The sequence below is a fragment of the Paenibacillus pasadenensis genome (assembly GCF_002864175.1).
Classification (GTDB): domain Bacteria; phylum Bacillota; class Bacilli; order Paenibacillales; family Paenibacillaceae; genus Paenibacillus_O; species Paenibacillus_O pasadenensis.
The window spans coordinates 505,529-562,874 of sequence record NZ_NFEZ01000001.1 but is presented as its reverse complement, the minus strand read 5'-3'; the positions used below and the strand labels follow the sequence as shown (position 1 = coordinate 562,874).

Here is a 57,346-nt window from a genome sequence, read left to right as displayed (position 1 = left end):
CCGAAAAATGAACTCCATTGTCATTTCTTGTTTCCGATTATGCTAACGCATCTTCCTTTGTTAGCGATTCCAGACGATGCAGCGCCTCCAGGCAGGCGCGTCCGTTATGGTACGGACATTTCCAGGCGCCGATCTTGACCTGGGTCCGATCCGGCCGGCCGTCGCGGGATACCTGCCAATGCCATTCGCCGCCGTCCTCGTCCCGCACATGCTGCCGGATGAAGCTCCAGCTGCGCTCGGCCGCCTGCACATAACGCTCCTCGCCGCTCAGCTGGAAGGCGTTCAGGAAGCCAACCATCGCCTCCGCCTGCGGCCACCAGTCCTTGCTGTCGTCGAGCCGCCCGTCCTCATGCAGCTCGTTGAACACGCCGCCGTCCTCGTCGACGCCTTCAAGCAGCGTCGCCTCGGCCATCTGCAGCGCCGCCCGCTCCGTCTGCTTCAGCAGCTCCGGATCGCCGAGCGCCTCCGCGGCCTCGCACAGCAGCCAGCTGCCCTCGATGTCGTGGCCGTAGCTGACGTCGCGCGTCGCCGAATTCCACTCGTCGTCGAAGAACAGCTTGAAATGTCCCGTCTCCCCGTCGAGGATCCGCTCCAGATGAAGCTCGATCAGCTCGCGCAGCCGATCCCGCAGTCCGTCCGAGGGCCAGACGCGATAAAGGTTCGTATAGCCTTCCAGCACATGGAGATGCGTATTCATCGACTTGCGCTCGTTCAGGTCCTTGCCGCTCAGGCTGAGGTCGTCCGTCTCGCTCCAGTCGCGCGCGAGCGCCTCGATGTAGCCCCGGTGGACCGGGTCATGCGCCCAGCGCTCCAGCAGCCGGTACGTCTCCTCGGCGAGCGGCAGCTCGGCCGTGCTCCCCGTCGCCAGCATATACTCCGCCAGCGCATACAGCACGAACGACTGGCCGTACACCTGCTTCTTGTCCTCGCTCGGCCGTCCGTCCGGCGTCGCCATCCAGTAGAAGCCGCCGTGAAGCTCGTCGTAAAACACCGTCCGCAGCTGCTCCAGCGCCCGCTCGGCCAGCGCCAGATGCTGCGAATTTTTCGTGCGCCGATGCGCCGCCGCGAACGTCCACAGGATGCGCGCATTCAGCACGAGCGACTTGTCCGCCTCGGGATTCACCTTGCCGGAGCTGTCCATCTCGCCGATGAAGCCGCCATGAAGCTCGTCGAGCGCATGCGTTTGCCAGAAGCCGAGGATGTTGTCCTGCAGCTCCTGCTGCAGCTCATGCAGCCATGCCTGCTTGTCCATTAAGCCTTCCCTCCTGCTGCCGTAAAAGTCCTTCACCGTCTGCGCCGCAGGCTTGCCGTACATGCAGTAGTCGTCGTTCGCCGCCGCGTCCGGCGCCGCGTACAGCCGCGCCGGCCAGTCCCAGAGCACGAAGCCGCGCACCCACTCGCGCCGGCCGCAAGCCCCGAACATCGCTTCGTAGTAGGCGCGCTGCGCCTCTCCGTCCGGGCGGCCGGCCAGCGACCAGTCGTTCGGCCGCGCCGGCGACGTGTCGCGGCTCGGGCAGCCCGCCTCCATGAAGAAGAACGGCTTGCCATACGGCGCGACCGCCGCCTCGATACGGTCCAGCTGCTCCTCCCACTGGTCGATCGGATAATAGCCGCTGGAGGAGATGAGGTCGACCGCGTCCCACCACTTGACGTTGCCTTCCTGGTACTTGTCGCAGTTGTAGGTGACGAGGCCGGAGTAGGCTTCGCGCACCTGGGCGATCAGCGCTCGCCACTCGGCCTCGCGCTTGTCGGCCTGCACCATCTCGCAGCCGATGCACAGCATCTCGCAGCCTTCCTCGCGAGCGATGTCCGCATAGTGGAGGATGAAGCGCGCATACGACTCGAACCACTGGCCCCAGGTCGGCTCGCCGGGGATATCCATGTCGAAAAAGTTGATGTGCGCCCGCCAGGTGCCGTCGGCGACGTTGACGACCGGCTTCAGGCAGACCTTCTGCCCGAGCGCCTTGGCGCGGCGGATCGCGCTGCGCACCTCGTCGTCGGCGACCGTCGGCTCGTTCCAATACTCGATCTCCGTCGATTGCGCGGTCGCCTGCAGGGCGCCGAGCGTGACGGCGGTCCAGCCGACGTTCAGCTTGGCCATCTCGCTCAGGGAAAAGTCGGCCTCCGGCCCTTCCCACGTGCCTCGCACGCCGGTCCAGCCCCAGGTCATGCCGGCGATGTAGCCGAGCTCTGCCGCTGCGGCGGCCGAACCGGCCGCCTTCGCTTGTGTCGTCATCGGATGAAGCCTCCTTGTGGCGCGGCCGAGAAGCCGCTTCTTATTTCACCGCGCCGTTCGTGACGCCGGCGAAGATGTATTTTTGCAGGAACAGGAACAGCACGACGGTCGGGATGAAGATGATGAGGATGCCCGCCGAGATGACGTTGAGCTGCGCCGCGTTCGGTCCGACGAACGAATAGATCGCGGTCGAGACGACCTTGAGCTTCTGCGACGGCATGTACAGGTACGGCGTGTAGAAGTCGTTGTAGATCGAGATCGTCTTGAGGATGACGAGCGTCGCCGTCGCAGGGCCGAGCAGCGGGAAGATGATCGAGCGGTAGATGCGGAACAGCGACGCCCCCTCGATCATCGCGCTTTCGTCGAGATCCTTCGGGATGCTGTTGACGAACTGCAGGTAGATGACGATCTGCAGCACGTCCGCGCCCAGGTAGAGCAGGATCGGCGCGCCCATCGTGTTGTACAGGCCGAGGTTCTGGATGATGCTGAACGTCGCGACCTGCGTCGTCACCATCGGGATGACCTGGGCGACGAGGTACATGCCCATGATCGGCGTCTTCAGCTTGAAGTCGAAGCGGCCAAGCGCATAGGCGACCATCGTGCCGAGCACGACGTTGCCGGCGACCGCGCAGACGAGGATGACGAGCGTGTTGCGGAAGCCGAGCCCGAGATCGCCGACCTCATAGACGCGCTTGAAGTTGTCGAAGTGGAAGAAATCGGCCGGGAACGCCAGCGCGGAGCTTTGGTAGAATTCCGCCTGGGTTTTGAACGCGCCGACGAACACCGAGTAGATCGGGAAGAAGACGACGAACAGCGCGATCAGCAGCGTCAAGTACTTGAACGCCGTGAAGAGCGGCGGGCTTTTGGTCGTATCCATCGATTACCTCTCCTCCCGGAACAGCACTTTGCGCTGGATGATGATGAAGAAAATGACGATGATCAGCAGCACGACGGCCATCGCGGAGGCCAGGCCGAAGCTCTGGTACTTGAACGCCGTGTCGACGGTCTGCACGACGAAGGTCGAGGTGCCGTTCGCGCCGAGCATCATGATGTACGGGATGTCGAACGCCTCGAGCGCGCCGGTCAGCGTCAGCAGCAGCATGAGCGAGAGCACGCTCTTGATGCTCGGCACGGTGATGTAGCGGAACTTCTGCCAGCCGGAGGCGCCGTCGATCGAGCCGGCCTCGTACAGGTCGCTTGGAATCGACTGCAGCGCGCCGATGAAGATGACCATGTTCAGGCCCATGTACTTCCACATCGAGATGAACGCCAGCGAGACGTTGACCAGATGCGGGTTGCCGAGCCAGCTCTGCTGCCACGACTCCAGGCCGATCGTCCGCAGCAGGGAGTTGAGCGAGCCGTAGTCGAGGTGGTACACGTTCTTGAACATGATGACCGTCGCGACGCTGTGCAGCACGTACGGCAGGAACAGCATGACGCGGAAGCCGTAGCGGCCTTTGAGCCGGCTCGTCAGGATGACGGCGAACCAGAGCGACAGCGCCACCTGGATCAGGCCGCCGACGAAGTAATAGGCGTTGTTCTTAAGCGCCAGGAACACCTCGGGCTCGGTGAAGATCTGCTTGTAGTTGTCCAGGCCGACCCAGTTCATGTCCCAGCCGGTTCCCGTCCAGTCCGTGAAGCTGTAGTAGATCAGCGACGCGGCCGGATAATAGCTGAAGGTCAGGCACAGCGCCACGGGCACGATCAGGAATCCGAACAGGATCAGCCGCCGCTGCGCTTTATAGCTTAATTGATTCATCCGTTGTTCCTCGCTTTCCATCCGGTGTTGGGACCGCTTTCAGTGTGCTTATCATTATACGCCCCGTCTCGGCGGGTCCTGAATGGACGGCGTTTCTTTTTTTGTCTTGTATTGTGCTAACAGGCGGCGGCTGTTAGCATACCGGGGTGGTTTGTTAGCTGTAGATCGGGATGGAGCGTAGGCGTCGCGGCTGCAGAATAGGCGGCTCGGCAGGGTAGCTTCGCGGCAAGCGCGGCAGCATCGGCGGCTGCGAAAGCTTACGACGAATCAGCTCGTTAGGCGCTCTATAGCTGCCGCTCACAAAAGCTAACGACGCCTCAAACGCTTAGAGGTGGAAAAAGGAGGCCATTCGGGGTTAAACACGTTCATCGAGACGTCTAAGCGCATGAGGAGTCGTTAGCAAGACAAAACAAGGAAAAATGAGCTTCTAAGCATCTGCTGAGTCGTTAGAATCTGGCCGCATTTCGTATATGTAAACAGACCCCGGATAGGGAGGCTTCGCCTGTCCCATCCAGGGTCTTTGCAAGGTTAACTCCTGCTGTTTGCATACTTGAGGCGACCGCCGCTTGCGGACGCTCACCGCGCAGCTTCTTTTGCGCGGCGACCGCCGCTTGCGGACGCTCACCGCGCAGCTTCTTTTGCGCGGCGACCGCCGCTTGCGGACGCTCGCCGCGCAGCTTCTTTTGCGCAGCGACCGCCGCTTGCGGACGCTCGCCGCGCAGCTTCTTTTGCGCAGCGACCGCCGCTTGCGGACGCTCGCCGCGCAGCTTCTTTTGCGCAGCGACCGCCGCTTGCGGACGCTCGCCGCGCAGCTTCTTTTGCGCAGCGACCGCCGCTTGCGGACGCTCGCCGCGCAGCTTCTTTTGCGCGGCGACCGCCGCTTAGCGAGCGCTGTCCCGATACTCCTTCGGCGTCTTGCCCGTGACCCGCTTGAACGCCTTGGTGAAATACGCGGGGTCCGCATAGCCGGACCGTTCGCCCACCTCATAGGTCTTCAGCTCGGGGCGGTCCTTGAGCAGCCGCTTGGCGACCTCGATCCGCACGGAAATCGCATAGTCGGTAATCGTCTCGCCCGTCTCGCTGCGGAACAGCTTGCTCAGATAGCTCGGCGTCAGATGGACGAGCTCGGCCAGCCGCTGCAGGTCCAGCTCATCGGCATAATGCTCCTGCAAATAAGCTTTGACCGCCTCGACCGCGCGGCTCTGATGCTTCAGCTCGCCGAGCAGCGCCAGCCGCTGCAGCAGCTCCTGGCGCAGCGCGGCCGCATAAGCGTCCCAGCTGCGGCTGCGGATCGGCTGCGGCCGACTGCCCGGCTGCGGACCAGGCTGGCCCGCGAGGCTGTCGTCCAGCACGCCGAGCAGCGTGGCGGCGGCGGCATCCAGCTCCGCCCAGCTCAGGCGGCGCTGCTCCGCCGCGCCCAGCCACTCCTCGGCGATGGCGGCGGCGCGTTCCAGATCGGCGGCTTGCAGCACGGCGCGCAGCTCCTGCTCGTCGGGCCGCGCGGCGCCGGGCATCTGCGCGGCCGCCGGCATGCGGCCCGGCGTCGAAGCGGCCGCGGATACGGCCGTGCCGGCAGGGCTGCCGGCATACCACGCCTGCAGCAGCGCCGCCTCCGCCTCGCCGTAGGCGCGCGCGAGCGCGGCGGCGCCGGAGTGCACGCCGCTGATGCCGCCCCGCGGCTCGGCCGATAGCGGCAGCCGGCCGAGCAGCGTGACGGCGAGCTCGCGCGGCGTGTCGGCGTGGTCGCCGTGCCGGAGCGCGAGCAGCACGGCCGGCGGGCCGGCCTCGCGCAGCAGCAGGCGATGCTCGCGCCGCAGCGCCGCCAGCGCCTCGGCAATCCGCTCGCCGTCCGGCATCGGCGCGGCGTGCAGCACGACGAACGCATACATGCCGCGGATGGAGCCGAGCTCGTCGAGCTGGGCGCAGGCCGTTTGCATGACCGGCTCCGGGATGCGTTTCGCATCGGCGGCGAGCAGCAGCTCGATGAGCGCTTCCGCATGCAGCGGCTGACGGCTGCGCGACACGCCGACCTTCTCGGCGATGCGCTCAAGCAGCCGCGCCAGCTCGTCCTGGTTGACCGGTTTGAGCAGATAGTCCTCCACTCCTCCGCGCAGCGCCTCGCGCGCGTAGGCGAAGTCGTTGTAGCCGCTCAGCACGGCGACCGCGATCTGGCTGCCGCGCTCCCGCAGCTCGTCGATCAGCTGCAGCCCGTCCATCTGCGGCATGCGGATGTCGGTGATGAGCAGCTCCGCCCCGGAGGCGTCAAGGTTGCTGAGCGCCTCGCGCGCGCTCGCCCAGACGCCGACAACTTCGTACGGGCCGGTGCGCTCGATGATTTTCGCCAGGCCGAGGCGGATCTTCTCCTCGTCGTCCACGACGGCGACCTTAAGCATCGGCTCCCTCTCCTCTCTTCTCTCCTTCTGCCGGAGCGTCCATAGCCTGAATCTGGGGAATCCTCATCGTGACGGTCGTGCCGGCGCCCGGCTCGCTGGCCAGCTGCAGCCCGTAGCCCGGGCCGTAGCGCAGCTGCAGCCTTTCCTGCACGTTGCGCAGCCCGATGCCGCCGGACTCCTCGTCCAAAGGGGCCGCGGCCGACGCCAGCTCGGCCCGCACGCGGGCGAGCACCTCCGGCTGCATGCCGCGGCCGTCGTCGCGGATGCGCACGACCCGGTCCATGCCCTCGATCCAGCTGTCGATCTCGATCGTCAGCCGCTCGCGCGAGTCGTCGTAGCCGTGCAGCACGGCATTTTCCACGATCGGCTGGAAAATCAGCTTCATGACGCTCGCGTCCGCCGCTCGCGCCTCGGCGCTCAGCGTCAGCCGGAAGCGCTCGCCGCCGTAGCGGTAGTTCATCAGCTCGACGTACTGCTCCAGATGCTCCCACTCGCGCTGGGCCGGCACGGCGGCGGAGCCGGCATGCAGGCTGTAGCGCAGCTGCTCGCCGAGCAGCTGCACCATCCGCCCGACCTCGTCGGCGTCGCTCAGCACGGCCGTCATGCGGATCGATTCCAGCGTATTGTAGATGAAGTGCGGGTTGATCTGCCGCTGCAGGTTCTCCAGCTGCACCTCGGTCTTGCGCTGCTCGATCCGGTAGATGTTGTCGATCAGCTCCCGCGTGCGGGCGATCATGCGGTTGAACGCCTGGCCGGCCATGCCCGCCTCGTCCCGCCGGCGCACCGGAAAGCTGACCTCGAAGTTGCCGCCCTGCACCTGCTTCATGAGGCTGACGAGCGAGCGCAGCGGCTTGGTCAGCGCCAGGATGAGCACGACGGTCAGCGCCATCGCCGCGGCCATCGCGACGCCGGCGGCGATCAGGCTGAAGTTGCGGTTGCGCACCGCGTCCTCGACCAGATGCCGCTGCGGGATCGTGATGAGCAGCTTCCAGCCGGTGTCCGGCGACTGCCGGTAGATGACGAGCTGCTCCTCGCCGTCGACCGAGGTGCGGTAGCTGCCCGCGCTGCCCCGCGCCTCGGCGAGCAGCGGCGCCGAGCCGAGGTTTTCCGCCAGGTAGCGCTTCTCGCTGTCGTAGATGACCGTGCCTCCCTCGTCGGCGATGATCGTCGTGCCGCGCGTCGCCTCGTCCAGGTCGCGCACCATGTCCTCGATGACGCTGATGTTGGCGTCGACGGCGATCAGCCCGACCGAGCGGAACGACGTCGTGATGATGTCGCGGACGACGGTGAACACGTACTGCTTGCTGCTGTTCGCGCTGCTCGTGACCGCCTGCGTGCTGACGAGCACCGGCGTGCCGTTCTTCGGCTCGGCCAGCTGGCGCCAGCGCTCGTACACCTCCTTCAGGTCGCTGCGCACGCCTCCGCTCTTGACCGCCGTATAAGGATTGCCTTGCCGGTCGAACAGATAGACGTTGCTGGAGCCTTTCTTGAGGTTGTTCATGAAATAGATGCTGCTCTCCACCTCGCGCTGGATGCTGAGCTTGAGCCCCGCCTCGAGCCACGGGTCCGCGCCGCCCCCTTCGCTCGCGCGCGTGGCGTAGAACTGGTTGGACCGCTCGAGCCCGCTCTGGATCTCGTCGAGATAGGCGGGAATGATGGCGATCTGCTTCATGTCGTGGATGTAATCGTCGAGCGAGTTCAGCATCCGGTCCGATACCTGAGAGGCGTAGGTGACCGTGTTCTGCTCGATCGTCGCAAAGTTGTGCGAAGCCGACACGTAGGTGATGACGGCGATCGGCAGCAGCACGAGCAGGAAGTAGACGAGCAGCAGCCTCGTCTCCAGCCGATGCAGCAGCGGCTCCAGCTGCTGGCGCAGCGCGCTCCAGAGCCTAGCCATCGGCGCGCGCCGCTCCTGTAGAGGCGCGGATGACGAGCTCGCCCGTCAGCAGCACCTTCTCGACCGGGCTCGCCGGCTGCTGCACGCGGCGCAGCAGCGCCTCGACCGCGCGCCGGCCCATGCCGTGCTTGTGCACATGCACCGTCGTCAGCGTCGGGCTCGACAGCGCCGCATCCTCGATGTCGTCGAATCCGGCGACCGAAACGTCCTCCGGCACGGACACGCCCATGCGCGCGAGGATCGTCATGATGCAGATCGCGATCGAGTCGTTGGCGCAGGCGAACGCCGTCGGCATCCTTCCCTCGCGGCGCAGCTCCTGCAGCATCGGCTCCAGCGCCTCGGTCATCTCGGAGCGGTTGTGCCCGCGCACGGTCAGCAGGCCGTCATGCTGCCCGTCCGTGCTGAGGCCATGCTCCTCCATCATCGCGCGGAAGCCGAACCAGCGGTCGTAAAAGCTGCGCGAGTAGGTCAGGTTGCCGACGAACTGCAGCCGCCGGTGGCCGAGTCCGATGAGATAATTGGCTACGCGGCGCATCCACTCGAAGTTGTTCATCGACAGCACGTCCGTCGGCACGAGCGGCTCCTCGTGGTCGATGAGCACCGTCGGGATGCCGAGGTTGCGGATCTCCAGCAGCACCGGATAGGAGATGAACCCGACGCCGACGAGCCCCATGACGCCGCGGGGATTGATGAGGGAGGAGAAGCGCGTCGTGCCCTGCTCGGTGATGAGGATCGAGCCGATGCCGCGTTCCTCCAGCTCCTCCTGCACGCCTTCGATGATGCGTCCCCAATAGTACGACAGCCGCGTCTGGAAGCGCACGTTGGGCACGAGGATGATCACCTGGCTGCCGAGCCCGTCCGACGCGGCTTGCGTCGCGGCCGGGTTCGAGGCCGCGCGGGAGCTCGCCGGCGAAAAGCGGCCCGCCTCGCCGGCGGGGAAGCCGGGGACTCCCGGCTGGCCGCCGATGGCAGCGGCGCCGGATGCTTGGCCGCTGCCGGAGGCTCCGCGCGGCAGGCCGCCGGCAGCGGAGGCGCCGGACGGCTCTGGATGGCCCATGGCGGCAGCTGGGCCGAACGGCCAGCTTCCCGCCAGATCCTCGCCATCGCTCTTGCCCGCGCCGGAGGCTCCCGGCCATCTCGCATTTGCTTCCGCTCCTTCCGCCGCCTTGGGCGGAAAGCGGTAGCCGAGCTGGATCGCCGCCTTGATGATCCGCTCGCGCGTCTCCGCTTTGACGCCGCCCTTGCCGGAAAGCGCCTTGGAGACGGCGAATTTGGACATCCCGACATAATCGGCGATGTCCTGCATCGTGACTCGTTCCGCCATGTAGATCCCTCCTGAGCCGTCCGTTTTGTTAGGTTTGTTAGCTCCCGTTAGCGTTGCAAGCGCTAACAACTGGCACATAGGATAACACAGGATAGCAGCTTCGTATAGACCTGCCTGCTCCGCCGTGCCGAAAGCTCATGCGACAGACTCCAGCTTGCCCGGACAGCCCCCTCGTCAAACTACGCCCAGTCCGCCGCAGCGCTTCCGCCAGTGGTACATTTACCATATACGCGCCCCATCTCCGCCGCAGCGTCTCCGCCAGCCGCAAGGATGCAAAAAGGCTCTCGGCAAAATCATGCCGAGAGCCTTCCTCCCTCCTGTCCGCGAAGCCGATGCCCGAGCAAACCGCTCCCGCCTCAAAACAGCTCCAGCTGCTCCACCCCGGGATCGCGCTCCGGCGGCTCCTCGGGAATCGGCGGCGGCGTCTGGCCGAGCAGCGCCATCAGCTCGCGGGCGTTGTCCGCGGCGTCTCCCCCGGAGTTGTTGTTGAAAATGACCTCCACCGTCCGGCTCTGCGCCTCCAGCCGGCGCAGCCGCTCCGCCCATTCCTCCAGCTCCTGGCGGCTGTAGCGGTACAGATACCGCACCTCGCGCCAGTTCGGCTGTCCGGAGGAATGCCAGCCCTCCGCGTGGCGGCCGTGCATGCGGACGAGCGTATGGCTCTCGTCCGTGGCGGCCTCGACAATCGGGATCGAGCCCTCGCCCGCCTGCGGCTCGTCGCAGACGCTGTGGCGCCAGCCTTCCTCGCGCATGAAGCCGAGCGTGCGCTCCCGCATCTGCGGCACGAACCAGCTTTGATGGCGGAACTCCAGCGCGCACGGAATGTCCTCCATGAGCCGCTTCGCCTTGCGCAGCGTCTCGACGCTCTCGCGCGTGCAGGCGAACCACGGCGGATACTGGAACAGCACGCAGCTCAGCTTGCCGCTCTCCCGCATCGGCGTCAGCGCCAGCTTGAAGTCGGCGAACATCGCCTCCTCGTCCGGATAGGGAATCGCCCCGCGGCTATGCCCGGTCATGCCCTGGTACGCCTTGACGACGAAGCGGAAGTCCTCCGGCGTCTCGGCCGTCCACTTCTCCATGTTGCGCTGCGGCTGGACGGCATAAAAGCTGCTGTCCACCTCGACGGTGCCGAACAGCCGGCTGTATGCGGCGAGCTTGGCCTTGGCCGCCTCCCGCGTCCGGTACAGCGAGTCGTGGTCGCCCCAGCCGGCAAGTCCGATCGTAATCATTGGCCGTTCCTCCTTCCATTCCGCCTGGCGGCAGAGCGTTGTCATGTCTGGACCCTCTACCGGAATAGAATAACCGTGCAGGACGGATCCCTATCGATCGAGGTGGTGCATCGGATGACGTATGTATGGGCGGCGATCATCGTACTGGCGGCGGGCGCGGTCGTGTACGCGGCGATCGCGTCCGGCAAGCGCTGGACGCTGCTGCGCAGCGAGAGCAAGGCGAGGATCGACAAGCTGTACCGGCTGGAGGCGCATCTGAAGAGCAACGGCGTGCGCACGCGCACCGCGGAGGAGGACGGCCATCTGCGGCTGCTCGTCCTGCGCAAGCAGCTGGAGCAAGGCCGGGAGCTGCTGGAGGCGTACGAGGAAGAGACCGGCTGAGTCCGCGCCGCGCTCCTTCCGCAGTCCGGCTTCCGGCAGCAATCGCTTATCGGATGGCGGAGTCCCGGTTCCCAGCCGGGCTCCAGCGGCAAAAGGACCTCGTCCACCGCTTTACGGCGGCGGGCTTCGGGGTCCTTTTGCGCTTGTCTGCCGCTGCGCCTCTCGATTCGCCCGGCAGGAACGACGTCAACGGCGTCTGCCCTCCCGTCCCCGCTGGCCCGGCGCTCACAAGCAGGCCAGACGAGCCCGCATGACGCCGCTCGCGCGCCTTCCGGGCGGCCAAGCATTGAAGCCGCCGTCCGCTTGGTTCATACTAGAAGGAACGATCGCGGGCCGCCGGCCCCGGGAAAGGAGGCCGCCCTTGCTCATCGAAGTCTACCATGACCTTCTCTGCCCTTGGTGCCGCATCGGGCGCCGCCATCTCGAGCTGGCGCTGCGAGAGTGGCAGCCTCCGGAAGGCCGAGAGGCATCCGTCCGCTTCAGTCCGTACCTGCTTCATCCCTCCGTGCCGCCGGAAGGATTGCCTTTCCGCGAGGCGATGGCCCAGCGCCTCGGGGGCGGCCAGGCCGCGCTCACCCGCACGCTGCGCCATGTCGCGCGCGACGGCCAGGCGGTCGGCCTCGACTTTCGCTTCGAGCGCATCGCCACGCTGCCCTCGACGCGCCTCGCCCATCAGGCGCTGGCGCTGACGCCCGCCGCCGCGCAGGGCGCGTTCGTGGACGAGCTGTCCCGGCGCTACTTCGAGGAAGGCGAGAACATCGGCGAGCTGGAGATCGTCGCTCAAGCCGGAGCATCCGCCGGCTGGGAGGCCGACGGCCTGGCCGACCGGCTCGAGCAGGGCGACGGACGGGTGGAGATGGAGGCGATGCTGGAGCTCGGCCGCCGGATCGGCCAGGGCGGCGTGCCGCTGTTCGTTTTCGAAGGGCAGTACGCCCTCTCCGGCGCCTATCCCCACTCCGAACTGCTGCTTCTGCTGCGGAGGCTCGGCCAGCTGCTCGGCTAGCCGCTTCCTGCCGCCAGCACCTAAAAGCGGCGACGCAGTCCCCCTGCGCAGCCGCCTCGGCTCATGGCTTCGACACAGCCCCTCCGTCCGGAGGGGCTTTTGTCTCGTCCAGGACGTCGCGGCATGGCTGCTCCTTGCTCCGGCGGCGGATTCGACGATAAGCGGAGCGCAGGCCGTCCATCGCCCAGCCGGGCACCGGGAACGGCTTGCGCCCGAGCAGCGGCTTGTACGCATAGCGATAGGCCCGCTTCAAGTCGCTCCACATCTCGCAGCTCTCCTGCTTGAGAAAATCCGAGACGTCGATGACGATGCCCCGTCCGTCCTGCACCATGACGTTTTTTCCGTGCACGTCGTGAGGCCGCAGCCCCCGGCTGACCGCATAGTCGAGCGCGGCGTCCACGTCGCGGATCGCCTGCTCCGGAATCGGCACGCCCTGCAGCAGGCAGTCGTACAGCGTCTTGCCGTGCAGCCGCCTCAGCAGCAGCCAGCGCTTGCCGCCATGCTCGCCGGAGGCGAAGCAGCGGCCGTACGCCGGGTGCTCGCCAAGCAGACGGTACACCTGCCGCTCCGCCTCCCAGCCGTCCCGGCCGGGCGCGTACACCTTGACCGCCAGCCGGCTGTCGCCCGGATAGGCGAAGACGGCGGCATAATTGCCGCAGCCGAGCGTCTTCCACCCTTGCGGCGCGCGCCGCACCTGCACCGGCTCCCAGCTCTTCACGCTGACGACATCCAAGCCAGGCAGCAGCTCGCCTTGGATGCGCGCCGCATGCCGCTCCCTCATGTCTTCTTCCATCGCCAACGCTCCTTCTTCTCCGCTCCCGGCGCCCTTGCGAGCGTCACGGGCGTCCTCAGCCCGGACGGTACATGCTGAACGCCCGCCTCAGCCGCTCCGGCAGGCGCCGATGATGGATGCCGAGCTTGTAGCCGATCAGCTTGGCGGCGTTGTCCGCCACCAGCCGCGGCATTTTTCCCCATTGCCCTTCTTGCGCCAGCGCCTTCAGCTGCGCCTTGACGAGCGACGAGCCTTCCTTGCCGACGCCGGCATACGGCAGGATCCACGCCTGCTCGGCCATCGACGTGCCGTTGTCGTAAAATCGCTTGAACTGCTGCCCCGGCGTATAGGCGTGGGAGTGGACGACCTGCGCCTCCGCGTTGTAGGCGATGCGGTAGCCCTTCAGCACCATGCGCCCGGCCAGGAACAGATCCTCGTTGAAAAAGGCCGGCTCCGCGAATCCCCCCATCGTCCGGAACGTCTCGCGGCGCGTCGCCGCGCAGACGTTGGAGCAGAAAAACGTCTTGAGCCCGAGCTCGGACAGGTCCTCGCGGCTCTTGAGCCTCGACTGCGCCGGGTAATTATGCTCCCGCGACATGCGCTCCAGCAGGTCGGCCTCCGGCCGGGCCAGCTGGCGGGCGTAGGCGTAGCCGACGCCCGGATCTCCGACGGAGCGGGCGAGCTGCTCGACGAGCCGCTCGTCGGCGGGCATCGCGTCCTGCGTCATGAACAGCAGGATGCAGCCGCTTGCCACGGCGGCCGCCCGGTTGCGCGCTCCGCCATGGTCGAATTCCGAGCGGGCGATCGACAGCAGGCGGGCGCCGGCGCGAATCGCCCGCTCGGGCGTGCCGTCGGTCGACTCCGTGTCGATGACGATGATTTCGTACGGCGGCAGCGTCTGCCGCGAGAGCCGCGACAGCAGCTCCTCGAGGTCCGGCCCGGCGTTGCGCGTCGGAATGATGACGGATACCCGGTCCCCTACAGAAGCAGCCGGCACGGGGCCGGCTGCTTCGGAACCAGGCGCTTCCGGGGAGCGGATGCCGCCCGGAGTCTGCTGGATTTCAGTATGCATTTTTATGGATGAGTCCTTTCAGCACGGTCTTGAAAATAATCCGGATATCGAAGAAGAAGCTCCAGTTCTCGATGTAGAACAGATCGTGGCGGATGCGCTCGTCGATCGACGTGTCGCCGCGCAGGCCGTTCGTCTGCGCCCAGCCCGTAATGCCGGGACGGATGTGATGCTTGACCATGTAGCGCGGAATCTCCTCGCGGAACTGGTCGACGAAGAACGGGCGCTCCGGCCGCGGGCCGACGACGCTCATCTCGCCGCGCAGCACGTTGAGGAACTGCGGCAGCTCGTCGAGGCTCGTGCTCCGCAGGAACGTGCCGAAGCGCGTGCGGCGCGGATCGTTCTCCACCGTCCAGGTGCGGCTCGCGTCCGCGTCCGTGCTCACCCGCATGGAGCGGAACTTGAGCATCGCGAACGAGCGGCGGTTCAGGCCGACCCGCTCCTGGCGGAACAGCACCGGTCCCGGCGACGTCAGCTTGATGCCGAGGGCGATCAGCAGCATGACCGGCGAGAGCGCGATCAGCGCCGTCAGCGAGAAGACGATGTCGAACGTGCGCTTGGCGATCCGGTTGCCCATCTCGTCGAGCGGCACGTCGCGGATGTTGATGAGCGGCATGCCGGCGAAGTTGTCGAAGAACGGCTTGGCCGGCAGCAGGTCGAAGTAGTCCGGGATGATCAGCGTCTTCACCCCGGCCTTTTCGCAGGTCTGGATGAGCTCGCCGTACTTGGAATGCGCCTCAAGCGGCAGCGCCAGGATGACCTCGTCGATCGTCGGATTGTCCGCGAGCAGCCGCTCCAGCTCGTCCAGCCGGCCGACGATCGGCGCGAGCGGACGGCCCGCGTATCGGCGCAGCACGGCCGCGTCATGCTCCTCGTGGAAGTCGTCGAGGAAGCCGTACGCCTCGTAGCCGAGATCCGGGTACAGGCTCAGCTGGTCATGGAAGCTGCGGCCGACGCTGCCCGCCCCGAGGATGAGCACGTAGCGCTTGTTGAGGCCGCGGCGGCGCAGCACGGTCAGCGTCCGCTTCAGCGCGTAGCGGTAGAGTCCCAGCCCGACGAGGTTGAAGGCGAAGAAGATCGCCAGGAACTCGCGGGAGATATGCACTTCCTTGGTGATGAATAGCAGGCTGAGAAGCAGCAGCAGGCTCAGCGTCTGCACCTGGAAGATCTTGAGCAGGTCATGGGAGAACTTCTTGCGCCGCTTGGGCGTGTAGAAGCTCGTATAGAAGCCGATCAGCACGGCCGCGAACGCGTAGACGGTGCTCCATACCAGATAAGTTTTGAGAGGCACGGTATTGTAGTAGACGAGCAGCCCGCTATGGAATTTGATCCAGTAGGCGCCCAGGAACAGGCCGAGCATGACCGCCAGATCGGACAGCACGTACATTTGCGTAAGAAAACGCTGGTTTCTTCGAAGCATTCGCATCACCGCTCGTGCAATATAGTCGTTCTTTTCTCTCACATTGTACCAAAAAAGGAGACTCCCATCTATTCGTTAGACGAGAGTTGCAACAAAATGTTGCTAGAAAAGAATGGATTTCACCCGCGTCCCGGCCGGCTGCGCAGCTCGCGCCGCTTCGCGCGCATCTCCGGCAGCCTCCGCATGATCTCCGGCCAGCAGCGGAGCAGATCGCGCTCCCTGAGCAGGATATACCCGAATTTGGCGAGTTCGATCGCGGCGATCGCCGGCAGCCGCCTCCACTCGCGCTCGTTCTTGACGAGCGTGTAGAAGCGGTTCTGATAGGAATGCCGGCGGACGAAGGCCGACACCGACGTCCGTCCGCCCTCCTTCCAGCCGCGCGCGTGCAGCGCGCGGGCATCCGGCGCGTAGAGCGCGGCCCATCCGAGCCCGCGGGCGCGCCAGGCGACGTCGACGTCCTCCTTATAGGCAAAAAACGTCTCGTCGAAAAACTCCCCGCCGAGGGAGACATGCCGGATCATGCTTCGGCGGTACATCGCCGCCGCGCCGGAGACGCCGAACGTCTCGCCGGCCTCCAGCCAGGCGGACGCAGGCTCGCCGGCGCCGCGGTCGCGGGCTTGGCGCGCCGCGTCCATCGCCAGCCCGGTGCTGTCGATGAGCGCCTCCGCCGGCAGGCGGTCCAGCCAGGCTTGGACCGCCGGCGGCGATTCCCCGCCGCCGGCCAGCCCCTCTGCCGGCTGCCGCACGAGCATGCCCGTCGCGCTGCCCGCCTCCGGGCGGCGCTCCAGACGCTCGACGAGCCGCCGCACATAGTCCGGATGCAGCCGCACGTCCGGGTTGAGCACGAGCGCATAGTCGGCGTCCGAACGCGCGAGCGCCCGGTTCTGCCCTCCGGCGAACCCGGTGTTCACCGGGCTGAGCACGACGTCTAGCCCCTCGCCGATGCGGCCGAGGAGCTCCGGGGTGCCGTCGCCGGACGCGTTGTCCAGCACGACGATCTTTTCGATCGGGTAGCTCTGGGCGCGTACGCAGGCGAGGCAGCCCTCGATGTCGTCCACGCTGTTGTATGTCACGATATGCACGCTCACTGTCGCCCGGACAGAAGCGGCAGCGGAGCCCTGCGAGGCCCCGCTGCCGCCCTTGTCCGGAGACGGCGACGCCTGCGCCGCCGAATCCTGGATGTTCATTTAAACGTCGAACCCGCCTTCCGAAATGACCTTCTGTATAAAATAATAACTGTCTTTCGGCGTGCGTTCCAGTGTTTCGTAATCGGTATGGACGATGCCGAAGCGTTTCGCGTAGCCTTCGGCCCATTCGAAGTTGTCGAGAAGCGACCAGGCGTAGTAGCCCTTGAGCGGCACGCCGGAGTCGATGAGGCGCTGGCACTGGATGAAGTGCTTGCGGTAGTAGTCGACGCGCTGGGCGTCGTGCACGCCGCCGTCCTCGGCCACATGGTCGTCGGTGCAGGCGCCGTTTTCCGTGATGTAGATCGGGATGTCGCCGTACTCCTCATGCAGCCAGCTCAGCACCTTGTACAGCGCCTCCGGGTATACGTTCCAGCCGATGAACGTCTGGTCGAAGCCGACCTGCACGTCCTCGCTGTCGAACAGCCCGCTGTCCTTCTTGTAGCGCGTGTAGCCGCCGGTGTAGAAGTTCACGCCGATGAAGTCGATCGGCTGTCCGATCGTCTCCATGTCGCCTTCGAGGATCGGCACCTCGATGCCCTTGCCGCGGAACCACTCGACCATGAACTGCGGGTAGGAGCCCTTCAGCGTCGGCTCGAGGAACCACTCGTTGCCCCAGGCGCGCGAGCGGCGCGCCGCCTCCACGTCCTCCGGCCGCGTCGTATACGGCTCGGACCAGCTCAGGTTGTGCGTCGTGCCGATCTGGCCCGGCAGGTTCAGGCTGCGGTACAGCTGCACGGCGCGGCCGTGCGCCACAAGGCAATGATGCGCGACGTTCGTCGCCAGCTGCAGGTCGGTGTGGCCCGGAGCGTGCACGCCGATGAAGTTCGAGAGGAACGAGACGCACCACGTCTCGTTGAACGTGATCCACGACTTCACCTTGTCGCCGAATGCCTTGAACACGATCTCCGCATACGCCAGGAACGCATCGATCGTCTCGCGGTTGTCCCAGCCGCCCTTGTCCTGCAGCGCCTGCGGCAGGTCCCAGTGGTAGAGCGTCACGGCCGGCTCGATGCCGGCGGCGATCAGGCCGTCGATGACGCGGCGGTAGTAGTCCAGACCCTTCTCGTTGACCTCGCCCGTGCCCTGCGGGAAGATGCGCGGCCAGGCGATGGAAAAGCGGTAGGACTTCACGCCGAGCTGCTTGAGCAGCGCGATGTCCTCCTCGTAGCGATGGTAGCTGTCGCAGGCGACGTCGCCGGTGTCCCCGTTCACGACCTTGCCGGGCGTGCGGGCGAACGTGTCCCAGATGGACAGGCCGCGGCCGTCCTCGTCATAAGCGCCCTCGATCTGGTACGAGGCGGTCGCCGTGCCCCAGACGAAGTCTTTCGGGAAAGAAATGCGTGCCATAGGAATTCCTCCTGATCAAGTAGGTTGATGCCGCAGTGCCGGGCTTCTTCTGCGGACGAAGTCCGAACGGGCTAGCGGAACAGCAGCGTCTGGATCGCGTGCGCCGGAATCGAGCTGTCGGCCAGCTGGCCGCGATGGCGCACGACGTACGGCAGCTCGGCGTCGGTGCGGTTCAGCACGACGAGCGCGATCGTGCCGTCCGGATTGCGGAACGCCGTCTGCTCCAGCTTGTCGGTGTAGCGGGAGCTGCCGATGCGAACCGCGCCGGGACGGATGTAGCGGCTGAAATGCGCGATGTAGTAGAACGAGCTTTCATAAGTGATTTCGTCGGTCGTCGTGTCGGCGATGATCGGCGCGTCGCAGAAATTGCCGACATGGTTCGGACCGCCGCGCTCGTCGAGCACGATGTTCCAGTCGGTCCAGCCCGTCGTCCAGTGGTTCAGGTTGCCGAGGATGTCATGGCCGTAGCGCTCGCCGGTCGCCCAGGAGCCGAGCTGGACGCCGCCCTCCTGGCAGCCCTCGCTGAAGAACAGCGCCTTGTCCGGGAAGCGGTCATGCACCGCCGAGAGCGCCTCGAAGTGGTCGCCGGAGTACCAGTGGAAGCAGATGCCCCAGATCTGCTTCGACGCTTCCGGGTCGGTGAAAGCGGCGACCGCGCGCTCATAGACGCGCTCCTTGTTGTGGTCCCAGATCATCACCTTGATGTGGCCGTAGCCGGCCTGCTGCAGCGCGGGACCGAGGTGGTCGCGCACGAAGTCCTTTTCCTCCTCGGCCGTGTACACGCAGGAATCCCAGGTCTGAACCGCCTTCGCCTCGTTCTGCACGCTGAGCGCCCAGATCTTGACGCCCTCCGCCTCGTACGCCTGCACATACTTCACGAACATGTCGGCCCACGCCTGGCGGTACTCCGGCTTCAGCTGGCCGCCCTGGTTCATCTGGCCGTTCGTCTTCATGAACGGAGGCGGGCTCCACGGCGAGGAGAACAGCTTGAACTCGCGGCCGGCCTTCTGAGCCGCGCGGCGGATGAGCGGCAGGATCTGCTCGCGGTCATGCTCGACCGTGAACGTGGCGAGCTCGTCGTCGCCGTCCTCCACATAGGCATAGTTGCCGAGGGAGAAGTCGCAGCTCTGGATATGCGAGCGGCAGAGCGTGTATCCGATGCCCTTTTCCGGATCGAAGTACGCGTCGATGATCTCCTGCTGGCGGGCCGGGCTCATCTTGGCGATCGTCACGGCAGACGCCTCTGTCAGCGCTCCGCCGAAGCCTTCGATCGTCTGGTAGGAGATGTCGTCGTAAATGTTGATCAGTTGGCTCTCGTGGCCGTTCTCGTCGGCGCGGAAGCTCAGCCGTGGCTGCTCGGCGAGCCGTTCGCCGGTGTCTTTCGCGGTCTGCACGAGACGGATCGTTCCGGCCTCCGTCGTTAAGAATGCGCTTGCAGCCTGCTCGTTCATCGGGCTCATCCTTTCCTCAACCTATGCCCTTATTATAAAAGGAGAGCCCTTATCCTTTGTAGAAACAATCTGGCTAGGAACCTCAACGATCTGGTCATCTCGAAGAATCTCGCCGCCGTTCATCTGGGATTCATCTGGATCGGCTATACTGAATAAGCCTTGTCCAAAACAAATTCCCGGCTTGCGCCGTCTGGAAGGAGAGCTCGCGCAGATGCGGCTATGACCCAGGCCGGACGGATCCTTTCGACGGCCTCTCGTCCGACGGCGTCCACCGATTCCAGAGAGGGTCGACCGGATGATTCCGCGTCCACGCCCTTGCCTGCCGCCGCATTCCCCAGCCTGAAGCCGCTCGCGGCTCGGCGCTCCAATCCTACCTGAGAAAGGTGGCTGCCCGCCATGTCCTGGTACAACGGACCGCTCCCGGCTCCCGGCGCGCCTGCGGTCAAGCCGCTGGCGCCTGCGGATGCGCCCGCGGTGTCTATCGTCCTGTGCGACTATTCGCGGCATGAGCAGCCGTTCCAGCAGTCGATGCGCGGCGGGCTCGAGTGCTATCTGTTCCGTCTGCAGATCGAAGGCCAGGCGTCCGTCCTGCTGGGCGGCCGGATGGAGACCGTGCTGCCGGGGGAGCTGCTGCTTTTTCCGCCGGGCGAGGCGTATGAGATCGACATCGTCCCTGGTGGGGATGAGCCCGGCCACGGAGCGAGCGCGGATTATTATTTCATGGCGACCGGGTCGTGGCTCGACCGCTGGTGGCAGCAGGAAGCACGCCCGCGCCGCGCCCGGATCGCCGACGACGGCAAGATCCAGGGCATCTGGCATCAGCTCGCGCTGGAGAGCCGGCGCCTCGACGGGGGCAGCCCCGAGATCCTGTCGGCGCTGCTGCAGGCGCTGTGCCTGCTGCTGGAGCGCGCGATCCGCGAAGCGCCGGCCAAAGGCGGTCCGGGCGCGCTGCTCGCGATGAAGCTCAAGCACTTCGTCGAAGCCCACGCGACGCGGGCGTTCACGCTCGACGAGGCGGCGGCCCATGTCGGCATCAGCAAGACGCGCGCCGTGCATCTGTTCAAGCAGGAGACCGGCGGCTCGATCATGCAGTACGCGCAGCAGGTCCGGCTCGCGCTGGCGCTGCGGCTCATGGCCGGCAGCCAGCTCACGCTCGAGCAGATCGCCGACGAGGCGGGCTTCGGCAGCTACACCTACTTCCACCGGGTGTTCCGGGAAAAGTACGGCGTGCCGCCCGGGGCTTACCGGAGGCGGGAGTAGGGATTCATCGCGCGTTTTTTCTCCGACATCATCAGGTACCCGGCATCCGGATGCCGGGTACCTGATGCCGGGTACCTGATGCCGGCTTCCACATGCCGGATGCCGGATGCCGAATTCCGGATGCCGACATATAAGCCGGATTCTTGGACATCTCCACTTCCTGCCGAAAGGAGGGCCCCCGCCCTTGTCCTCTTCCTCCTCTGCCGCTTCTCTAGCCGAGCCGATGTCCGCACGGACCTTCGGCCTATGGGCCGCCGGGCTGTTCCTGGCCGGACTTGCCGCTCGCTTGCTCCTCGGCCTCTATACAAACGGCTATGTCGGCGACCAAATGTACTTCATCCGCTGGATGCAAGGCGCGATGGAGCATGGCGTCCGCCTTTCCTACGTACATGCAGACATGCAGAATTACCCTCCCGTTTTCATCGCGATCCTGGAGGGCTATGGCCATGTGCTGAATGCCCTTGGGCTGGAGATCAAGACGGCCCATCTGACCTCCAAAGCGCTTCCGATCCTGTTCGATCTGCTCGCCATGGCGATCCTGCCCCTCGTCCTGCGCCGCCGGCTATCCCGGCGCTCGCAGCTGCTCCTGCTTGGAGCGCTGGCGCTGAATCCGGCGCTGCTCGCCGACGGGGCGATCTGGGGTCAAATTGACGTCTTCCATAGCCTGCTCATGGCGCTGGGCGTGCTCGCGCTCGTCGGCCAGCCGTTTCTGGCGGGAGCGCTTCTCGGCATCGCTCTGCTCAGCAAGTTCCAGGCGATCGTCATCGCGCCTGTTATCGGAGCGTATGCGCTGCGCCGGATGCTGCGGCGGGACTTTGCCCATCCGCTGCTGCTTGCGGCAGGCTTTCTGGCTCCGCTTGCGCTGACAGCCGCCTGTTTCAGCGCCAACGGCACGCTGGACGACATGGTCCAGGCCGCCTACTTGAGCGCGACCGACATGTACCCGCAGCTGTCGCTGAACGCCTTCAACCTGTGGTACCACCTGTTTACAGATCCGTCCTTGAACGACACGACCACCTTGGCGGCCGGGATGAGCTACAAGACGTTCGGCTTCCTCCTGCTCGGCCTGGCCTGCGCCTTCGTCGCCGCCTACGTCCTGCTGCTGAAGCAGCTTCGCACCGTTCACCTGCTGATGGCCTCCGCCTTCATCAACCTGGCCTTCTTCATGCTCCCGACCGAGATCCACGAGCGGTACGGTGTTCCGGCGATGCTGTTCCTGGTGCTGGTTCCATTTTTGATGGGACGCGAGACAACGTCCGCTTTCGACACAACGGCCAGTCCGAGGATTGTCCTTGTCCCGGAACCAGCCGCCGGCACCGGCTCACCCCATCCTCTACGTCGCTGGACGCCGCGCCGCCTTTGGTCTTTTGCCGCCGGCTGGTTCACCCTCTCTACCGCGCTCAACATCTGGATGGTGCTGAACGGCGGGATGGGCGGGAAATGGCTGGGCGGCCGCAGCGCGACGAGCCGTGGCTTTGCCGAAAGAAGCCATGGCGGCTCTGACGGCAGCGGCGGCCTCGGTCGCAGCGGCTTTGATGGGAGCGAGGGCTTCGGCAATGGCGGCTTCGACGGCCGTGGGCGTGCAGCTGCCGAGAGCGGCCAGCCTTGGCGAGATGCCTCGGCAGGCGGTTGGCGAGACGATTCTCCTGGCAGCGCCTTTAGCGGGGGCTTCGGCAGTGGCTCGCTTGTCGGCTGGGAGCATGCGCTCGCGGTTGCTCTCAGCGCGGCAAACCTGGCGCTGCTGCTCGGACTCGCAGCTTTGATGCTCCTGCAATTCAAGCAAAAAGAGAGGCCCAGGACGTAGTCCCGGAGCCTCTCTTTTTGTTTCTACGCTTTTAATTCCTGCAGAAAACGAACCAACGCCTCCCGCCACTCCGGCAGTTCGTTGAAGCCGTTGACGCGTATCGCCCCATGATCCATGATGGAGAACTTCGGCCTTGGCGCTGGGCGCGGGAATTCCTCCGTCGTGCACGGATCGGCTTGCGCCTTCAGACCGGCTTCCTCGAAAATCGCCTGTGCGAACTCATGCCAGGAGCAGCTGCCCGTATTGGAGGCATGGTAGATGCCATAAGCTTCCGAGCGCGCCAGCTCCAGCAGGAGCGCGGCAAAATCCTTCGTATACGTCGGCGAACCGAACTGATCGCTCACGATGGAAAGGCGATCCTTTTCCGCCCCGAGCCTCAGCATCGTCTTGACGAAATTAGCGCCATGCTTGCCGTATACCCACGACGTCCGGACGATGAACCAGCGGTCATGCAGCGACTGCACCAGCTGCTCCCCGGCCAGTTTTGATTTCCCGTACACCGTCTTGGGATTCGGCAGGTCGTACTCTTCATAAGGACGCTCTGCTTGACCATCGAACACATAATCCGTACTGACGTAAATGAGCTTGGCTCCCGCCTCTCTCGCCGCCAAGGCGACGTTGCGAGTCCCCGCCGCGTTGACCCGATAGGCGCCGTCCCGATCCGTCTCCGCCTGATCGACAGCCGTGTAAGCGGCGCAGTGGATGACCACGTCCGGCTTGAGCTCTTCCATGGCCTTCCGGCATTGCTCCAGCGAAGTAATATCGAGCTCGTCGCGGCCAAGACCGACGATGTTTAGCCCATCCTCCGGTTGCCAGAGCGCAAGCTCTTTTCCCAGCTGCCCATTCGCGCCGGTGACCAGGATGTTCATAGCCGATTCGCTCATGATTTGTTATCCGGCTGCTGCAGCCGATCTCCATATTGCGTGTCGTAATACTGCTGGTAAGCTCCGCTGAGCACGCCTTTCATCCATTCCTCGTTGTCCAAATACCAACGGATCGTCGCTCGGATGCCGGATTCATAGTCATGCTTCGGCGTCCAGCCAAGCTCGCTGCGGATCTTGTCGGCGTCGATCGCATAGCGCCGGTCATGTCCAGGACGGTCCTTGACGAACTGGATGAGGCTTTCCGGCTTGCCCAGCTCCTGAAGGATCGTCTTCACGACCTGCAGGTTGTTCCGCTCGTTCCGTCCGCCGACATTGTACACCTCGCCGTCGACGCCTTTGTGGATGACGAGATCGATCGCGCTGCAATGATCCTCTACATATAGCCAGTCGCGCACATTCAGTCCGTCGCCATAGACGGGCAGCGGCTTGTCTTGCAGCGCGTTTTGAATCATGAGCGGAATCAGCTTCTCCGGGAACTGGAACGGTCCGTAGTTATTCGAGCAGCGCGTGATGTTCACCGGAAGCCCGAATGTCTCGTGGTAAGCGCGCACCAGAAGATCGGCTCCCGCCTTGCTGGCTGAGTACGGACTGTTGGCGGCGAGCGGCGTCTCCTCGGTAAAGAGGCCCGTTTCTCCGAGCGTGCCGTACACCTCGTCCGTCGAGACTTGCACAAACTTTTGCACGCCGTATTGCTTGGCCAGCTCCAGCAGCGTCTGCGTGCCGAGCACATTCGTCTTGACGAAGACATCCGGCTCAAGAATGCTGCGGTCGACATGGGACTCCGCCGCGAAGTTCGCCACGACATCTACTCCAGATTGGAACAGCGGCTCCAGGTCTTCCCGCTTCGTAATATCGGCTTTTACAAATCGGACCTTCGGATTGCCTTCCACCGATTTGAGGTTTTCCAAATTTCCTGCATAGGTTAGAGCATCGACATTGATGATTTCATAGTCGGAGTACTTTTCGGCCATATACAGCACGAAATTGCTCCCGATGAATCCGGCTCCGCCGGTAACGAGCAGCTTCACAGTGGCAACGTTCCTTTCTCGTTGGAATCAGCCTTCAAAAGGTGAAATTGATATCGGCATCTGCTAGAACTGGATGCTTCCCGTCTTTATCAGAGAGCACCGGCTTACGAACCGGCCAATCGATTCCGAACGCAGGATCGTTCCACGCAATGCCCCGATCATGTTCCGCCGAGTAGAATTCATCCACCTTGTATTGAACCTCGGAGTTCGGCACCAAGGTGCAGAAGCCATGCGCGAAGCCCTTCGGCACGAGCAGCTGACGATGGTTGGTAGCGCTCAGGATAAATCCTTGCCACTGGCCGAAAGTAGGAGAACCTTTGCGGATGTCCACCACAACATCGTAGATCGCGCCGGCTGTGCAGCGGACGAGTTTGGTTTGGGCTTTGGGGTTGAGCTGATAGTGAAGACCGCGGAGGACACCCGCCTCTACGGAAAGGGAATGATTGTCTTGAATGAAGCCATGCTTGATGCCATTTTGATGAAACCGGGCTTCGTTATAGCTTTCGACAAAAAAGCCCCGGTGATCTCCATGAACGGCTGGCTCAATAAGTTTCAACCCTGGCAGCTTCGTCTCGTGAACGTTCAAGAAAACACCATCCTTTCTCTTCTTCTCACTGCTTAAAGCTTGAGCTTGCCGAACTCTTCCCCAAAAACGAGATCTTTAGCCAGTTCGTTTGCATGGGTCAAGGAGGCATGCGTACCCGCGTCGGTCCACCATCCTCTTAAAATATCATATGAGAGAGAGTTGGATTTGATATAGGCATTATTGACATCCGTAATCTCAAGCTCTCCTCGGCCGGAAGGCTGGAGAGTTTTAATGATGTCGAACACCTTGCTGTCATACATATAGATGCCTGTAACGGCATAGCTGCTCTTCGGCTGCGCCGGCTTTTCTTCGATGGAAACAATCCGATCACCATCAAGTTCGGGCACGCCGTAGCGCTGCGGATCGTGAACTTCTTGGATGAGGATCTTAGCGCCTTTATTCTGTTTGCGGAAATTTTTCGCATATTCGGCAATGGAGTCGGAGAAAACATTATCTCCTAGGATGACGACCATTTGCTCACGGTTTGCAAAGTGCTCCGCTAATCCAAGCGCCTGAGCAATTCCCCCTGCTTGATCTTGAACTTTGTAGGTGAGAGAAACTCCAAATTCATGGCCACTTCCTAGTAAGTTCACCACATCACCCATATGCTCTTTGCCGGTTACGATGAGAATGTCCTTGATATCGGCTTCCTTGAGCTTGGCGATGGAATGGAAGATCATTGGATACTTGCCTACGGGCAGCAAATGCTTGTTGGTGACTTTGGTGAGGGGATAGAGGCGTGAGCCTGTGCCTCCAGCTAATATAATACCTTTCATGCGTACCTCCCAAATGGCTTTATTCCCATGCAATAAGCACTACTCCTACAATTATCACCAGCATTCCGAACCATTTTATTAAAGATACCTGTTCATGAAATAGCAACACTGCCATAATAATTCCAAGCACATATGCAAGGGTTTGCATTGGATAGGCGACTGCCAAGGGTAGCCTAGAGAGCACCACAAACCAAAGCAAAGTCGCGATTACATAAAGGATTAATCCAGTAAAGATAAATGGATTAAAGACTGCTTTCCAAGCGGTTAATATTGAGACGCCACCTATCTTGTTTAGACCAAACTTAAACAACATTTGGCCCATAACAAGAAAAATGATATTGAGCATTAAAATAAAGTAGCTAACCCAAGTCCCCTTGATCATGCTTTGCATCACATTCTTCCTTAATTTCTTTCAATCGCTCATATTCATGTCTAAAAATCCCTATCTCCTGAGATATTTCCTTCAGCTTTATTGTTTGCTTAGAAATAACAAGAGTTAAATAAAATATGATAATCATATTACCGAAAATAGTAATAAGGAAAAGGGCATTTACAGGAAGTTCTATTCCCATGACCTTCGAGATTGTTGAGAAGGAAGAGGGAATAAGAGCGAGAATTAGAAATATGATCCCCAAGATCAGCCAAAGCATGGAGTAACGTAATTCAAGTTTATAACGTCTAATCATATTAATAACAAACAAAAGAAAAAGAAAAGACCCTGCGATCAAAATGATTTGAAGCTTAAAAGGAATCATATCCCATCCCCTAAACCATTTCTTTTCTCATTTTATCAATAATTATAGCGAGAGAAACTTTGCTCATGTAATAAACCGACTTTAAAGAAGTAATTGAAGAATGACCTTCTGTTCGGGCCTTCATTTCTACGGCGATTTCTTTGATAACAAAGCGATTTCGTTTAGAAAACATAATAGATTCCGGCTCGGGATAATCCACAGGATAATACCGCGCAAACTCTCGAATCATTTTTTTATTGCAAGCTCTAAAACCAGAAGTTGGATCCGTTATTTTTTGCCCTGTAGTTGCTTGCAAAAGCAACGTAAAATACCTTATCCCCAGCCTCCTCATCTTTGATGACTGAAACCCTCGTTTTTGAATATAACGAGATCCTATGACCATATCCGACTCCCCGTTAATAATTGGAGCAATTAATTTGGTTATATAAGACGGGTCATGCTGCCCATCTCCATCCACTTGAAGTGCAATGAGTGCAATGTCATAATCATTTTTAAGTGCATACTTATATCCCGATTGAACAGCCCCACCAATGCCGAGATTGCAGGGTAGATTAATAACTGGGATTCCATTTACATCACAGACTTCCTTCGTCCTGTCTGTAGAGCAATCATTAATAATAATTATATCGAAGGTATGATCCTCGAGTTCTACACTTTTAAGCTTCCGATAAAGAGAAATTAGATTCTTCTCTTCATTAAATGCGGGAACAATTGCAAGGACTCTAGCCATTAGTCGAGCTCCCCTCTATAAAAAAAACAAACTCCGTTGCAAGAATGTATCATTAAAAACTATTTCAAACACTAGATCAGCAGAACTTTTCTTTCCGTCTATAAGCAAAATTCCACCCTTATAAATATCCTCTTGGCTCGAGTAGGCGGTAATAGCATTCCCAGGACTCGCATCTTTAGTTTCTAATATCAAATGGTACTCCTTATTTTTCGAGTTTTTAACAGGAGGGAATCGCACTTTGTAATATGCGTTGTCAGATAGGCCATCTGCTTTAACTGTATTTTTATAAATCACTTTTCCGGAATCCTCTTGTAGGATAAATGTTATAGTAGATTGATTTATTCGAGCGTATGTCCCCAACTTAACCGAAAAACCGGAGATATTAGATTTATCAGACCAAAAAGTTTGTTCTACTCGCATGCCTTTTACAATTTCACCAACCGGCATATTACCCTTCGGTTGTTCGACATAAGATCTAACAACCCCAATGTTTGCAATATAAATATAGAGAACACAACTTAGAAGTAAAATGACCCCTATTTTATACCCTATATTGCCCATAATTTTCATCTGAACATTCATCCTCTATACGTTTTGTCGAATTTGATAGAGATCCATTATGTCCTTTTCTAATAACCCCCAACTTCGTTCCTTCACCGTAATTCTTGATTTATCAATAATTTTTTTTCGTAATTCTGAGTCATTGCAAATCTTTTCGATCATTTCCAATCCATGCTCGATATCACCCTGCCGATAAAGCAAAGAATTCTCCCCGTCGATCAGATATTCTATGTTTCCTTCGTTCGGTGCTACCACAGCAAATCCTCCTGTCGCCATCATCTCAAGAGGAGGATATGAGAAACTTTCTAATAGACTGGACTTCAGCAGAATATGGCATTGAGAATAAATTTCATTCACTCTTTCATGAGGAACTTGGTGAAAGAAGCGATCATATTTGTACCATTCTTTCGGTTCACCCTTATAGGATAAGTACCAAATCTCAAATTTTCCTTTATCGAGCATATTGGAAATTCTGAAACTTTCATCTACATTCTTATAATAATCGCTGCTATTTCCCTCAATCAAAATTTTTATCTTTTCTTTCCCGGAAAAGTCCCTCTCTGTTTCTTTGAATAAACTCAAATCAATTCCATTGGCAGCATACTTTACGGTTTGCTTAAAACGGTTTTCTAACCAATCCTTACACCATTTTGATATCGTAATATATATAGTATTAGGGGAATTATAGGTTAAATTCGCCCAAATCTTCATCACGTTACCGTACTCATAAAAATTAGTTTCATAATTCTGGACAAGATAGTATTTCTGAAGTATTTTTGAATAACCATTTATCCAACTTAATGTTGTCCATAGCGTTGCAACGGCTTTAGAGAATGTAGCATGTATTAGTGTTTTGTGACAACAAATCACATTTATAGACCCTTCTTTGTTTACAAGATTCTCTTCCGAATCACCCATGGAAAGAATAGTTACATCCATGCCATTATTCCTCAAAATGTGACAATGCTTAATAACCACATTCACTCCGCCACTTATTTGAGTAGAGGGTAAAACAAATAAGATGGATTCGTTCAACTGCGTTTGAAAATATTCAACAAGACTATATCCTGTTTGAACAGTTGTATGAGAATTCACAGCTTTTTTAAAAGCCATTCCGCCAATCTCTTTCCGCATTAGATCATCCCGAATAAGTTTAAGTAAAGATTGCTTCCATTCTTCCTGATTTGAACAAAGAATGCCCGTCGTCCCAGATTCGATTATCTCTTCAAATGCTCCGACTTTACTAGCCACAGTAGGTACTTTGACGAGGGCAGCCTCAGTCCATTTATTTTCGGACTTAGCTTGATTAAATATGGTATCCTCTACAGGAGCTAGATTGATATCAACTGAAGCAATAAGCTGCGGCAACTTGGTCCAGTCCATAAATTTTTCTACAAGAATCCGATCCCGAATTGCATTGAATTCCTCTGGTATATCCAATAAGCCTACTACCTTCAAGTAAACATTGGGATCATCTACCATTATATCTATGATAGTATCTTTTATCATATTGAAATCAGCATTGTGAGTTATGCTTCCGCTGAAATATCCTAAAATTACTTTTTGAGGGTCAGGTTTCTTTTGGGAAATAGCTTTTAAAGATAACTCAACCATTTTTTCAGAGGCTACATTACGGTTAATAAATGTTTGTGGATTGAATTTTCTAAGTTCTCTTGCCATTCCTTCAGTCGTAGTTAGGATGTAGTCACATAAAAGCATAGTTCGCTTCATTCGATTGACTCCATCCATATACTGCTTCAAATCTTGCTGTCTCATCGTTTTCAGATGAGCTATAGTTGAAACATACTCCTCATCTATTACTAAATCATCAATATCAAAGAAGCATTTTTTATTATAGTATTTAGCCTCTTTTATGAAATCCTCAATTAAATCTGTCACTGGACATCTAAAGAATACAAAAGCCCTGTAAAACTTAACATCTTCAAGCTTCAAATTCTCATAGTACACTTGATCCGCAGAAAAGTTATTAAAATGAAGTTGTTCAATTTGATGGTCAATTCTATAGCGCGAGGGATGCGGAAGGGTGCATCCGTTTATGAAAAGAATATCTTTGAAATGATTGTGCTTTATTTTATTACCTAGTATATTTCTCTTTATGTATGAAGTTGTCTTTTTAGAAAAACTTGGTACCCCCTCGTATTTCAGTGTTGCATAGCTTTTTTTCAGAAGAATATTTAGTCTCATATTAAAAATCACCTTTCTTGGTTATGCGTTCCATCGCATCGTGTATCACTTTATATTGCGCATTTTTTATATAATCCTTTGCCTTTTCTCCACCCGAAGTAGAGAACTCGGATATTCTCCAGTGATATAGGATCTTTGGTATATGAACGACTGGCTCTTCAAGTTCCATTACACGCAGAGCCAAGTCCCAATCTTGAGCTCCTTCTGTCCCTACTCGAAAACCTTCAACTTGACGTATTGCAGATGTTCTATAAACAGCTAGGTGACAAATGAAATTGATTCCAATAAGGTGTTTATATCCCCACTTTTTTTTATAGAATGGTTTGATTCGCTTCCCGTCCAACCATTTATCTTCATCAGTATAAAACAAAACAGCTTCAGGATATGAGTGAATTGCTCTAGCCACTTCATATAAAGCAAAAGGATGGAGCAAATCGTCATGGTCGAGCAAAGCGCAATACTCCCCCGTAGCCATTGCAAAAGCCGTATTGGTACATTCACAAATGTGCCCATTTCGATTTCTAAATTCCACTTTAACTCTATCATCTTTATTTGAGTAATATCTAAGAATTTCTTTAACATGCTGCTGACTCGAATTATCATCAGCAATACATAATTCCCAGTTACTGTATTCCTGCCCCATCACTGATTCAATGCATTCAATTAAATATTGTGAAGGAGTATTATATACAGGTAGAAGAATCGATATTTTGATTCCTTCACTCATTCTTTCTTTTGAAAAGTCCGGCTCATTAGACAACTTTTTAGCATACCATTTGTTACCCTTTAAATTCGTAATCTTGATGCCGAATCTTATATAAAACCATCGAATTTTCCTTACTATATTCCTTTTCATTCTTCACCTAGGTATATTTTGAATAGTAAAAATCACTAACAGCATCTACTGTGCCGGATTGAATCAAACTTCCCTTCTCAAGTACAATCGCCTTGTTACATAACGCTCTAATTTGATCGATTGAATGAGTAACCAACATAATTGTTGTCCCTTCTTTAATCATATCTTGTATTTTACTTTCGCATTTCTGTTGAAATTTAAAGTCACCTACTGATAGTATTTCATCCACGATTAAAATCTCAGGTTTCGTAATTGTTGCAATTGAAAAGCCGAGCCTTGCATACATTCCCGATGAGAAATTTTTTATCGGGACATCCAAAAAATCTTGCAACTCTGAGAATTCAACAATCTCATCAAAATGTTTTTTCATCATTTTCTTACTATGCCCCAAAATAGAACCATTCAAATAAATATTTTCCCGAGCAGTTAATTCTGTATCGAATCCAGCTCCCAATTCAATTAATGGGGCCATACTTCCGTTCACATATATATTTCCACTTGTAGGTTTCAGGACTCCCGCTACCATTTTAAGCAATGTGCTTTTCCCTGCTCCATTCAAGCCTAAAACACCCAGGATATCACCCTTTTGAATTGAAAAACTAACATTTCGCAAAGCCCAAAACTCTTTATAAGATATTTGCCCTTTAAGTTTTTTGATTATATATTCCTTCATTGTACTTATCTTTTCCGTTGTCATATGAAAACACATTGATACATCTTCAACTCGAATTGATTCGGTTGTCATTATATAGCTCCCCCAGGAAGGCATTAAATATGCAATATGAATTCATCCTGTTTTTTGTTGAATATATACACGCCCAACGCTAACGTCCCAATAGAATAAAGTATACAGTGTAGATTTAAATCCCATGAAGGTACCTGCCCATTTACCAATCCTAATCTAAAATACTCTATGTAGTAGTAAAGTGGATTAGCATATAGTAAGAACATGAAACGATCTGGCATGATACTGATAGGATAAATAATGGGGGTAGCGTACATCCAGGCAGTGAGGAAGACTCCATAAAAATGTTCAATATCCCTAAAAAAAATAACTAGGCTACTCAATAACATACCAAGGCCAAGACAGAACACATATAAATATATAATTGCCACAAAACTAAATATAATAGTATAATTGATTGACACATTAGTCACAACACAAACTAACAATACTGCCAAAAATGAAAACAGTAAATTGACCAGGGAATAAGTGGTCTTGGTTATAGGGAAAATATATTTAGGAATGTAGACTTTCTTAATTATCTGCCCAGATGTATAAATAGAGGACATTGCTAGACCTGTTGATTCGGACAAAAATGAAAATAGAACCTGTCCACTTATTACATAGGCAGCAAAATTATCAATATTGAAGCGAAAAAGTTCTCTGAAAACTATTGTTATAATAAGCATGGTCAATAATGGATTTAATAAGCTCCATAGAACCCCCAACACTGAACGCTTATATTTCACTTTCAAATCTTTAGCTACCAATAAATAAATCAAACTTCTATACTTCATAAAATTAATGAGGCTTCTTTTTTTTAAAATATTCATTAAACTCATCCTCAACTTATCATTTTAAATCCAGAACCTTAGGAGCAATGTGAATAAAGTTATTGCAAGCACCGAGATTGAGTATAGGGGTACTATGAAATCTAGAGAGATTGCTCTCCTTTCTAATAATTTGACGGATTTTCTGGATCGGTGTAGCAGAACCAAGAATAGAGGGATGCAGGGAATGAAGTATCTCCCTTGCACACCAGAAACTATAGGATGCCCTATACCCCCGATATCTGGATGTGATGTCCAAGTAATATAAAGCGAGGATTCTATCATTAAAACCACCATGAGAAATATTCCAACAAAAACTACCTTATGCATCAACGGCAAATGTACATGTATACCATCAGAATATGCCACAAGGATAAGAACAATCAAAAAACCAATAACCACCAAACTAGGCAGATTCGTATCTAGCCATCCAAAATTACCGACAAAGCTGTTGACATAAAACATTCTCAACTCAGTAAACGTTCTAACTAAAACCATTGCAAAGTCAAGCGGATTATGCAATATATACGAAATCTGTTCTTGAGCTTGTCCTGAACCTGGAGTTGCGGATCGCAACACAATCTTTAATACTCCCATCCATATTACGTGAGAGAATACTCCACCGCCAAGAACAAAGCAGATGGCAATCGATCTCTTAAAGTCTACGAACTTTTCTTTAGGAACAAGAAATATAAGCAGTAAGATTGGATAATAGACAGTTTTAAGCTCAATCAAAAAAATAGAAAGAATGAATAATAGAACAACATCCCTCTTGGAAATATTTTTTTTATCCGATGAATATATGTACCGCATTATTAAAGAGAAAATTAGAAATAGGACACTTATAACAACAGCGTCGTAGCTATTAGAGGCCCCTAAAGTCATACTCATTGGCATAAGCCCCAGCAAAGCAATCACTCTTTTATAGAAGGGGATATATTTTATCGCCAAGTAAATTAGAGTTGTATATAATAGTAGATTCCCTATTCTTCCGGCATAGAGATATGTAGCGAAATTATCTGAATTTGACGAAGTAGGTTTTACAAATAGTTTGCTTAAAAAAATTGCGCTACCTGATCCAAGATAAAGAAGTGGACTTGTTTGCGACGTACTGTAACTCTGAAAAACTTTTTCGGAAAAATCAGCGGGTGTGTTCAGATCATTGTACTGATCAATATAACTATATTTTTCTTCTTTGTTACCAATAAACCTTCGAAAACTTTCTTCAAGCAACACAAGCTCTTTAGGTAAATAGTTGCCGATATTCCCATCTACCACCGAAGGGAGCAATATAAATTCAGAAATTAGAAAAGCTTTTTTATAGTGACTATCTTCATCAGCCACTTGAAATGGAGGTGTTAAAAAAATAAAAAGCATACCGAAAATTAAAGAAATTGCAAGGAACTTCTCCTCTAGTCTTGGTAATTGTTGCATCCCTTTACCTCACTACTTGTATTTGCCCAAGAGATTGGCTAGTGCGGTTGGCACCAAAATGTCTTAAAATAGACTCCATCCATATCACCTGCGACTAAAAAGGAGTTTACCATGAATCGACAACCTTCACCACCCAAGTACATCAAAAAGGAAGAATCTGACGTATCCCTGCTAAAGTGGGCAGCGATTCTCATGGCGGCCATTTTCTTCCTGATGTATACGTTCAAAGCCGGCTTATTCAACGGGTATGACTTCAACTTCGAGAAGAAGCTGATCGGCGCCTCGATCTACTCCCTCTGCTTCGTGCTCCTCATGTCCGTGCACCTATTCAAGGTCTGGACCATGAACAGCTGGAAAGCGATCCTGTCCATCGCCATCTGGCTGCTCCCGCTCAGCTTCGCCATCTCATCTATCGGAGCCGCCTCCGACAATACAGCCAACATCATGATGATGGTCAGCTGCCTGCTCGCTTCCTTCTTTGTCTTCGGTCTCTATTATAACGACAACCGCTTTACGAGAGTTGCGCTCGAGACCATTCTGATCCTGACCAGCTACGTGCTCGTCTGGTTCGGCATCCTCAACCTGTTCGGCCAGTATTGGTACCCCGACGCGCTCTGGTTCCAGCTCGGCACGTATCGGATGACCTCTGTCTTCCAGTACCCGAATACATATGCCGCCTTGCTGATCGCCATCCTGCTGGCGGCAGCCTATTACACGACTCATGCGAAAAAGCGCCTTTGGATCGGAATCCATGCGTTCATGCTCGTCCCGGTATTCGTGTCGTTCATGCTGACCTACTCGCGCGCCGCGCTGGTCGTCATTCCGGCAGCCGTCCTGCTGACGATGCCGTTTCTCAAGGTCAGCAAACAGCTTGTTTACGTCTTGCATCTTTTCATCACCGTCGGCGTTTCCTTTGCCGTACTGAGCGTCATCGAGTCAAAAGCCTTCACGATTGCTCAGCAAGTGCTCCGTTTCAACGAAGGCGGATCTCAGATCCCACCTGAAAAGCTGATGCCGCTCTTCAGCTCGGAAGCTCTGGCGGGCTGGGGCGCTCTCCTCGGCGCTTCTCTCGTCGCCATGCTCCTTGTGCTCGCAGTCAATCGGTGGATCGAGCCTGCTTTAGAACGCAGCCTTGAATCATTTTCGAGGCGCAAGATCTCTTATCTCGCCGCTCCAGCCGCAATGATTGTTCTAGCCGTCATAGGAGCCGCGCTCGTCCTGTCCAGTTCCGCCGTGCGGGACCTGCTCCCCTCCAACCTGGCCAACCGTCTGGAAAACATCAGCTTCAAGCAGCATAGCGTGCTCGAGCGGGCGACGTTTTATGAAAACGGCCTGGACATCGCGGCCGATTACCCGCTGTTCGGAGCAGGAGGGGGCGGCTGGCAAGCCCTTTACCAGCAATATCAGTCGAACCCTTATACCAGCAACCAGGCCCACAGCTATCTCGTTCAATTGCTCGTCGAAACAGGCTGGATCGGCTTGCTTCTTCACCTCGCAGTGTTCGCGCTCGCTTACTTCCTGTTCGTCCGCAGCTGGATCCGCCATCCGGAGAAGCGCGGCAGCCAGCTCATCTACTATATTTTCACCGTTTCCATCCTGCTTCATAGCTTCTTCGACTTCGACATGAGCTATATTTCCATCGCAGCCATCGTCTTCTTCTCTCTCGGCAGCATGATCGGCGTCTACGACAAGGAGTTGTCCCTGCCTAAACTCACTTTGAAAAAGACCGCCTTCAATCGACTCTATCCGACTGTATTGGCTGCCTTGACCATTCTTGTCGGCGTATTCGCCTACCGGTTCTATGCTTCCTATATCCAGTTCGATAAGGCGCGCGCCCTTGCTCAGCAACAAGCGTCGATTGACCAGATTTTTCCGGCTTTGGACAAAGCGATCTCGCTTTCCCCCTCCAATACCCAATACTATTTGGTCAAGGCCGATTGGCTGACGCAAGTCTATCAGCAGACGCAAAATGCCGACTATTTAGACCAAGCTAAAAAAAATCTTCAAAAAGCGCAACTTCATGACCCGTACCAGCGTCAAATCATACAGGCTGAATACAACAACCGTCTTTTGGCCGGAAACGTAAAGGAAGCGATCGCGATCATCGAAGACGGATTGGTCAAGTTCCCATGGGATATTACGCTCTACGAAATGGGAATCAAGCAGTATGCCGATCTCGGCTTGAATGAACACGGCAATGAAGATCCTGCTTACGAACAGAGCTGGGGTCGCGCCTCCGAGCTTTACGAGGAAGTCGTATCGAGGACCGACAAGCTCAAGGATTTGCCGCCGGAGCAGCTGCAAGGCCGCCGCTTCGACATCTCGACGACCATCCGCCAAGCGATGGGACAAGTCGACTTCCACTCCGGACGTTTTGCAGAAGCGGTAGAAGTATTGAAACCGTCTATCGGCGATGCTCTCACCCCAGCCGATGAATCTCAAGAAGCTCAGACGGTTGCGGGAACCTCGCGCTCTGCTGTCCGCTATTACATCGCTTCCTTGGAAAAGCTGGGACAGAAGGATGACGCTCTGAAAGAGAAATTGATTCAAGCGGATTCAAACGAGGAAAAGCTGGTTAATCAGCTCATAGCGTCCTGATTTTAACACTCATCGACAGGATACTACCGAATACCCGATAGTTTTACAAAATTACCACAAAGACCCTTTTCTTTCTCGGGATTCTTGCTTATAATAGCTTTTATCTCTGCAGGACTCCCGAGAAAGAGTTCTACTAAAGGCATTAAGGAGGGAAACGAGTTGCATAGCTTCAAGAACAGTGATCTGCAAGCGCAGAATCACAAGGATTCTTACTGCCCTTTTGATTTCCATTTATTTTCTTGAAAGGAGGTGAAATGAAAATTATGAAAAAGATTGTAACAAAAAAGACTGCGGCTTTGCTCGTCTTCATGATGATGGTATCCGCTCTGTCTCCGATTCTAGTCTTCGCTGCTTCCGGCATTGAAGGAAAAACGAAATTCGTTACGGAATCGACTTATTACGACGGCAGCGGTACGATCGCTGGAAACGTGTATGTTGCCAAAGCGGTGTATGACGCGGAGTCTACAGCTTCCGGCGTCTACGCTACGGACAGCGTGTACAAGAATCGCGTCACGATCAATGTGTACGAGGCTGGTAAGGAAGCACCTCGCTTGACTGTGGATGCTACATACCGCCAGACTTCCAATCTTGACGGATACTATGCATACGGCTACAGCTTCGACAACGTATCGACTTCCACGTACAGCTTCCCGCTGAAACTGCAATACACGTATGGTACGGATACCATCACGACGTATGTGTATGAGCCAAGCAACAACGGCGGTGGCAGCGGATGGGGTGGCGGCATCACTCCTCCAACGGGCGACATCATCGGTGCTGACGGCAAAGTTAACCGCGACCGGTTGATCGCAGCTCTGGCAGCAGACGAAAACGCCCGTATCAAAACGACTACGGACACGGTTTATCTGCCTGCCGACGCTCTGCTGAACGGCAAGACGCTGACCATCTACAACGATGCCGGCGTATCCATCACGCTTCCGCTTGCTGCGCTGAAACTGGCTGATCTGGCGAAATCCCTCGGGGTCGAGCTGAAAGATCTGGTCATCCGCGTAGAAATGAAGAAGCTTGAAGGCGATGCGGCGAAAGCCGTCAACGATGCCGTGAAAGCAGTCGGCGCGACGCAGCTGGCTGACGCTTACGACTTCAAAGTTGTAGCTGTCGGCGGCGGCAAGGAGCTTCCGATCGAGAAGTTCGGACAACTCGTACAACGTACGATTCCTCTGACTTCGGCCGCTACGCCAAGCGCTGCAGGCGTCCTGTTCAACCCGACCGCGAAAGAGCTGAGCTTCGTGCCTAGCACGTTCGCCAAGGCAGACGACAAGACGATCGCTACGCTGAAGCGTGACGGTTCCTCCATCTACACGGTGATTCAAGGCAAGACGGCTCGCTTCAATGACGCGCTGCCGTTCTGGTCCAAGAACGCTGTCGAGTCCCTCTCCGAGAAGCTGATCGTTGAAGGTACGGGCAAAAACCTGTTCGAGCCGAAACGCGGCATCACGCGTGCGGAATTCGCAGCGCTGGTCATCCGTTCGCTGGGAGTACAGCCTGTAACGTCGTCGACCTACAAGTTCAACGACGTCATCTCCACCAAATGGTATGCCGGTACGGTAGCTGCTGCTGCTGAAATCGGCCTGGTCATTGGGGACGAGAAAGGCAACTTCAACCCGAACGCGCCAATCACTCGTAAAGAGGTAGCCGCTATCGTCGTTCGCGCGACGGAGTACGCCGGAAAATCCATCAAGCTGTCGGATGCGGATGCAAACGCAGCTCTGGCTGGATTCAAGGATACGGCAATCCTCGGATGGGCAAAAGCTGAGGTCGGCGCTGCTGTGAAAGCCGGCATCGTGAACGGCCAATCCTCGACTGCGATCGCAGGAAACGCCTTTGCTAACCGTGCTGAAGCGGCAACGATGATCGCACGCTATCTGCCGATCGCTGGCCTCTCGAACTAATCCTTCCTTATGCCAGCAAAAAAGCGGCCCTTCGGGGCCGCTTTTTCATGTTTTGGGGAAATCGGAAAGCTCCTTCCGGAAAGCAAAATAAACCGTCTTACCCCCTGCCTGCTCGGCCAGAGGGTAAGACGGCGGATGGCGAAAGATCAGGCTTGCGCCGGATTGAACGAGCTTTTCAGCGAGACGACGCGATTGAAAACGGGACGCTCGGAAGTCGTCAGCTTCGGATCGACGCTGTAATAGCCGTGACGGAAGAACTGGAACTTGTCTCCGGCTGCCGCTTCCTTCATGCCGGGCTCCACGAAGCCTCCGAGCACTTGCAGCGAATCCGGATTGATGCACTCCAGGAAGGTCTTGTCGCCCTCCTCGGCCTCGCTCGTGATGAGCGGCTCGAAATGACGGAACTCCGCCGAAACGGCATGCGAGGCTTCGACCCAATGAAGCGTGCCCTTGACCTTGCGGCCGGTAAAGCCTGTGCCGCTTTTCGTCTCGGGATCGTAGGTGCACCGCAGCTCGACGACTTCGCCGGCTTCATCTTTCACGACTTCCTCGCACTTGATGAAGTAGGCGTGCTTGAGCCGGACTTCATTGCCCGGGAACAGGCGGAAGTACTTGGCCGGCGGGTTCTCCATGAAGTCGTCCTGCTCGATGTAGATCTCGCGCGAGAACGGGATCTGGCGCGTGCCCATCTCTTCGTTCTCGTTGTTGTTCTCCGCCTCGAGCCATTCGACCTGCCCTTCCGGGTAGTTGGTGATGACGACCTTCAGCGGCCGCACGACCGCCATCGTGCGCGGAGCCTTGAGCTTCAGATCCTCACGGATGAAATGCTCCAGCATCTGCTCGTCGACGATGCTGTAAGCGCGGGCGACGCCGATCTCGCGGCAGAACGTGCGGATCGCCTCCGGCGTGAAGCCTTTGCGGCGCAGCGCGCTGATCGTCGGCATGCGCGGATCGTCCCAGCCGTCGACGATGCCTTCGTCGACCAGCTGCTTGAGCTTGCGCTTGCTCATGACCGTATTGGTCAGATTGAGACGGCCGAATTCGTACTGGCGCGGCCGCGACTCCATCTCGCACTGCTCGATCGCCCAGTCGTACAGCGGACGGTGATCCTCGAACTCGAGCGTGCAGATGGAATGCGTGATGCCCTCGATCGCATCGCTGAGCGGATGGGCGAAATCATACATCGGATAGATGCACCAGGCATCGCCGGTCCGATGGTGATGAGCGTGGGAAATTCGGTACAGCACCGGATCCCGCATCGTGATGTTCGGCGAGCTCATGTCGATCTTGGCGCGCAGCACGCGGGCTCCGTTCGGGAATTCGCCTGCCCTCATGCGGCCGAAAAGGTCCAGGTTCTCCTCGACGCTGCGATCGCGGTACGGGCTGTTGCGCCCAGGCTGCGTCAGCGTGCCGCGCAGCTCCCGCATCTCTTCCGGCGTCGAATCGTCGACATAGGCCAGCCCTTTGCGGATGAGCAGCAGCGCCCGTTCGTAGAACTCCTCGAAGTAGTCGGACGCGAACCGAAGCTCCTCCCACTCGAAGCCGAGCCAGCGGACGTCTTCCTGAATCGACTCGACATATTCCGTGTCTTCCTTGACCGGGTTCGTATCGTCGAATCGCAGATTCGTGCGCCCCTTGAATTCATCGGCGACCTCGAAGTTCAGGCAGATGGACTTGGCATGGCCGATATGCAGATAACCGTTCGGCTCCGGCGGAAATCGGGTCGCGACCTGCTGCGTGCGGCCGCTCTCCACGTCGTCAGCGACGATTGCGCGTATGAAATTAGAAATCGGAGGATTTTTCGGATCCATGCGACCACCCAACCTTTCTATGACCTATATCCTACTATTGTACACAAAAAAGCCCCCTGATATAAGGGGGCAGGGAGATGCAAGACCGTCCGTCCGGACGTCCGGATTGCTCTTGAGCGCGCCCGAAGGTCCAGTCGGCCCGCGGCTCGGTGCCGGCATCCGCGGCTCGATTCGCAGAGCGGAGCCTCGAAAGCAAAGCGTCGGCTCGTCCGCCTAAAGCAGCTTCTCGATAGCCGGGGCGATATCCAGCGGCTGTACGCTTGGCTCGAAGCGGCCGACGATCGAGCCGTCGCGTGCGATCAGAAACTTGGTGAAGTTCCACTTCACGTCGTCGCTCTCCAGCTGCTCCGGGCTGAACATGCTGGCGAAGCGGCGGCCTTTGTCGGAGTCGTCGAAGCCTTGGAACGGAGCTGCCGCCGTCAGCTGCCGGAACAACGGATGGGCGTTCGCGCCGTTGACATCCGTCTTGGCGAACAGCGGAAAGCTGACGCCGTAGTTCACCTTGCAGAAGCCCTCGATCTCATCCGAGGAGCCCGGCTCCTGAGCGCCGAACTGATTGCTTGGAAAGCCAAGGACGACCAAGCCTTGATCCTTGTACTTCTCGTACAGCGCCTGCAGCTCCTCGTACTGCGGCGTCAGCCCGCATTTGCTGGCCGTGTTGACGACGAGCAGCACCTTGCCTTCGTAGTCGGCCAGCTGCGCCGGTTCTCCTCCGAGCGTTTCAAGCTTATGGTTCGTGACGATAGCCATCTGAACTCTCCTCCTCAACCTGATGATGAATCCGTCCATGGAGCGACTGCAGCCGAACCCTCAGCTCCTCCAGCTCCTGCAGGTCGATGCCGGGCACGCGGCACAGCTCCTGAGGGATGTTCGCGGCCTGCATCTGCAGCGCCCGTCCCTGCTCCGTCAAGTACACCCGCAGCACCCTCTCGTCCGCTCCGTCCCGGATCCGATTCACGAGCCCGGCCGCCTCCAGCTTCTTGAGCAGCGGCGTGAGCGTCCCCGAGTCCAGATAAAGCCGGCTGCCCAGGCCTTTGACCGGCAGCCCGTCCTGCTCCCACAGCGCCAGCAGCGTCACATATTGGGTGTACGTGATGCCCAGCTCCTGCAGGAGCGGACGATACAGCCTCGTCACTTCTTTGGAGCAGGCGTAAAGGGCGAAACAGAGCTGGAGATCCAGCGGGAGCGCTCCTGCTGCTGTGCCGGTTCCAAGCCCTTCCGAGGAAGGGCTCGGGGCCCGGCCCGCCGCGCCTGGCTGATCGGCGCTCGGGCGCGGCGGTCGTGAAGGTGTCATGGGATGGACTCCCCCTCTATACATTGCATACAATCTAACACGTTGACTTCAGCTTAGCATTCAAGCCTCCTAAAGTCAATCGACGCCTTTACAGGTTATGGAAGATACTGCTACAATAGCTCCTATTAGTAAACCAAATTATGAATCAATATGGTTAACCAAAAGAGGAGGTTCCCCCACATGCCGCATCCCGTTTCCGCTGCCGATGGCCCGTCCCTCTGGGAAAAGCTCGCCGACAAAGCGCTTGCCGGGAGTCCGCCCTCGCGCGAGGAGGCGCGCCTTGTCCTGGAAGCCGACCGCCTGGAGCTGCTGCCGCTGCTCCAGGCCGCTTTCCGCGTTCGCAGCCATCATTTCGGCCGGAAGGTCAAGCTGAACCGCATCCTGAACGCAAAAAGCGGGCTTTGTCCAGAGGACTGCGGGTACTGCTCCCAGTCGATCGTCTCAAGCGCCGACATCGCCAGCTATGCGCTGCTCCGCCCCGAGGCGATGCTTGAAGCCGCCCGCAAAGCGTATGCCCAAGGCGTCGGCACGTTTTGCATCGTCGCCTCCGGCCGCGGCCCAAGCCGACGGGAGACGGCGCGGGTAGCCGAGGCGGTCCGGGCCATCCAGGCGGAGCTGCCGCTCAAGATCTGCGCCTGCCTCGGCCAGCTGACGGCCGAGCAGGCCGCAGAGCTGCGCGAGGCGGGCGTGCAGCGCTACAACCATAACCTCAATACGAGCGCCGCGCATCATGACCAGGTCGTATCGACGCACAGCTATGAAGACCGGCTGCAGACGCTGGACCGAGTCCGGGAGGCGGGCCTATCTCCCTGCTCCGGGATCATCGCCGGCCTCGGCGAGACGATCGACGATCGGATCGAAATGGCATTCGCCTTGCGCGAGCTTGGGGCGGACTCGATTCCGGTCAACTTCCTCCATCCGGTCGAAGGGACGCCGATGGGCGGCAGCGAGCGCGTCTCTCCCGCAGATGCGCTGCGCCTGCTGGCGCTGCTGCGCTTCGTCTGTCCGGACAAGGAGATCCGCGTCGCCGGAGGACGCGAGCTGACGCTCCGCTCGCTGCAGCCGCTGGCGCTATACGCCGCCAACTCGATCTTCCTCGGCGACTACTTGACGACGGCCGGTCAGGAGTGGAGCCGCGATCTCGACATGCTCGAGGATCTCGGCTTCGAGCCCGAACGCATCGCCCCGGATGTCGAAGCCGCATGGATCGCCCAGGGCAAACCGCTGCCGGCTGTCCCGAGCGGCGCTGTCCGCCGATGAAAAAAGCCGTGCTTTTCTGAAATCCAGAAAAGCACGGCCCGGCCTGCCCGGGCAAGTCCCAGGCGATCGGCTCGGAAGGAACCGGACAGGGCCCGCCTCGTCCTGCGCAGGAGCAGACGCCGCCGCAGTCAGGACAGCGAAGCGCCGGCACGATCCCGGTGGAGCTGGCGGAACTTGTACGCCATCGCGAGCCGCCAAGGCACGAGCATGCCGAACGCCAGCAGGAAGAACAGCGAGGCGGTCTGCAGCACCGAAACGTACTGCTCGACGACGTCGTGAAGCACCAGACGAATCGCCAGCAGAATAAGGATCAGAAAGAAAAACGCCTTGGAGCGGCGCAAGTAGACATCTTCGCCGACAAACTCCATCTTGGACGTCAGGATAAGCGGGATGGAGAACAGCAGAGCGCCGACGGCGAAAGCGCAAAGCGCCCAGAGGAGCGGTATATGCGTCTCGGGAACGACGAACATCAAAAAACCGGTCGCCATGCCGAGGGGCGGAATGAGGATCTTGCGCAAGGTCGTCGGCTTGCGGGTGGAACGGACGCGCACCATGATGACCGCCAGCCCTCCGAGCAACGGGATAAGCAAGGACCACAGCGGCGAGATCTGGATCGACAGGTTCATACGGGCATCGGCACTCCCTTTGGAAAATAGGCGCGCCAGCCTTGCTTTTCGGCCGCGCCTCTACAGCTTTCTCCATCGTACCCAAAATGCCTCCTCCATGCAAATGAACGCGAAAAACCGCCGGACAGCAGCAGGAAGCGGCTTGTCCGGCGGCGGGAATGCGCGTGCTCAGCGCGACGACTGCTTGACGCGGGAGCCGATGCTTTTGAGCGTCTCGCGGATGAAGGCCGGCTCGTCCTCCGGCGTGCGGGAGCTGACGAAATTGCCTTCCACGACGACCTCCTGATCGACATAGTGGGCGCCGGCATTCGCCAGATCGTCCCGCAGCGGCGGATAGCAGGTCAGCGTCCGGCCTTTCGCCAGCCCGGCGCTGATGAGAATCTGCGGACCGTGGCAGATCGCCGCGATCGTCTTCTTCTCCTCGTCGAGCCGCTGTACGAACGACTGGATCGACGGGTCGTTGCGGAGCGCTTCCGGAGAGGAGCCCCCGGGAATGACCGCCGCGTCGAACTGCTCCGGCTTCGCGTCGGCGATGCCAAGCTCCGTCGTATAGCTGGCCTTGCCCTGCTTGCCCTCAAGCTTCTCTCCGGCCTTGAGGCCGATGATTACCGTCTCGTGACCTTCCGCCCGGATCGCCTCATAAGGGGCCTGCATCTCGCTGTCCTCGAACTGGGGTCCGAGCAAAAAAGCTACCTTTGCCATGATGATTCTCTCCTTTGCCTGAAGGTTCCTAAGATACAGCCTTACTTTACCCTTCCGCGCCCCATCTGAACCGAACGCCGCGCGGCGCAAGCGGCGCCTCGACCGATCCTCGCTGACGGCGTTCGACAAAACGTTACCCTTCTGTAACCTTATGGCGGCCGAAGCAGTCTAGGATAAAAGAAGAGAAGAAAAGAAAAGGCAACCACGGTTGGAGGAGGAATGCATCATGAACGTTCGTACGCAAAAAGGAAAGCATGCCCGGAGGCTGATGCTCGCTCTGGCCGGAACGGCCCTGTTCGGAGGCGCGGCGCTCGGCTCCCACGCCCCGTCTGCCGCGGCCGCGGCCGCGACGCCGGCGCCGGCTGAGACAGCCGTCCACCCGGCCGTTTCCGTCAAGAAGATCGTCCGCAGCACGAAAGCCTACGAGGCCTCCCTGTACATCCCGGTTGTGAGCGGCTTGAAGGACGCCAAGTTCCAGCAGCAGCTGAACGGCATCCTCGAAAGCGCCGCGCTGAAAGACCTCGAGGCGGTGGCCAGGCAGGCGGAGGAGGATCGGGCTTCGTCGCAGAAGGAATCTTATCCATTCCATAAGCATGAGATCAAGCTGCAGTTCTCCGCCGCCCGCAGCGAGTCGCTCGTGGACGGGGGCTTCCTCTCCCTGAAGCTGAATACCTACATCTATAGCGGAGGCGCCCATGGCATCAGCCGCATCGATACGTACAACGTCGCGAACGGCGCCGAGGCTTCGTACATGACGCTGGCGACGCTTTACGGAGAGGACTACGCCGAGCATGTCGACAAGGAGATCAAGCGCCAGATCGCGGCCCATCCCGAGCTGTACTTCGAGGACGGATTCGCGGGCGTGAAGGAGGACCAGCCGTTCTACATCTCGAGCGGCAAGGCGCGCGTCGTGTTCCAGCCCTATGAGATCGCGCCGTATGCGACCGGAGCTCCGGAATTCCCGATCGCGCTGCCGGAAGCCGGCTTGCCCGAGCCCGTGCTCGCCGTTCAGGTGCAGGGCCAGCCTCTCGAAGGCATCGGCGTGACGCAAAGCAAGGACGGCGTCGCGATGATTCCGGCGCGCCAGGTCGCCGAAGCGCTCGGCTACAAGACGAAGTGGACCGCCGCGACGAGCACGCTTGAGCTGAGCAAGGGCGACACGTGGACCGCCGTATCCAAAGGACTCGACAGCTACAGCGTCGACAAGTCGGCTCCGGTCCGGCTCGGGGCGGCCCCTGTCGTAGACGGCAAAGGCCGGCTGACCGTGCCGCTCGCGCTGTTCACCGAGCTGCTCAAGGCGACGGTGTCCTACAGCGGGGATGTCGTCAACCTGGAAGCGCCGAAGGCGTAGAGCTGACTGACGGCTCTGTGCGGCGGCCGTAGGCGAGAAGGTCGAGGCAGCGTCCGGCAGCTGCTCGAGCGCGAACGTAATCCTTCTGCATCGTCCGGCTCGGAGAGGCTGCAAGCCATGCAATCTCGTCTTCCCACCCGATCCTGCTCGCAAACAGGGCTGTCCAAAGATCTCAGGATGGAGATCTTCGGACAGCCCTGTTCAGCTTCGTGCGCTCACTGCTCGGCTATAGTCATGCGTCGTCTCGACCAGGATGGTCCTCCGCCCATTTTTCGGCCTGGGCGGTCGCGATGGCGATCGCCCTGCCTTCCTCATAGCCGTCCTCCAGCAGCGCGTTGGCGATGTCGATCGCCTTGCCGCGCGTCCGCTCATCCAGATTTTTCATGGATGGCGGGTAGTCGTTCTTTTTCCACGGCATCCGGATCTCCTCCTTGGGCATGGATATCGCTCTCCGGCACTTGCAGCTCCGGGCTCGGCTCCGGCGGTCAGAGCAGCGTCACATCGCCGCCGGCACGCGGCTCCTCGTCGTCGACGCGCTCGGTGCGCAGCGCGCCGGCAGCGCCCAGGATGCCGATCGCATCGCGCGCATCCTCCGGAGCCGCTTCGACAAAGACAAGGATGCGTCCGTCCTGCACCTCTTTTTCGTAGCGCTTGGCCTCGCTCTCCGCGAAGCCCATGCCGACGAGTCCGCCGACGATGCCGAGCGTGCTCGCGCCGACAGCCGCGCCTCCAAGAGCGGCGACGATCGGACCGGCCGCGATGATCGGGCCGATGCCCGGGATGGCCAGCGCCCCGAGGCCGGCCAGCAAGCCGACCGTGCCGCCGGCGAGGCCGCCGGTCGTCACGCCTGCGGCGATGCCTTCGGGCGCCATCGTTCCGGATTCGTCCAGCACGCCGTCATACCGCTCCCTGTCTCGCGTCAGCACCGACAGCTCGTCCCGGCTGAACCCCGCGCGCTGCAGCTCGCCGAGCGCTTGTTCGGCCTGCGCATCCCGCTCATACACCCCTACATATCGAATCGCCATGAAAAACGCCTCCTTGTCGGGTCTCTTGGTAGAGACTTACCCCGATCGGCTAGGCGGAAATCTTTGTTCTTTTACTAAATGATCCTGTATAATTAGGCATTATTTTGGTAGAGAACCGACTAGCATCTCGATTAAGTGTCTCAAAAGTCAATTGGGAGTGAATGAATCATGTACCATCAGAAGCCGATTCTCGGCATTGTTGTCCCCTGTTATAACGAAGAAGAGGTTCTGAGCCTTACCGTCGAAGAGCTCGATTCCGTCCTCGATAAAATGGAAAAGGAAGGCCTGGTCTCATCAGAGAGCTTCATCCTATTCGTCAATGACGGAAGCCGAGATCAAACATGGCCTCTCATCGAAGATCTCAAGGGGCGCTACGAGCGTGTGTCCGGACTCAATCTCGCCGCCAATGTCGGGCATCAAAACGCTCTTCTCGGCGGCCTCATGACGGCTAAACAGCATGCCGATTGCCTCGTCAGCATTGATGCGGATCTCCAGGACGACGTACGAGTCATCCGAGACATGGTACTCCGATATCGCGAAGGCTGCGACATCGTCTATGGCGTGCGCAGCAGCCGCAAGCGCGATACTTGGTTTAAACGGACAACAGCAGAAAGCTTTTATAAATTAATGGAAGGCCTTGGCCTACGCATTGTGAACAATCATGCGGATTACCGTCTAATGAGCCGCCGCGCGCTTGATGAACTTGCTCGCTTCACGGAAGTGAATATCTTTTTGCGCGGCATGGTCCCGTTGCTCGGCTTCCAGACCGGCGTAGTGTATTATGAACGGCTGGAAAGGGCTGCCGGTGAATCCAAGTATCCTTTGAAGAAAATGATCAACTTCGCCTTGGAGGGCATCACCTCGCTTTCGGTGAAGCCGATCCGCATGGTCACGGCAGCTGGATTCGTCGTTTTTGCCGTCAGCATCGTCATGGCCATCTACGGAATCACGTCTAATTTAATGGGCAAAGCCGTCAGCGGCTGGTCCTCCCTCATTGTATCCATGTGGTTCATCGGAGGCGTGCAGCTGCTTTCGGTTGGACTGATCGGTGAATATATCGGCAAGATTTATCGCGAGGTCAAACGCCGACCGCTTTACATCGTAGAGCGGGAGCTTCCTCCCGCCGTCCGCCGGAAAGCCGTTGACGAGGCCAAGTCTGATCATAGAAAAGAACTTGATCCGGTTCTCAGTCTCTAAAATAAAGCAGCACCGTGCTTCGAAGCACGGTGCTGCTTCTTTATGCTTCTTCCAAAAGCCCCCGGCAAGCCGCGCAAGACTCGCCGTAGCGCAGCTCCAGCAGCGCAAGCTCCGGCTCGTAGCCGCCGGCTCCGTACTTCGCCTTCTGCTCCAGCTCCAGGGCGAGCTTCGCCACGCCGGCAAAACCGATGCTGAGCGAGGCCGACTTGACGTTGTGCGCCAGCCGCTCCATGAGGTCGTGCTCGTCCAGCGCGGCGGCCTCGCGCAGCTGCTGCAGCTTGGCCGGCGTATCCTGCTCGTACAGCGCAAGCAGATGCTCCAGCATCGAGCGGTCGTCCGCGCCCCAGGGCCGCGGAGCGATGTCCTCGAGCGTCGCAACGTGGATCAGCTCCGCCGCTTCCGCCCCCTCGGCCTCGTCCGCTCCCGGCTGCCGCAGCTCCTGCTGCCCTTGGGCATCAGGCAGCCATTCCAGCAGCGCGGCGGCCAGCTTGTCGAGCGTGACCGGCTTCGTCAGGAAGGCGTCCATGCCGGCCTCGAACGCCTTGCTGCGCTCGGAGGCAAGCGCGCCGGCCGTCAAGGCGACGATCGGCACGCGCGGCATGTCTTGGCGCCGCTCCTCCTCGCGGATGGCAGCCGCGGCCTCCAAGCCGCTCATGAGCGGCATCTGGTTGTCCATCAGGATGAGGCTCGGCTCATGCCGGCGCCACAGCTCCATCGCCTCCTCGCCATTGGACGCCACGACGACGGTCTCGAAGCCGAGGTTGCGCAGCTGAAGCGTAGCGACATGCTGGTTGACCGGATTGTCCTCGGCCAGCAGGATGACGGAGCGGCTGTCCTTGGCCTTCAGCCGGCTGCGCGCCGCGGAGCGCCCTCCGTTCGCCGGCTCCGCAGGGGAGGCGGCCTGCTCCAGCTCCAGCTCGATGCCGAACACCGAGCCTTCGCCGAGCTTGCTTTCCACGGCGATCTGCCCGCCCATCAGCTCCACGAGATGCTTGGTGATCGAGAGCCCGAGGCCCGTGCTGCTGAAGCGCTGGGTGAGGGAATGGTCGACCTGGAAAAAAGGCGTGAACAGCTTGCCGGCATGCTCCTCGGAAATGCCGATGCCGGTATCCCGCACCTCGAGCCGCAGCCGCTGCCGGCCGCCGCTGCGCGACAGCAGGAACAGGCGCGTCTCCACCTCGCCGTCCTGCGTGAACTTGACCGCGTTGCCGACGAGGTTGAGCAGGATCTGGCGGAACCGTCCCCCGTCGCCGAGCACCTCCGGATGGATGCGCGGATCGATGTAGGTCCGCAGCGCCGTCCGCTGCAGCTTCGCCCGGGACTGCAGCAGCCCCAGCGTATGCTGGACCGCCGCCCGCAGGTCGAACTCGGCGCGATCGAGCCTCATTTCGCCCGCCTCGATCTTGGACAGGTCGAGGATGTCGTTCAGAATCGTCAGCAGCAGCTGCCCGGAGTCCAGGATGATCGACACCGACTCCCGCTGCTGTCCGCTCAGCTCGGTCTGCGCCAGCAGCTCGCTCATCGCGATGATGCCGTTCATCGGAGAACGGATCTCGTGGCTCATCGTCGCGAGGAACACGCTTTTGGAGCGGTTCGCCTGCTCGGCGCTTTCCTTGGCGAGCTTCAGCTCGATGTTCGTCTTGGCGAGCTGGCGCTGCACCGAGACGAGCTCGTTGTTGAGCGCCGAGAACTCGTCGAAGGCGCGCAGCTCCTGCTCCATCTTTTCGACGACCTGGCCCGAGAGCTTCTTGATCGTCTCGCGCAGCGTCACCATCTGCTGGTTGTTGATCTTGGTCAGCTCGTCGTAGAAATAAGAGTAGCCCGGATGATAGGTCGCGCCGACGACGAGCAGCCGGTCGTCCACGACGCCGCCGTTGAAGTAGAACAGCTCCGTGCGCCCTCCGAGCGTCAGGTTGAGCTCCCAGTTGTAGACGGCCTTGTCCCGCTCCAGCCGGAGCAGGAAATCCTGGAACTTGAGCCGGTTCTGCTCGTCCATCAAGGAAAAGACGCTGCCTCCCCCGTCCAGATGAGGGGCAAGCCCGAAATCGTCCCGGATGATCTGCGCGATCTCTCCCGTGCGCTTGCACAGCAGGGAGACGACCCGATGGTCTTGCGGCGGAGCCGCATTCATGCCTGGCATGCGCCTGATCGCCCCTTTCGGCCGGTCAGCTCCGTCGCCACGCGCACGGACTGCTCGGCGTCGCGGCCATATCCGTCCGCGCCGATCGCGCGCCAGAGCTCCCGGTCGGTATTGAACGGATAGCCCCCGACCAGGACGACGATGCCGCCGATGTCCGGATCCTGCCGGACGGCGGCGATCAGCTCGCGGGCGAGGCTGACGTGATAGGTCATCGTGCAGGAGATCGCGAGCACGTCGGCCTTGTAGTCCTTGAGCAGCTCGATGAGCGAGCGCGCCGGCACGTTGGCCCCGACATAGTACGTATCCCAGCCGTTCAGCTCGAAGATGTCCGTCACCATGCGCAGGCCGATCTCATGCAGCTCGCCCCCGACGCAGGCCGAGACGAGCTTCAGTCCCTTGCGGGATTGGTTGAACAGGTAAGGAAACAGCTGCGACATGACGAGCTGCGTAGCCGCGCTGCAGTAATGCTCCTGGGCGACCGTGATGCGGCCCGTCTGCCAGAGCCGGCCGATCTCGTACTGCGATTGCTGGAAAATGTCCAGATAGATCGTCTGCAGCGGCACGCCGCGATCGACGAGATCCATGACGAGCCGGCTCGCTTCGGCCCGGCGGCCTTCCAGCAGCAGCTCGGTATAGGCGGTCGCTTCCGCGGCCATGCCGCTCTCCTCGAGATAGGAGCCTTGCTGCTCGGCATCCGAGCCGAGCTGGCGCAGCGCCGCCTCGAGATGAGGGGTGGCATAGCGGTACGTTTCCTCGTCTAGCTCCTGCCGCAGCACTTCCTGGAAGCAGAGGATGTTGACGTACAGGTCCTCGGTGCCGACCTGGTACTGCTGCAGCAGCACCCGCAGCCAGGTCATGTAGCTGGAGAACAGCAGCGGGCTTTCGAGGTGGATGCTCTCGGCGAGGTACTTGAGCGTATAGGATGTATCCTGCTTCGTCTTGATCCAGCCGATCTCGCCGAATTTCTGCTGCAGCTCGGGCTGGCGCTCGTATTGCAGGCGGGTGATCCGCTCGGCAAGGCGGTCTTCTCGATCCAGGATGGCCTTGCCGACGGCGGTAACGTCCAGGGACATGGGAACCATCCTTTCTGTGGATAAGACTCTATTGTACCATACCTCGCGTCAGAGGATCGGCGACAGCAGCCGGCTGACCGATTCCTTGAACTTGTTCCAGAGCGAGCGGGAATCGTAATCCTCCAGCGACAGCTCCCGGCAATGGAGCAGGTCGTCCTGGAAAATCCGCTGCAGCCGCATGGCCGTCGCGGAGTCGTAGATGAACGCGTTGACCTCGAAGTTCAGCTTGAAGCTGCGGATGTCGATGTTCGCCGTGCCGACGGAGGCGATGTTGCCGTCCACGACGAGCGTCTTGGCGTGCAGGAAGCCGTTTTCGTACAGATAGCACTTCACGCCCGCCGAGAGCAGCTCGCCGAAGTACGAGTGCGACGCCCAGTAGACGAAGAAATGGTCGGGCTTGCTCGGCAGCATCACCTTGACATCGACGCCGGACAGAGCGGCCATCTTGAGCGCGCTGAGCAGGCTGTCGTCCGGCACGAAATAAGGCGTCTGCAGCATCACCGACATCTTGGCCGAGTTGATCATCTTGATGTAGCCGTTCTTGATATGCTGCCACTCGGAGTCCGGGCCGCTGGAGATGATCTGCATGCCGACGCTGCCGCCCGCCTCCGGCGCCGGATAGTAGCGGCTGTCGGTCAGGAAGGGCTGCGTCGAGGCGAGGCTCCAGTCGAGCAGGAACCGGCCCTGCAGCTGCGCCACCGCCCCGCCCTGGATGCGCAGATGCGTATCGCGCCAGAAGCCGAAGCGCTTCACCTTGCCGACGTACTCGTCGCCGATGTTGAATCCGCCCACATAGCCGATCTTGCCGTCGATGACGACGATCTTGCGATGGTTGCGGTAGTTGAGCCGGGGATTGATGAAGAAGATCTTCGATGGGAAGAAGGCGCCTACCTGGCCGCCGGCCCGGAGCAGCATGCGCAAGTATTTCTTGTTCAGCCGGATGCTGCCGATGTCGTCGTAGATGAGCCTCACCTCGACGCCCTCCTCCGCCTTGCGGCAAAGCGTGTGCAGCACGCGCTTGCCGAGCTTGTCCGCCCGGATGATGTAATACATCAGATGGATATGATGCGTCGCTTCCTCGATGTCGCGCAGCAGCGAGTCGAACTTGCGCTCGCCGTCGGTGAACACCTCGACCTCGTTATCCTGCGTGAACAGCGCGTCGCTCGATACCAGGTTCATGTAGACCATATCCTGGTAATAGGTCATGAGCGGGTCGTTGAAGGAATACAATCCTTTCTCGACGATGCGCTGCTGCGTCTTCAGCCGCTGGCGGGCGTTCTTGAGCTGGCTCAGCTTGAACTTGTAGATCTTGCGGCGGCTGAGGTTCTGCCCGAGCAGCAGATAGAGCACGAAGCCGATGCCGGGCAGGAAATAAAGGACCATCAGCCATGCCCAGGTCGAGGCGATGTTGCGCCTCTCGAGGAAGATGACCGCGATGGCCAGAACGATATTGAGCACATAAAAAAGGGAATAGGCCTGCTGGAAGTAGATCAACTCGGCACCCGCCTGTCTGGAGATTCAAGTGGCGGCTCCGCAGCCCGCGGAAGGCGGGAGAAGCCGGCATCTTCCAGTATACCAGACTTGGCCGGCCGGATAGCAGGGGCCGCGGGCCGGCCGCCGCAGAAAAAGTTCGCGCGGGCGGCGGCAAAAGGGCTTGTTCGCATTTGACAAGGCTTTCGGAACCGTCTAATGTGCGAAAGAGACAGGTGACGCGCGAAGAGCTTGACCCGTGCGGACAGACCAACGAATCGGGAGGAAACGAAACGATGAATTTCAAGCAGGCGGCGGGCATCCAGGCGGCCGAAGCGGTCGCGAGCGGCATGAAGGTCGGACTCGGAACGGGATCGACCGTCTACTATACGATTCTGGAGCTGGGACGGCGCATGAAGGAGGAAGGCTTGCGCTTCACGGGCGTGCCGACCTCGGACGCGACCGAGAAGCTGGCGCTTGAGCTCGGCATTCCGCTTGCGGAGCTGTCGGAGCTCGAGCCGCTCGACGTTACGATCGACGGCGCGGACGAGGTGACGCCGGAGCTGGCGCTCATCAAGGGCGGCGGCGCGGCGCATTTCCGCGAGAAGATGGTGGCGGCCGTGTCCAAGCGGCTCGTCATCGTCGCCGATGAGTCCAAGGCGGTCGGCAAGCTCGGCGCGTTCACCGTGCCGGTCGAGATCGCCGCGTACGGCTGGCGCTCGACCGCGCGCCGCGTCGAGGCCGCCGGCTGCCGCGCCGTGCGCCGCGAGCGGGACGGCCAGCCGGTCGTCACCGACAACGGCAACTACGTGCTCGACTGCGACTTCGGCCTGATCGAGGAGCCCGGCGCGCTCGACCGCGAGCTCAAGGGGCTGCTCGGCGTGCTGGAGACCGGCTTGTTCGTCGGCATGGCCGATGCCGCCTACATCGCCGGACCGGAGGGCGTGCGCGTCCTGCGGCGCGAAGCCTGGGAACGGGGCTAGCGCATGGAGCACAACCGAAAGGAAGCGGCGGGCGCGCCAGTCGCGGAGGCGGAGCGCGCCGACATGGAGCTCCGGGGCGCGGATGCCGAGCGCGATGAAGCCGGCCATCGGGGCGGAACGGCGCTGCCGAGCCGCGGCAAGCGCAAGCGCATCGTGCTCACCGGCGGCGGCACGACGGGCCATGTGAGCGTCAATCTGGCGCTCATCCCCGGCCTCCTCGCGGACGGCTGGAGCGTGCACTACATCGGCTCGCGGGACGGCATCGAGCGCTCCCTGATCGAGCCGATCGACGGCGTGACGTACCACTCCGTCTCGACCGGCAAGCTGCGGCGCTACTGGGACCGCAAAAACGTCACCGACGCGCTGCGCGTCGGCAAGGGGCTGGTGCAGGCGGCCTCGCTTATCCGGAAGCTGAAGCCGGATGTCGTCTTTTCCAAGGGCGGCTTCGTCAGCGTGCCGGTCGTGCTGGCCGCCAAGCTGAACCGCGTGCCGGCGATCATCCACGAGTCCGACGTGACGCCGGGCCTCGCCAACCGGATCGCGATTCCGTGCGCGACGGCCGTCTGCACGACATTCCCGGAAACGGCCGCCTACATCAAAAGCGCCAAGGTCGTGCAGGCCGGCCCGCTCGTGCGTCCGGAGCTGTACAGCGGCGACGCCGAGCGCGGCCGGCGGCTGTGCGGCTTCGACCGCAGCCGCCCCGTGCTGCTCGTCATGGGCGGCAGCCTCGGCTCGCGCCGCCTCAACGAGGCGATCTACGAGGCGCTCCCGGAGCTGCTGCCGCGCTGGCAGGTCGTGCATCTGCGCGGCAAAGGGCAGGCGGCGGCTCCGGCCGCAGCGCCGGCTCAAGCGGCGGCGGCGGCCGCTCCGCGGGATCCGGCCCTCCAGCCGAGCGGGCCGATCGTCCGCATCGGCGGCGCGCCGATCGCCCCCGCAGCAGGCGGAGATTTGGGGCCGACGGCTCCGGCGGACGGACGCTCCGCGACAGGCGCAGAGGCATCGAGGCCGGCCGGGACGGGCGGCTCCGAGGAAGCGGAAGGCGGCGGCTCCGAGCTGATGGAGGCCACGGACGGCTACCGTTCGTTCGAATACCTGTCCGAGGAGCTGCCCGACGTGCTGGCGCTGGCGGACGCCGTGCTCTCGCGGGCCGGAGCCAACGCGATCTTCGAGCTGCTCGCGCTGCGCAAGCCGATGCTGCTCGTGCCGCTGACGCTGGCGCAGAGCCGCGGCGACCAGATCCGCAACGCCGCCTCGTTCGAGGCGGCCGGACTGGCTCGGGTGCTGCCGGAGGAGAAGCTGTCCACCGTCACGCTGATGCAGGAGCTGCGCGCTCTTGCGGACAGCGGCCCGGAGCTGGACGCCCGCATGGCGGCGGCCGCTCCGGCCGATCCGCTGCCGCTGCTGCACCGGCTCATCCGCGACGCGGCGGAGCGCCGGGGATAAGCGGAGCGCCGCTGCGAGCCGGAGGCGCGGCTCCGCGGGCCGAGGACAGGACGCGGCAGGCCGGACGCCGCGGCTGGACCCGAGAGTCGTTGCGAGAGGCGCGGCTGCTTGCGCGCAAGGCACGAGTCCGTTCCAAAAAAGGCATCTTCTGCGTGACTGGACGCGGAGGATGCCTTTTTGACTCCGGCTCGTATCCGCCTCGCGCAGCTCCCAGCGCGCGGCGCCTCGCTGGATGACGGCGGTCGGTCGGCCGCACGGGCGCGGCTATGTACGGGTCTTTCGATGATTATGTGATCTATGCTAACATTTATTTGACACTGGACGGGCGATCGGGCATATTTTGTTCCATACCGGCGAATCGGGGCGAGGCTCCGAAGCCGAGCGAAGGAGCGGATGGACATGACGGGAAAACTGCGCAAGGCCGCCATCATCGGAGCCGGCCAGGTCGGGGCGAGCTGCGCCTACGCGATGCTCAACCAGTCGGTATGCGACGAGATCCTGCTCGTCGGCCGGAGCGAGCAGCGGACGCAGGCCCAGGCGCTGGACCTTTCCCACTGCGTGGACTTCAGCCACTCGCGCACGAAGGTGCGGGCCGGATCGCTGGACGAATGCGGCGACATGGACCTCATCCTCCTCTGCGCGGGAGAGAATCCGGTCGACGGCCGCACGCGGCTCGACCTGCTCGACTCCTCCTACGGGCTGTATCAGGGCATGATCGAGCGCATCATGGGAACCGGCTTCGACGGCATCTTCCTCGTGGCGGCCAATCCGGTCGACATCGTCACCTACGTCGTCTGGAAGCTGTCGGGCCTGCCGCGCGAGCGCGTCGTCGGCAGCGGCACCTCGATCGACACCGCCCGGCTGAAGACGCTGCTGTCCGAGCATCTGCCGGTCGATCCGCGCAGCGTGCACGGCTACGTCATGGGCGAGCACGGGGAGTCCCAGTTCCCCGTCTGGTCGCATGTGACGGTCGGCGGCAAGCCGCTCGCGGACATCCTGGCCCAGCACCCCGAGCGGTTCCGGGACCTGAGCCTCGACGAGATCGCGCTGCGCACGCGCAATGCGGGCTGGGAGATCCTGCTCGGCAAAGGCTCCACCCACTACGGCATCGCCGCCGCGCTGACCGCGATCGCCCGCTCGATCCTGAACAACGACCATCGGATCATGGCCGTGTCGGCCATTCTCGACGGGGAGTACGGGCAGCGAGACATCGGCATCGGCGTGCCGGCCATCCTTTCGCGCGGCGGCATCCAGGAGGTGCTGGAGCTGCGGCTGAACGAGGCTGAGCGGCAGCTGTTCGAGCGCTCCTGCGCGATCGTGCGCCAGACGATGGCGAGGCTGCCGGCGCTGTAAGGAGTGCGGCGCAGGCGGGCCGGTTCCTTGCCGCGCGGCAAGGGCGAGCCGGCTGCGCCGCACGGCAGGACTTCTCCAGCATGGCGGGCCGGCTGCGCCGCACGGCAGGGCTCTCAAGGCGGCTGTCCTGCGGGACAGCTTGCTCTACCGGAGCGCCCGCGCTTCATGCTACAATTTGCAAAATACTCGGCACGGCCAAGGGGGACGCGGCAGCAGATGGATATTCGGCATATGAGACTGGACGAACCGGCCCTTGGCACCTTCAGCGAGGAACGGGAAGAATACGAGCGCGACTACGCGCGGCTCATCCAATCGCCGGCGTTCCGCCGGCTGCAAGGCAAATCGCAGGTGTTCGGCGCCGGATCGGGCGACTACTACCGGACGCGGCTGACGCATTCCCTCGAGGTGTCGCAGATCGCCCGCGAGGCGGCGCGCAGGCTGGCCAAGCACTATCCGTTCGTCGAGCAGGGCGAGCATCCGGGCCTGGTCGTCAGTCCGGCCGTCGTGGAATGCGCGGCGCTCGCGCATGACCTCGGCCACCCGCCTTTCGGCCATCGGGGCGAAGAGGTGCTGAACCGGCTGCTGCAGGAGCAGTACGGCATGAAGTACGAGGGCAACGCGCAGAATTTCCGCATCCTCATGTTCCTCGAAAAGCGCGCCGGCAGCGGCAGCGGGCTCGACCTGACCGCCGCCGTGCTGCTGGCCGTCAACAAGTATCCGTACAACCTCGACGAGCCCGGCCGCATCAAGGGCGCCTACGCTCCCGAGTGGGAGGTCATCCGCGAGCTGCGCGAGCGCTGGCAGATGCCGGAGGGCGCGCGCACGCTGGAGACGCAGCTGATGGACCTGTGCGACGACATCGCCTACTCGACGCATGACATCGAGGACGGCATCCGCGCGGGCAAGATCGACATGAACCGCAGCTTTTTCGAAAGCGAGTTCCTGCAGACGCATCTCGTCCAGGAAATCGTCGACGACGAGGGCAATCAGGACTTCCACTGGGAGGAAGTGGACATCCCCGCGATGGTACGCCGCGTGCTGGACGCGTTCATCGGCCAGTGGGAGGAGATCTATCTCGCCTGCGGCCGCGAGTCGTCCCGGACCCGCCGCGAGATCAAGGCGCGCTGGGTGAGCACGTTCGCCGGGCGGATCGGCATCATCGACGAGGGCGGCTGGAAGCGCGTCACGTTCGTGCGCGACGGGGCA

At 59.2% G+C, this 57,346-nt stretch carries 48 protein-coding genes and 2 pseudogenes (1 of these 50 only partly in view); 13 read left to right on the top strand and 37 right to left on the bottom strand.

Annotated features, from left to right (window positions below; all coding sequences use genetic code 11):
• Nucleotides 1–37: 37 nt before the first annotated feature.
• The 8 genes and pseudogenes from B8V81_RS02465 to B8V81_RS02425 all read right to left on the bottom strand — a co-directional run.
• Nucleotides 38–1,144, bottom strand: a pseudogene (locus B8V81_RS02465) (AGE family epimerase/isomerase); the annotation flags it as partial.
• 123 nt (nt 1,145–1,267) lie between these two features.
• Nucleotides 1,268–2,236 (bottom strand): annotated as a pseudogene (locus tag B8V81_RS02460) (glycoside hydrolase family 113); the annotation flags it as partial.
• Between the two features lie 40 nt (nt 2,237–2,276).
• Nucleotides 2,277–3,113, bottom strand: a complete 837-nt coding sequence (locus B8V81_RS02455) for a carbohydrate ABC transporter permease (RefSeq protein ID WP_101807611.1) — start codon at nt 3,111–3,113, stop codon at nt 2,277–2,279.
• 3 nt (nt 3,114–3,116) lie between these two features.
• The gene (locus tag B8V81_RS02450; protein ID WP_028598938.1) at nt 3,117–3,995 is read right to left on the bottom strand and encodes a carbohydrate ABC transporter permease; all 879 of its coding nucleotides are present in this window, start codon (nt 3,993–3,995) and stop codon (nt 3,117–3,119) included.
• Between the two features lie 881 nt (nt 3,996–4,876).
• Nucleotides 4,877–6,388, bottom strand: a complete 1,512-nt coding sequence (locus B8V81_RS02445; RefSeq protein ID WP_101807610.1) for a response regulator — start codon at nt 6,386–6,388, stop codon at nt 4,877–4,879.
• Entirely contained in the window at nt 6,381–8,285 is a 1,905-nt protein-coding gene (locus B8V81_RS02440) for a cache domain-containing sensor histidine kinase (protein WP_052333243.1), read from the bottom strand. Before B8V81_RS02440 ends, B8V81_RS02445 begins: the two co-directional genes overlap by 8 nt.
• Nucleotides 8,278–9,609 carry a LacI family DNA-binding transcriptional regulator gene (locus tag B8V81_RS02435; protein WP_244912697.1) on the bottom strand — a complete coding sequence of 444 codons (1,332 nt, stop codon included), beginning with the start codon at nt 9,607–9,609 and terminating at the stop codon, nt 8,278–8,280. Before B8V81_RS02435 ends, B8V81_RS02440 begins: the two co-directional genes overlap by 8 nt.
• Nucleotides 9,610–9,965: 356 nt before the next feature.
• Nucleotides 9,966–10,838 (bottom strand): DUF72 domain-containing protein, encoded by an 873-nt coding sequence (locus tag B8V81_RS02425; protein WP_028598935.1) that lies wholly within the window; start codon nt 10,836–10,838, stop codon nt 9,966–9,968.
• 114 nt (nt 10,839–10,952) lie between these two features.
• Here B8V81_RS02425 and B8V81_RS02420 point away from each other — a divergent pair, with 114 nt between their 5' ends.
• Complete coding sequence (locus B8V81_RS02420; RefSeq protein ID WP_028598934.1) at nt 10,953–11,219, top strand: hypothetical protein; 267 nt, start codon at nt 10,953–10,955, stop codon at nt 11,217–11,219.
• Between the two features lie 361 nt (nt 11,220–11,580).
• Nucleotides 11,581–12,222, top strand: a complete 642-nt coding sequence (locus B8V81_RS02410; protein ID WP_180968359.1) for a DsbA family oxidoreductase — start codon at nt 11,581–11,583, stop codon at nt 12,220–12,222.
• Nucleotides 12,223–12,283: 61 nt separating this feature from the next.
• Here the strand turns inward: B8V81_RS02410 and B8V81_RS02405 are convergent, their stop codons facing one another.
• The 6 genes from B8V81_RS02405 to B8V81_RS02380 form a co-directional block, all read right to left on the bottom strand.
• Nucleotides 12,284–13,015: a serine/threonine protein kinase gene (locus B8V81_RS02405; RefSeq protein WP_228551739.1), complete on the bottom strand. Its 732-nt coding sequence runs from the start codon at nt 13,013–13,015 to the stop codon at nt 12,284–12,286.
• A 55-nt stretch (nt 13,016–13,070) separates the two neighbouring features.
• Complete coding sequence (locus tag B8V81_RS02400; RefSeq protein ID WP_101807607.1) at nt 13,071–14,066, bottom strand: glycosyltransferase family 2 protein; 996 nt, start codon at nt 14,064–14,066, stop codon at nt 13,071–13,073.
• Nucleotides 14,056–15,483, bottom strand: coding sequence for an undecaprenyl-phosphate glucose phosphotransferase (locus B8V81_RS02395; protein ID WP_028598930.1), 1,428 nt, complete (start codon nt 15,481–15,483; stop codon nt 14,056–14,058). Before B8V81_RS02395 ends, B8V81_RS02400 begins: the two co-directional genes overlap by 11 nt.
• 119 nt (nt 15,484–15,602) lie before the next feature.
• Nucleotides 15,603–16,670 carry a glycosyltransferase family 2 protein gene (locus B8V81_RS02390; RefSeq protein WP_101807606.1) on the bottom strand — a complete coding sequence of 356 codons (1,068 nt, stop codon included), beginning with the start codon at nt 16,668–16,670 and terminating at the stop codon, nt 15,603–15,605.
• Nucleotides 16,671–18,017, bottom strand: a complete 1,347-nt coding sequence (locus B8V81_RS02385; protein WP_028598928.1) for a GH1 family beta-glucosidase — start codon at nt 18,015–18,017, stop codon at nt 16,671–16,673.
• Between the two features lie 71 nt (nt 18,018–18,088).
• Nucleotides 18,089–19,468: a glycoside hydrolase family 30 protein gene (locus B8V81_RS02380; RefSeq protein WP_052333242.1), complete on the bottom strand. Its 1,380-nt coding sequence runs from the start codon at nt 19,466–19,468 to the stop codon at nt 18,089–18,091.
• A 396-nt stretch (nt 19,469–19,864) separates the two neighbouring features.
• Here B8V81_RS02380 and B8V81_RS02375 point away from each other — a divergent pair, with 396 nt between their 5' ends.
• Both B8V81_RS02375 and B8V81_RS02370 read left to right on the top strand, forming a co-directional pair.
• Nucleotides 19,865–20,728, top strand: coding sequence for a helix-turn-helix domain-containing protein (locus B8V81_RS02375; protein ID WP_052333241.1), 864 nt, complete (start codon nt 19,865–19,867; stop codon nt 20,726–20,728).
• A 358-nt stretch (nt 20,729–21,086) separates the two neighbouring features.
• Nucleotides 21,087–22,532, top strand: a complete 1,446-nt coding sequence (locus tag B8V81_RS02370) for a hypothetical protein (protein ID WP_146000446.1) — start codon at nt 21,087–21,089, stop codon at nt 22,530–22,532.
• A gap of 23 nt (nt 22,533–22,555) precedes the next feature.
• Here the strand turns inward: B8V81_RS02370 and rfbD are convergent, their stop codons facing one another.
• Genes rfbD through B8V81_RS02310 form a run of 13 tightly spaced genes read right to left on the bottom strand, consistent with a single transcriptional unit; the run spans nt 22,556 to nt 33,901 of the window.
• Nucleotides 22,556–23,401, bottom strand: a complete 846-nt coding sequence (gene rfbD / locus B8V81_RS02365; protein WP_028598925.1) for a dTDP-4-dehydrorhamnose reductase — start codon at nt 23,399–23,401, stop codon at nt 22,556–22,558.
• A gap of 11 nt (nt 23,402–23,412) precedes the next feature.
• Nucleotides 23,413–24,444, bottom strand: a complete 1,032-nt coding sequence (gene rfbB, locus B8V81_RS02360) for a dTDP-glucose 4,6-dehydratase (protein WP_028598924.1) — start codon at nt 24,442–24,444, stop codon at nt 23,413–23,415.
• Nucleotides 24,445–24,478: 34 nt separating this feature from the next.
• Nucleotides 24,479–25,030: a dTDP-4-dehydrorhamnose 3,5-epimerase gene (gene rfbC / locus B8V81_RS02355; RefSeq protein WP_028598923.1), complete on the bottom strand. Its 552-nt coding sequence runs from the start codon at nt 25,028–25,030 to the stop codon at nt 24,479–24,481.
• 32 nt (nt 25,031–25,062) lie between these two features.
• Nucleotides 25,063–25,806 carry a sugar phosphate nucleotidyltransferase gene (locus B8V81_RS02350; protein ID WP_028598922.1) on the bottom strand — a complete coding sequence of 248 codons (744 nt, stop codon included), beginning with the start codon at nt 25,804–25,806 and terminating at the stop codon, nt 25,063–25,065.
• Nucleotides 25,807–25,825: 19 nt separating this feature from the next.
• Nucleotides 25,826–26,197, bottom strand: a complete 372-nt coding sequence (locus B8V81_RS02345; protein WP_307719976.1) for an EamA family transporter — start codon at nt 26,195–26,197, stop codon at nt 25,826–25,828.
• Nucleotides 26,166–26,561, bottom strand: coding sequence for a DUF2304 domain-containing protein (locus B8V81_RS02340; protein ID WP_101807605.1), 396 nt, complete (start codon nt 26,559–26,561; stop codon nt 26,166–26,168). Before B8V81_RS02340 ends, B8V81_RS02345 begins: the two co-directional genes overlap by 32 nt.
• 10 nt (nt 26,562–26,571) lie before the next feature.
• Nucleotides 26,572–27,291, bottom strand: a complete 720-nt coding sequence (locus tag B8V81_RS02335; protein ID WP_101807604.1) for a glycosyltransferase family 2 protein — start codon at nt 27,289–27,291, stop codon at nt 26,572–26,574.
• A 15-nt stretch (nt 27,292–27,306) separates the two neighbouring features.
• A complete protein-coding gene (locus tag B8V81_RS24670) occupies nt 27,307–27,861 on the bottom strand; it encodes a hypothetical protein (protein ID WP_127464409.1) in 555 nt (184 codons plus the stop codon).
• A gap of 15 nt (nt 27,862–27,876) precedes the next feature.
• Entirely contained in the window at nt 27,877–30,057 is a 2,181-nt protein-coding gene (locus tag B8V81_RS02330) for a glycosyltransferase (RefSeq protein WP_084137257.1), read from the bottom strand.
• A gap of 1 nt (nt 30,058) precedes the next feature.
• Nucleotides 30,059–30,913, bottom strand: a complete 855-nt coding sequence (locus B8V81_RS02325; RefSeq protein WP_084137255.1) for a glycosyltransferase family 2 protein — start codon at nt 30,911–30,913, stop codon at nt 30,059–30,061.
• A gap of 7 nt (nt 30,914–30,920) precedes the next feature.
• Nucleotides 30,921–31,658, bottom strand: coding sequence for an ABC transporter ATP-binding protein (locus B8V81_RS02320; RefSeq protein WP_084137253.1), 738 nt, complete (start codon nt 31,656–31,658; stop codon nt 30,921–30,923).
• Between the two features lie 23 nt (nt 31,659–31,681).
• A complete protein-coding gene (locus B8V81_RS02315) occupies nt 31,682–32,434 on the bottom strand; it encodes an ABC transporter permease (RefSeq protein WP_240479021.1) in 753 nt (250 codons plus the stop codon).
• Between the two features lie 60 nt (nt 32,435–32,494).
• Complete coding sequence (locus B8V81_RS02310; RefSeq protein WP_084137249.1) at nt 32,495–33,901, bottom strand: DUF2142 domain-containing protein; 1,407 nt, start codon at nt 33,899–33,901, stop codon at nt 32,495–32,497.
• Between the two features lie 111 nt (nt 33,902–34,012).
• Between B8V81_RS02310 and B8V81_RS02305 the strand changes: the two genes are divergently transcribed.
• Together B8V81_RS02305 and B8V81_RS02300 are read left to right on the top strand one after the other, a co-directional pair.
• Nucleotides 34,013–36,499, top strand: coding sequence for an O-antigen ligase family protein (locus tag B8V81_RS02305; protein ID WP_101807603.1), 2,487 nt, complete (start codon nt 34,013–34,015; stop codon nt 36,497–36,499).
• Between the two features lie 254 nt (nt 36,500–36,753).
• Nucleotides 36,754–38,412 carry an S-layer homology domain-containing protein gene (locus B8V81_RS02300; protein ID WP_101807602.1) on the top strand — a complete coding sequence of 553 codons (1,659 nt, stop codon included), beginning with the start codon at nt 36,754–36,756 and terminating at the stop codon, nt 38,410–38,412.
• 146 nt (nt 38,413–38,558) lie between these two features.
• On the opposite strand, the gene B8V81_RS02295 is transcribed toward B8V81_RS02300, so the two are convergent.
• The 3 genes from B8V81_RS02295 to B8V81_RS02285 all read right to left on the bottom strand — a co-directional run bounded on the left by B8V81_RS02295 (nt 38,559) and on the right by B8V81_RS02285 (nt 41,517).
• Nucleotides 38,559–40,223, bottom strand: coding sequence for a glutamine--tRNA ligase/YqeY domain fusion protein (locus B8V81_RS02295; RefSeq protein ID WP_101807601.1), 1,665 nt, complete (start codon nt 40,221–40,223; stop codon nt 38,559–38,561).
• A gap of 213 nt (nt 40,224–40,436) precedes the next feature.
• On the bottom strand, nt 40,437–40,973 hold the full coding sequence (locus tag B8V81_RS02290) for a glutathione peroxidase (RefSeq protein ID WP_101807600.1): 537 nt from the start codon (nt 40,971–40,973) through the stop codon (nt 40,437–40,439).
• Nucleotides 40,951–41,517, bottom strand: coding sequence for a MarR family winged helix-turn-helix transcriptional regulator (locus B8V81_RS02285; RefSeq protein WP_101807599.1), 567 nt, complete (start codon nt 41,515–41,517; stop codon nt 40,951–40,953). Before B8V81_RS02285 ends, B8V81_RS02290 begins: the two co-directional genes overlap by 23 nt.
• A 180-nt stretch (nt 41,518–41,697) precedes the next feature.
• On the opposite strand from B8V81_RS02285, the gene bioB reads away from it, so the two are divergent.
• A complete protein-coding gene (gene bioB, locus B8V81_RS02280) occupies nt 41,698–42,777 on the top strand; it encodes a biotin synthase BioB (protein ID WP_101807598.1) in 1,080 nt (359 codons plus the stop codon).
• Between the two features lie 128 nt (nt 42,778–42,905).
• On the opposite strand, the gene B8V81_RS02275 is transcribed toward bioB, so the two are convergent.
• Together B8V81_RS02275 and B8V81_RS02270 are read right to left on the bottom strand one after the other, a co-directional pair.
• The gene (locus tag B8V81_RS02275; protein WP_028598914.1) at nt 42,906–43,403 is read right to left on the bottom strand and encodes a CcdC family protein; all 498 of its coding nucleotides are present in this window, start codon (nt 43,401–43,403) and stop codon (nt 42,906–42,908) included.
• Between the two features lie 168 nt (nt 43,404–43,571).
• The gene (locus B8V81_RS02270; RefSeq protein ID WP_028598913.1) at nt 43,572–44,105 is read right to left on the bottom strand and encodes a type 1 glutamine amidotransferase domain-containing protein; all 534 of its coding nucleotides are present in this window, start codon (nt 44,103–44,105) and stop codon (nt 43,572–43,574) included.
• Between the two features lie 226 nt (nt 44,106–44,331).
• On the opposite strand from B8V81_RS02270, the gene B8V81_RS02265 reads away from it, so the two are divergent.
• Complete coding sequence (locus B8V81_RS02265; RefSeq protein ID WP_101807597.1) at nt 44,332–45,456, top strand: PdaC/SigV domain-containing protein; 1,125 nt, start codon at nt 44,332–44,334, stop codon at nt 45,454–45,456.
• A 232-nt stretch (nt 45,457–45,688) separates the two neighbouring features.
• Here the strand turns inward: B8V81_RS02265 and B8V81_RS02260 are convergent, their stop codons facing one another.
• On the bottom strand, nt 45,689–45,874 hold the full coding sequence (locus tag B8V81_RS02260) for a DUF2188 domain-containing protein (protein WP_101807596.1): 186 nt from the start codon (nt 45,872–45,874) through the stop codon (nt 45,689–45,691).
• A 67-nt stretch (nt 45,875–45,941) separates the two neighbouring features.
• Complete coding sequence (locus B8V81_RS02255) at nt 45,942–46,481, bottom strand: general stress protein (RefSeq protein ID WP_146000445.1); 540 nt, start codon at nt 46,479–46,481, stop codon at nt 45,942–45,944.
• Between the two features lie 168 nt (nt 46,482–46,649).
• On the opposite strand from B8V81_RS02255, the gene B8V81_RS02250 reads away from it, so the two are divergent.
• Nucleotides 46,650–47,678, top strand: coding sequence for a glycosyltransferase family 2 protein (locus tag B8V81_RS02250; protein ID WP_101807594.1), 1,029 nt, complete (start codon nt 46,650–46,652; stop codon nt 47,676–47,678).
• A 40-nt stretch (nt 47,679–47,718) separates the two neighbouring features.
• Here B8V81_RS02250 and B8V81_RS02245 read toward each other — a convergent pair whose 3' ends face one another.
• From B8V81_RS02245 to cls, 3 genes are read right to left on the bottom strand one after another with little or no spacing between them, the layout of a single operon-like run.
• Entirely contained in the window at nt 47,719–49,818 is a 2,100-nt protein-coding gene (locus B8V81_RS02245; RefSeq protein ID WP_101807593.1) for an ATP-binding protein, read from the bottom strand.
• The gene (locus B8V81_RS02240; RefSeq protein WP_101807592.1) at nt 49,806–50,891 is read right to left on the bottom strand and encodes a cobalamin B12-binding domain-containing protein; all 1,086 of its coding nucleotides are present in this window, start codon (nt 50,889–50,891) and stop codon (nt 49,806–49,808) included. Before B8V81_RS02240 ends, B8V81_RS02245 begins: the two co-directional genes overlap by 13 nt.
• Before the next feature lie 48 nt (nt 50,892–50,939).
• Nucleotides 50,940–52,385, bottom strand: a complete 1,446-nt coding sequence (cls, locus tag B8V81_RS02235) for a cardiolipin synthase (RefSeq protein WP_028598912.1) — start codon at nt 52,383–52,385, stop codon at nt 50,940–50,942.
• A 272-nt stretch (nt 52,386–52,657) separates the two neighbouring features.
• Between cls and rpiA the strand changes: the two genes are divergently transcribed.
• The 4 genes from rpiA to B8V81_RS02215 all read left to right on the top strand — a co-directional run.
• Nucleotides 52,658–53,344: a ribose 5-phosphate isomerase A gene (gene rpiA / locus B8V81_RS02230; protein ID WP_101807591.1), complete on the top strand. Its 687-nt coding sequence runs from the start codon at nt 52,658–52,660 to the stop codon at nt 53,342–53,344.
• A gap of 3 nt (nt 53,345–53,347) precedes the next feature.
• On the top strand, nt 53,348–54,787 hold the full coding sequence (locus B8V81_RS25585; RefSeq protein WP_244912696.1) for a glycosyltransferase: 1,440 nt from the start codon (nt 53,348–53,350) through the stop codon (nt 54,785–54,787).
• A 399-nt stretch (nt 54,788–55,186) separates the two neighbouring features.
• Nucleotides 55,187–56,140 (top strand): L-lactate dehydrogenase, encoded by a 954-nt coding sequence (locus B8V81_RS02220; RefSeq protein WP_101807590.1) that lies wholly within the window; start codon nt 55,187–55,189, stop codon nt 56,138–56,140.
• Between the two features lie 216 nt (nt 56,141–56,356).
• Nucleotides 56,357–57,346 carry the 5' portion of a deoxyguanosinetriphosphate triphosphohydrolase family protein gene (locus B8V81_RS02215; RefSeq protein WP_028598908.1) on the top strand. 321 nt of this gene lie beyond the right edge of the window, so 990 of the gene's 1,311 nt are visible here — the first part of the coding sequence; the start codon lies at nt 56,357–56,359; its stop codon lies off the right edge, out of view.

What these genes read in the sequence shown, in the direction of transcription:
- rpiA (WP_101807591.1), top strand. Translation starts at nt 52,658, where the DNA reads ATGAATTTCAAGCAGGCGGCGGGCATCCAGGCGGCCGAAGCGGTCGCG.
- B8V81_RS02435 (WP_244912697.1), bottom strand. Translation starts at nt 9,609, where the DNA reads ATGGCGGAACGAGTCACGATGCAGGACATCGCCGATTATGTCGGGATG.
- B8V81_RS02265 (WP_101807597.1), top strand. Translation starts at nt 44,332, where the DNA reads ATGAACGTTCGTACGCAAAAAGGAAAGCATGCCCGGAGGCTGATGCTC.
- B8V81_RS02290 (WP_101807600.1), bottom strand. Translation starts at nt 40,973, where the DNA reads ATGGCTATCGTCACGAACCATAAGCTTGAAACGCTCGGAGGAGAACCG.
- rfbD (WP_028598925.1), bottom strand. Translation starts at nt 23,401, where the DNA reads ATGAACATCCTGGTCACCGGCGCGAATGGGCAGCTGGGAAAAGAGCTT.
- B8V81_RS02405 (WP_228551739.1), bottom strand. Translation starts at nt 13,015, where the DNA reads ATGGAAGAAGACATGAGGGAGCGGCATGCGGCGCGCATCCAAGGCGAG.
- B8V81_RS02250 (WP_101807594.1), top strand. Translation starts at nt 46,650, where the DNA reads ATGTACCATCAGAAGCCGATTCTCGGCATTGTTGTCCCCTGTTATAAC.
- B8V81_RS02310 (WP_084137249.1), bottom strand. Translation starts at nt 33,901, where the DNA reads ATGCAACAATTACCAAGACTAGAGGAGAAGTTCCTTGCAATTTCTTTA.
- B8V81_RS02395 (WP_028598930.1), bottom strand. Translation starts at nt 15,483, where the DNA reads ATGCTTCGAAGAAACCAGCGTTTTCTTACGCAAATGTACGTGCTGTCC.
- B8V81_RS02350 (WP_028598922.1), bottom strand. Translation starts at nt 25,806, where the DNA reads ATGAAAGGTATTATATTAGCTGGAGGCACAGGCTCACGCCTCTATCCC.
- B8V81_RS02305 (WP_101807603.1), top strand. Translation starts at nt 34,013, where the DNA reads ATGAATCGACAACCTTCACCACCCAAGTACATCAAAAAGGAAGAATCT.
- B8V81_RS02270 (WP_028598913.1), bottom strand. Translation starts at nt 44,105, where the DNA reads ATGGCAAAGGTAGCTTTTTTGCTCGGACCCCAGTTCGAGGACAGCGAG.
- B8V81_RS02320 (WP_084137253.1), bottom strand. Translation starts at nt 31,658, where the DNA reads ATGACAACCGAATCAATTCGAGTTGAAGATGTATCAATGTGTTTTCAT.
- B8V81_RS02390 (WP_101807606.1), bottom strand. Translation starts at nt 16,670, where the DNA reads ATGAACATCCAGGATTCGGCGGCGCAGGCGTCGCCGTCTCCGGACAAG.
- B8V81_RS02285 (WP_101807599.1), bottom strand. Translation starts at nt 41,517, where the DNA reads ATGACACCTTCACGACCGCCGCGCCCGAGCGCCGATCAGCCAGGCGCG.
- B8V81_RS02345 (WP_307719976.1), bottom strand. Translation starts at nt 26,197, where the DNA reads ATGCAAAGCATGATCAAGGGGACTTGGGTTAGCTACTTTATTTTAATG.
- B8V81_RS02420 (WP_028598934.1), top strand. Translation starts at nt 10,953, where the DNA reads ATGACGTATGTATGGGCGGCGATCATCGTACTGGCGGCGGGCGCGGTC.
- B8V81_RS02370 (WP_146000446.1), top strand. Translation starts at nt 21,087, where the DNA reads ATGGAGCATGGCGTCCGCCTTTCCTACGTACATGCAGACATGCAGAAT.
- B8V81_RS02440 (WP_052333243.1), bottom strand. Translation starts at nt 8,285, where the DNA reads ATGGCTAGGCTCTGGAGCGCGCTGCGCCAGCAGCTGGAGCCGCTGCTG.
- B8V81_RS02380 (WP_052333242.1), bottom strand. Translation starts at nt 19,468, where the DNA reads ATGAACGAGCAGGCTGCAAGCGCATTCTTAACGACGGAGGCCGGAACG.
- B8V81_RS02245 (WP_101807593.1), bottom strand. Translation starts at nt 49,818, where the DNA reads ATGCCAGGCATGAATGCGGCTCCGCCGCAAGACCATCGGGTCGTCTCC.
- B8V81_RS02335 (WP_101807604.1), bottom strand. Translation starts at nt 27,291, where the DNA reads ATGGCTAGAGTCCTTGCAATTGTTCCCGCATTTAATGAAGAGAAGAAT.
- B8V81_RS02275 (WP_028598914.1), bottom strand. Translation starts at nt 43,403, where the DNA reads ATGAACCTGTCGATCCAGATCTCGCCGCTGTGGTCCTTGCTTATCCCG.
- B8V81_RS02220 (WP_101807590.1), top strand. Translation starts at nt 55,187, where the DNA reads ATGACGGGAAAACTGCGCAAGGCCGCCATCATCGGAGCCGGCCAGGTC.
- B8V81_RS02425 (WP_028598935.1), bottom strand. Translation starts at nt 10,838, where the DNA reads ATGATTACGATCGGACTTGCCGGCTGGGGCGACCACGACTCGCTGTAC.
- B8V81_RS02240 (WP_101807592.1), bottom strand. Translation starts at nt 50,891, where the DNA reads ATGTCCCTGGACGTTACCGCCGTCGGCAAGGCCATCCTGGATCGAGAA.
- B8V81_RS02340 (WP_101807605.1), bottom strand. Translation starts at nt 26,561, where the DNA reads ATGATTCCTTTTAAGCTTCAAATCATTTTGATCGCAGGGTCTTTTCTT.
- B8V81_RS02400 (WP_101807607.1), bottom strand. Translation starts at nt 14,066, where the DNA reads ATGCATACTGAAATCCAGCAGACTCCGGGCGGCATCCGCTCCCCGGAA.
- B8V81_RS02445 (WP_101807610.1), bottom strand. Translation starts at nt 6,388, where the DNA reads ATGCTTAAGGTCGCCGTCGTGGACGACGAGGAGAAGATCCGCCTCGGC.
- B8V81_RS25585 (WP_244912696.1), top strand. Translation starts at nt 53,348, where the DNA reads ATGGAGCACAACCGAAAGGAAGCGGCGGGCGCGCCAGTCGCGGAGGCG.
- B8V81_RS02375 (WP_052333241.1), top strand. Translation starts at nt 19,865, where the DNA reads ATGTCCTGGTACAACGGACCGCTCCCGGCTCCCGGCGCGCCTGCGGTC.
- B8V81_RS02330 (WP_084137257.1), bottom strand. Translation starts at nt 30,057, where the DNA reads ATGAGACTAAATATTCTTCTGAAAAAAAGCTATGCAACACTGAAATAC.
- B8V81_RS02450 (WP_028598938.1), bottom strand. Translation starts at nt 3,995, where the DNA reads ATGAATCAATTAAGCTATAAAGCGCAGCGGCGGCTGATCCTGTTCGGA.
- bioB (WP_101807598.1), top strand. Translation starts at nt 41,698, where the DNA reads ATGCCGCATCCCGTTTCCGCTGCCGATGGCCCGTCCCTCTGGGAAAAG.
- B8V81_RS02315 (WP_240479021.1), bottom strand. Translation starts at nt 32,434, where the DNA reads ATGAAGTATAGAAGTTTGATTTATTTATTGGTAGCTAAAGATTTGAAA.
- B8V81_RS02260 (WP_101807596.1), bottom strand. Translation starts at nt 45,874, where the DNA reads ATGCCGTGGAAAAAGAACGACTACCCGCCATCCATGAAAAATCTGGAT.
- B8V81_RS02385 (WP_028598928.1), bottom strand. Translation starts at nt 18,017, where the DNA reads ATGGCACGCATTTCTTTCCCGAAAGACTTCGTCTGGGGCACGGCGACC.
- B8V81_RS02295 (WP_101807601.1), bottom strand. Translation starts at nt 40,223, where the DNA reads ATGGATCCGAAAAATCCTCCGATTTCTAATTTCATACGCGCAATCGTC.
- B8V81_RS02455 (WP_101807611.1), bottom strand. Translation starts at nt 3,113, where the DNA reads ATGGATACGACCAAAAGCCCGCCGCTCTTCACGGCGTTCAAGTACTTG.
- B8V81_RS02300 (WP_101807602.1), top strand. Translation starts at nt 36,754, where the DNA reads ATGAAAATTATGAAAAAGATTGTAACAAAAAAGACTGCGGCTTTGCTC.
- B8V81_RS02255 (WP_146000445.1), bottom strand. Translation starts at nt 46,481, where the DNA reads ATGGCGATTCGATATGTAGGGGTGTATGAGCGGGATGCGCAGGCCGAA.
- B8V81_RS02325 (WP_084137255.1), bottom strand. Translation starts at nt 30,913, where the DNA reads ATGAAAAGGAATATAGTAAGGAAAATTCGATGGTTTTATATAAGATTC.
- B8V81_RS24670 (WP_127464409.1), bottom strand. Translation starts at nt 27,861, where the DNA reads ATGAAAATTATGGGCAATATAGGGTATAAAATAGGGGTCATTTTACTT.